Annotated in this window: 51 protein-coding genes and 1 tRNA gene (2 of these 52 cut by a window edge); 20 read left to right on the top strand and 32 right to left on the bottom strand. The window is 64.6% G+C overall.

Going from position 1 to position 57671, the window contains the following annotated elements; genetic code table 11:
• The 7 genes from lptB to mgtE all read left to right on the top strand — a co-directional run.
• Positions 1-410, top strand: the 3' portion of a protein-coding gene (gene lptB, locus BUA41_RS14115; protein WP_072823986.1) for an LPS export ABC transporter ATP-binding protein. 316 nt of this gene lie to the left of the window's left edge; the window shows 410 of its 726 coding nt (coding positions 317-726); its start codon lies beyond the left edge, outside the window; its stop codon occupies positions 408-410.
• A 151-nt stretch (positions 411-561) separates the two neighbouring features.
• A complete protein-coding gene (locus BUA41_RS14120) occupies positions 562-1983 on the top strand; it encodes an RNA polymerase factor sigma-54 (RefSeq protein ID WP_072823988.1) in 1422 nt (473 codons plus the stop codon).
• 140 nt (positions 1984-2123) lie between these two features.
• Positions 2124-2432 (top strand): ribosome hibernation-promoting factor, HPF/YfiA family, encoded by a 309-nt coding sequence (gene hpf, locus BUA41_RS14125; protein WP_072823990.1) that lies wholly within the window; start codon positions 2124-2126, stop codon positions 2430-2432.
• 8 nt (positions 2433-2440) lie between these two features.
• The gene (ptsN, locus tag BUA41_RS14130) at positions 2441-2938 is read left to right on the top strand and encodes a PTS IIA-like nitrogen regulatory protein PtsN (protein ID WP_072823992.1); all 498 of its coding nucleotides are present in this window, start codon (positions 2441-2443) and stop codon (positions 2936-2938) included.
• A 221-nt stretch (positions 2939-3159) separates the two neighbouring features.
• Positions 3160-4056 carry an RNase adapter RapZ gene (gene rapZ, locus BUA41_RS14135; protein ID WP_072823994.1) on the top strand — a complete coding sequence of 299 codons (897 nt, stop codon included), beginning with the start codon at positions 3160-3162 and terminating at the stop codon, positions 4054-4056.
• On the top strand, positions 4038-4307 hold the full coding sequence (locus BUA41_RS14140) for an HPr family phosphocarrier protein (RefSeq protein WP_072823996.1): 270 nt from the start codon (positions 4038-4040) through the stop codon (positions 4305-4307). Before rapZ ends, BUA41_RS14140 begins: the two co-directional genes overlap by 19 nt.
• A gap of 134 nt (positions 4308-4441) precedes the next feature.
• Positions 4442-5797 carry a magnesium transporter gene (gene mgtE / locus BUA41_RS14145; RefSeq protein ID WP_072823998.1) on the top strand — a complete coding sequence of 452 codons (1356 nt, stop codon included), beginning with the start codon at positions 4442-4444 and terminating at the stop codon, positions 5795-5797.
• A gap of 55 nt (positions 5798-5852) precedes the next feature.
• On the opposite strand, the gene pmbA is transcribed toward mgtE, so the two are convergent.
• A complete protein-coding gene (gene pmbA / locus BUA41_RS14150) occupies positions 5853-7193 on the bottom strand; it encodes a metalloprotease PmbA (RefSeq protein ID WP_072824000.1) in 1341 nt (446 codons plus the stop codon).
• A 66-nt stretch (positions 7194-7259) separates the two neighbouring features.
• On the opposite strand from pmbA, the gene yjgA reads away from it, so the two are divergent.
• Entirely contained in the window at positions 7260-7766 is a 507-nt protein-coding gene (yjgA, locus tag BUA41_RS14155; RefSeq protein ID WP_072824002.1) for a ribosome biogenesis factor YjgA, read from the top strand.
• A 342-nt stretch (positions 7767-8108) separates the two neighbouring features.
• Here the strand turns inward: yjgA and tldD are convergent, their stop codons facing one another.
• The 7 genes from tldD to BUA41_RS14190 form a co-directional block, all read right to left on the bottom strand.
• A complete protein-coding gene (tldD, locus tag BUA41_RS14160) occupies positions 8109-9563 on the bottom strand; it encodes a metalloprotease TldD (RefSeq protein ID WP_072824004.1) in 1455 nt (484 codons plus the stop codon).
• The gene (locus tag BUA41_RS14165) at positions 9560-13420 is read right to left on the bottom strand and encodes a YhdP family phospholipid transporter (protein WP_072824006.1); all 3861 of its coding nucleotides are present in this window, start codon (positions 13418-13420) and stop codon (positions 9560-9562) included. The genes tldD and BUA41_RS14165 overlap by 4 nt, the downstream gene beginning before the upstream one ends.
• A gap of 4 nt (positions 13421-13424) precedes the next feature.
• The gene (gene rng, locus BUA41_RS14170; protein WP_072824008.1) at positions 13425-14888 is read right to left on the bottom strand and encodes a ribonuclease G; all 1464 of its coding nucleotides are present in this window, start codon (positions 14886-14888) and stop codon (positions 13425-13427) included.
• Between the two features lie 107 nt (positions 14889-14995).
• The gene (locus tag BUA41_RS14175; protein WP_072824010.1) at positions 14996-15595 is read right to left on the bottom strand and encodes a Maf family protein; all 600 of its coding nucleotides are present in this window, start codon (positions 15593-15595) and stop codon (positions 14996-14998) included.
• Positions 15595-16083 (bottom strand): rod shape-determining protein MreD, encoded by a 489-nt coding sequence (gene mreD, locus BUA41_RS14180; protein WP_072824012.1) that lies wholly within the window; start codon positions 16081-16083, stop codon positions 15595-15597. The genes BUA41_RS14175 and mreD overlap by 1 nt, the downstream gene beginning before the upstream one ends.
• A complete protein-coding gene (mreC, locus tag BUA41_RS14185; RefSeq protein ID WP_281247853.1) occupies positions 16080-16991 on the bottom strand; it encodes a rod shape-determining protein MreC in 912 nt (303 codons plus the stop codon). The genes mreD and mreC overlap by 4 nt, the downstream gene beginning before the upstream one ends.
• Positions 16992-17055: 64 nt before the next feature.
• On the bottom strand, positions 17056-18093 hold the full coding sequence (locus BUA41_RS14190) for a rod shape-determining protein (protein WP_072824016.1): 1038 nt from the start codon (positions 18091-18093) through the stop codon (positions 17056-17058).
• A gap of 166 nt (positions 18094-18259) precedes the next feature.
• On the opposite strand from BUA41_RS14190, the gene gatC reads away from it, so the two are divergent.
• The 4 genes from gatC (at position 18260) to BUA41_RS14210 (ending at position 22110) form a co-directional block, all read left to right on the top strand.
• Positions 18260-18547 carry an Asp-tRNA(Asn)/Glu-tRNA(Gln) amidotransferase subunit GatC gene (gene gatC, locus BUA41_RS14195; protein ID WP_072824018.1) on the top strand — a complete coding sequence of 96 codons (288 nt, stop codon included), beginning with the start codon at positions 18260-18262 and terminating at the stop codon, positions 18545-18547.
• Between the two features lie 86 nt (positions 18548-18633).
• Positions 18634-20094 carry an Asp-tRNA(Asn)/Glu-tRNA(Gln) amidotransferase subunit GatA gene (gene gatA, locus BUA41_RS14200; protein WP_072824020.1) on the top strand — a complete coding sequence of 487 codons (1461 nt, stop codon included), beginning with the start codon at positions 18634-18636 and terminating at the stop codon, positions 20092-20094.
• Positions 20094-21545 carry an Asp-tRNA(Asn)/Glu-tRNA(Gln) amidotransferase subunit GatB gene (gatB, locus tag BUA41_RS14205; protein WP_072824022.1) on the top strand — a complete coding sequence of 484 codons (1452 nt, stop codon included), beginning with the start codon at positions 20094-20096 and terminating at the stop codon, positions 21543-21545. Before gatA ends, gatB begins: the two co-directional genes overlap by 1 nt.
• A 13-nt stretch (positions 21546-21558) precedes the next feature.
• Positions 21559-22110, top strand: a complete 552-nt coding sequence (locus BUA41_RS14210) for a cupin domain-containing protein (protein ID WP_072824024.1) — start codon at positions 21559-21561, stop codon at positions 22108-22110.
• An 8-nt stretch (positions 22111-22118) separates the two neighbouring features.
• On the opposite strand, the gene purU is transcribed toward BUA41_RS14210, so the two are convergent.
• The 4 genes from purU to BUA41_RS14230 all read right to left on the bottom strand — a co-directional run bounded on the left by purU (position 22119) and on the right by BUA41_RS14230 (position 27642).
• Complete coding sequence (gene purU, locus BUA41_RS14215) at positions 22119-22979, bottom strand: formyltetrahydrofolate deformylase (RefSeq protein ID WP_072824026.1); 861 nt, start codon at positions 22977-22979, stop codon at positions 22119-22121.
• A gap of 84 nt (positions 22980-23063) precedes the next feature.
• Positions 23064-24779: an endo-1,4-beta-xylanase gene (locus BUA41_RS14220; RefSeq protein WP_072824029.1), complete on the bottom strand. Its 1716-nt coding sequence runs from the start codon at positions 24777-24779 to the stop codon at positions 23064-23066.
• Positions 24749-26257, bottom strand: coding sequence for an aldehyde dehydrogenase (locus BUA41_RS14225; RefSeq protein ID WP_072824031.1), 1509 nt, complete (start codon positions 26255-26257; stop codon positions 24749-24751). The genes BUA41_RS14220 and BUA41_RS14225 overlap by 31 nt, the downstream gene beginning before the upstream one ends.
• On the bottom strand, positions 26254-27642 hold the full coding sequence (locus BUA41_RS14230) for an aspartate aminotransferase family protein (protein ID WP_072824033.1): 1389 nt from the start codon (positions 27640-27642) through the stop codon (positions 26254-26256). The genes BUA41_RS14225 and BUA41_RS14230 overlap by 4 nt, the downstream gene beginning before the upstream one ends.
• Positions 27643-27939: 297 nt before the next feature.
• On the opposite strand from BUA41_RS14230, the gene BUA41_RS14235 reads away from it, so the two are divergent.
• Positions 27940-29880, top strand: a complete 1941-nt coding sequence (locus BUA41_RS14235; RefSeq protein ID WP_084671625.1) for a Na+/H+ antiporter NhaC family protein — start codon at positions 27940-27942, stop codon at positions 29878-29880.
• A gap of 165 nt (positions 29881-30045) precedes the next feature.
• Here the strand turns inward: BUA41_RS14235 and BUA41_RS14240 are convergent, their stop codons facing one another.
• Positions 30046-30780: a gamma-glutamyl-gamma-aminobutyrate hydrolase family protein gene (locus BUA41_RS14240; RefSeq protein WP_072824035.1), complete on the bottom strand. Its 735-nt coding sequence runs from the start codon at positions 30778-30780 to the stop codon at positions 30046-30048.
• A 250-nt stretch (positions 30781-31030) separates the two neighbouring features.
• Here BUA41_RS14240 and BUA41_RS14245 point away from each other — a divergent pair, with 250 nt between their 5' ends.
• The gene (locus tag BUA41_RS14245) at positions 31031-32410 is read left to right on the top strand and encodes a glutamine synthetase family protein (RefSeq protein WP_072824037.1); all 1380 of its coding nucleotides are present in this window, start codon (positions 31031-31033) and stop codon (positions 32408-32410) included.
• A 159-nt stretch (positions 32411-32569) separates the two neighbouring features.
• Here BUA41_RS14245 and BUA41_RS14250 read toward each other — a convergent pair whose 3' ends face one another.
• The 19 genes from BUA41_RS14250 to hemA form a co-directional block, all read right to left on the bottom strand.
• Positions 32570-32779, bottom strand: coding sequence for a PIN domain-containing protein (locus tag BUA41_RS14250; protein ID WP_139249137.1), 210 nt, complete (start codon positions 32777-32779; stop codon positions 32570-32572).
• 68 nt (positions 32780-32847) lie between these two features.
• Complete coding sequence (locus tag BUA41_RS14255) at positions 32848-33411, bottom strand: glycine zipper 2TM domain-containing protein (RefSeq protein WP_072824040.1); 564 nt, start codon at positions 33409-33411, stop codon at positions 32848-32850.
• A 453-nt stretch (positions 33412-33864) separates the two neighbouring features.
• Complete coding sequence (locus BUA41_RS14260) at positions 33865-35154, bottom strand: NAD(P)/FAD-dependent oxidoreductase (protein ID WP_072824042.1); 1290 nt, start codon at positions 35152-35154, stop codon at positions 33865-33867.
• 311 nt (positions 35155-35465) lie between these two features.
• Positions 35466-36530, bottom strand: a complete 1065-nt coding sequence (locus BUA41_RS14265; protein WP_072824044.1) for a polyamine ABC transporter substrate-binding protein — start codon at positions 36528-36530, stop codon at positions 35466-35468.
• Between the two features lie 66 nt (positions 36531-36596).
• A complete protein-coding gene (locus BUA41_RS14270; RefSeq protein WP_072824046.1) occupies positions 36597-37358 on the bottom strand; it encodes a Crp/Fnr family transcriptional regulator in 762 nt (253 codons plus the stop codon).
• Positions 37359-38043: 685 nt separating this feature from the next.
• On the bottom strand, positions 38044-38529 hold the full coding sequence (locus tag BUA41_RS14275; RefSeq protein ID WP_072824049.1) for a hypothetical protein: 486 nt from the start codon (positions 38527-38529) through the stop codon (positions 38044-38046).
• Between the two features lie 224 nt (positions 38530-38753).
• Positions 38754-39509 carry a Crp/Fnr family transcriptional regulator gene (locus tag BUA41_RS14280; protein WP_072824051.1) on the bottom strand — a complete coding sequence of 252 codons (756 nt, stop codon included), beginning with the start codon at positions 39507-39509 and terminating at the stop codon, positions 38754-38756.
• 246 nt (positions 39510-39755) lie between these two features.
• Positions 39756-41120, bottom strand: coding sequence for a glutamine synthetase family protein (locus BUA41_RS14285; protein ID WP_072824053.1), 1365 nt, complete (start codon positions 41118-41120; stop codon positions 39756-39758).
• 137 nt (positions 41121-41257) lie between these two features.
• Entirely contained in the window at positions 41258-42319 is a 1062-nt protein-coding gene (locus BUA41_RS14290; protein ID WP_072824055.1) for an ABC transporter substrate-binding protein, read from the bottom strand.
• Between the two features lie 40 nt (positions 42320-42359).
• Entirely contained in the window at positions 42360-43157 is a 798-nt protein-coding gene (locus BUA41_RS14295) for an ABC transporter permease (RefSeq protein ID WP_084671627.1), read from the bottom strand.
• The gene (locus BUA41_RS14300; RefSeq protein WP_072824057.1) at positions 43154-44074 is read right to left on the bottom strand and encodes an ABC transporter permease; all 921 of its coding nucleotides are present in this window, start codon (positions 44072-44074) and stop codon (positions 43154-43156) included. The genes BUA41_RS14295 and BUA41_RS14300 overlap by 4 nt, the downstream gene beginning before the upstream one ends.
• A gap of 10 nt (positions 44075-44084) precedes the next feature.
• Positions 44085-45236, bottom strand: a complete 1152-nt coding sequence (locus BUA41_RS14305; RefSeq protein ID WP_072824059.1) for an ABC transporter ATP-binding protein — start codon at positions 45234-45236, stop codon at positions 44085-44087.
• A gap of 55 nt (positions 45237-45291) precedes the next feature.
• Positions 45292-46581, bottom strand: coding sequence for an NAD(P)/FAD-dependent oxidoreductase (locus BUA41_RS14310; RefSeq protein WP_072824061.1), 1290 nt, complete (start codon positions 46579-46581; stop codon positions 45292-45294).
• A 158-nt stretch (positions 46582-46739) separates the two neighbouring features.
• On the bottom strand, positions 46740-47678 hold the full coding sequence (locus BUA41_RS14315) for a LysR family transcriptional regulator (RefSeq protein WP_072824063.1): 939 nt from the start codon (positions 47676-47678) through the stop codon (positions 46740-46742).
• A 16-nt stretch (positions 47679-47694) separates the two neighbouring features.
• A complete protein-coding gene (locus BUA41_RS14320) occupies positions 47695-48456 on the bottom strand; it encodes a HesA/MoeB/ThiF family protein (RefSeq protein WP_072824065.1) in 762 nt (253 codons plus the stop codon).
• Positions 48457-48501: 45 nt separating this feature from the next.
• Positions 48502-48999, bottom strand: a complete 498-nt coding sequence (locus BUA41_RS14325) for an Lrp/AsnC ligand binding domain-containing protein (RefSeq protein ID WP_072824067.1) — start codon at positions 48997-48999, stop codon at positions 48502-48504.
• Between the two features lie 178 nt (positions 49000-49177).
• On the bottom strand, positions 49178-50017 hold the full coding sequence (gene prmC, locus BUA41_RS14330; RefSeq protein WP_072824069.1) for a peptide chain release factor N(5)-glutamine methyltransferase: 840 nt from the start codon (positions 50015-50017) through the stop codon (positions 49178-49180).
• Positions 50017-51102, bottom strand: coding sequence for a peptide chain release factor 1 (gene prfA / locus BUA41_RS14335; protein ID WP_072824071.1), 1086 nt, complete (start codon positions 51100-51102; stop codon positions 50017-50019). The genes prmC and prfA overlap by 1 nt, the downstream gene beginning before the upstream one ends.
• A gap of 8 nt (positions 51103-51110) precedes the next feature.
• On the bottom strand, positions 51111-52385 hold the full coding sequence (hemA, locus tag BUA41_RS14340; RefSeq protein ID WP_072824073.1) for a glutamyl-tRNA reductase: 1275 nt from the start codon (positions 52383-52385) through the stop codon (positions 51111-51113).
• Between the two features lie 241 nt (positions 52386-52626).
• Between hemA and BUA41_RS14345 the strand changes: the two genes are divergently transcribed.
• The 6 genes from BUA41_RS14345 to BUA41_RS14370 all read left to right on the top strand — a co-directional run.
• Complete coding sequence (locus tag BUA41_RS14345) at positions 52627-54369, top strand: tetratricopeptide repeat protein (RefSeq protein ID WP_072824075.1); 1743 nt, start codon at positions 52627-52629, stop codon at positions 54367-54369.
• Positions 54366-54989, top strand: coding sequence for a lipoprotein insertase outer membrane protein LolB (gene lolB, locus BUA41_RS14350; RefSeq protein ID WP_072824077.1), 624 nt, complete (start codon positions 54366-54368; stop codon positions 54987-54989). The genes BUA41_RS14345 and lolB overlap by 4 nt, the downstream gene beginning before the upstream one ends.
• Positions 54986-55837 carry a 4-(cytidine 5'-diphospho)-2-C-methyl-D-erythritol kinase gene (gene ispE / locus BUA41_RS14355; protein ID WP_072824124.1) on the top strand — a complete coding sequence of 284 codons (852 nt, stop codon included), beginning with the start codon at positions 54986-54988 and terminating at the stop codon, positions 55835-55837. The genes lolB and ispE overlap by 4 nt, the downstream gene beginning before the upstream one ends.
• 62 nt (positions 55838-55899) lie before the next feature.
• Positions 55900-55974, top strand: a tRNA-Gln gene (locus tag BUA41_RS14360).
• Positions 55975-56063: 89 nt separating this feature from the next.
• Entirely contained in the window at positions 56064-57005 is a 942-nt protein-coding gene (locus BUA41_RS14365) for a ribose-phosphate pyrophosphokinase (RefSeq protein WP_175546985.1), read from the top strand.
• 112 nt (positions 57006-57117) lie between these two features.
• Positions 57118-57671, top strand: the 5' portion of a protein-coding gene (locus tag BUA41_RS14370; RefSeq protein WP_072824081.1) for a 50S ribosomal protein L25/general stress protein Ctc. It continues 148 nt past the right edge of the window; the window shows 554 of its 702 coding nt (coding positions 1-554); it begins with the start codon at positions 57118-57120; the stop codon falls past the right edge of the window.

A 57671-nucleotide genomic window follows, 5' to 3' on the forward strand; every position in this document is an offset into this window, starting at 1 on the left:
GCAAGGACCTCGACAAGGCAGGGCGGCATGCCCAGCTCGAGCACCTGCTCGAGGAGTTCCACATCGACCACATCCGCGACAACATGGGAATGAGCCTGTCCGGCGGCGAGCGTCGCCGGGTCGAGATCGCCCGCTCCCTGGCCACCGAGCCTGCCTTCATCCTGCTCGACGAGCCCTTTGCCGGGGTCGATCCGATCTCGGTCGGCGAAATCAAGAGCATCATCCGACAACTGCGCGAGCGCGGTATCGGCATCCTGATCACCGATCACAACGTGCGCGAGACCCTGGACATCTGCGACAACGCCTATATCGTCGGCGACGGCAAGATCATCGCCGAGGGCAGTGCCGAGGCGATTCTGGCCAGCCAGAAGGTACGCGAGGTCTATCTGGGCAATGAGTTCCGCCTCTAGCCAGGACGCACCGCCCTCGGTCCCGCGCAGCTTACCAACCAAACCTCAAAGCATTAGTTTACTAGTGGCACGATTATTGCTTTTTGTGCTTGCAAGCAGCCTCGGGCGACGCTAACGTGGTCTCAAATCACGACAGCGACCTCCGTTCATTATGGTAATGAAACCGACGCTGCAGCTGCGTGTCGGCACCCAGCTGACCATGACGCCCCAACTGCAGCAGGCCATCCAGCTATTGCAGTTGTCCACGCTCGACCTGCGTCAGGAAATTCAGCAGGCGCTGGAATCCAATCCGATGCTGGAGCTCGACGAGGCCTATGGCGAACAGGCCACGACCGAAGCCGGCGAGGAGCAGTGGGCAAACGACATTCCCGACGAGCTGGTGACCGACAGCGAATGGTCGGACACCTATCAGGATGTCGCCCCGAGCCGGGCCGGGGGGGAGGAAGGGCCTGACATCGAGCGCAACGTGATCGGCCTGAGCCTGCGCGACCATCTCCAATGGCAGCTCGACATGTCCGACATGTCGCCCCGCAGCCGTCAGATCGCCGACAGCCTGATCGACTCGATCTCGCCGGCGGGCTATCTCGAGGCCAGCCTCGACGATTTGACGGATGGCCTCAGGAACCAGGGGCTTGCCGGCCTCAAGGCCAGCGAAGTGGAGCAGATCCTGCTGCGTGTGCAACAGTTCGAGCCGACCGGCGTCGCGGCCCGGGATCTGCGCGAGTGCCTGCTGCTGCAGCTCGGCGCCCTGGACGACGACACGCCATTGCTGCCCCAGGCCAAGCGTCTGGTACGTCAGTTCCTGGAAGCCTTGGCCGGCAACGACCGCAAGATGCTCAAGCGGCGCCTGAGCCTCGACGATGCCCAGCTGGACAGCGTCATCGCGCTGGTTCGCACCCTCGACCCACGCCCGGGCCAGGCGTTCGACCATCACAGCGACAGTTATGTCACGCCGGACCTCATCGCCCGCCACACCGCCCAGGGCTGGCGTATCGAGCTCAACCCCGAGGCCCTGCCGCGCCTGCGCATCCAGCCGGATTACGCGGCGCTGATTCGCCGGGCCGACAGAAGCAGCGACAATGCCTTCATGAAGCAGCATCTACAGGAAGCGCGCTGGCTCATGAAAAGCTTGTCCAGCCGCAACGATACGCTGCTCAGGGTGGGTCGCGAGATCATGAGCCACCAGCTCGATTTTCTCGAACGCGGCGAAGAGGCCATGAAACCCCTGATCCTGGCGGACATCGCGCAGATCGTGGAGATGCACGAATCGACCATCTCCCGGGTTACCACCCAGAAGTTCATCCATACGCCGCGCGGGGTCTTCGAGCTCAAGTACTTCTTCTCGAGCCATGTCGGTGGCGGGGAAAACGAGGGAGACGCCTACTCCAGTACCGCCATTCGCGCTCGGCTCAAGAAGATGATCGGCGAGGAATCGCCTCGCAAGCCGCTCTCCGACAGCAAGCTGGTCGATCTGCTCGCCGAGGATGGCATCAAAGTGGCGCGTCGTACCGTCGCCAAGTATCGGGAGGCGCTGGGCATCCCTTCCTCCAGCGATCGCAAGCGCCTGGCCTGAACCACGCCCCCTGTCGCCGCGTCATCGCGTCCGACCGCACCAATGCCACTGCCGGCACGGACATAGCGTGCCGGCGGGGGTTTGCTAAGCTTCAAAAAGGGTTACAATCTTCGGACCATTTGCAGCAAGAGGAGCGTGCCATGCAAGTCAACATCACTGGCCATCATGTCGAACTGACCGACGCACTGCGTGATTACGTGAACGAGAAACTCGCGCGTCTGGAGCGGCATTACGACAACATCACGCGCGTTCAGGTAACCCTGTCGGTCGAGAAGGAGCGCCATCAGGCGGCCTGCACGCTACACGCAGCCGGTGCCGACCTGCATGCCGAAGCCGAGAATGGCGACATGTATGCAGCCATTGATGCATTGGCCGACAAGCTTGACCGCCAGCTCGTCAAGCACAAGGAAAAAACCCAGGCCCGCGCCCAGGGCGCCGGCGCTCGCTGACCTTGCCAATGTCTCTGGAAACCATCCTGCCTCCCGAGCGCGCGCTCTTCGCGGTGCCCGGGGGGAGCAAGAAACGGGTGCTGGAATTCTTCAGCACCTTCATCGCGCAGAACACCCCCAGCCTGGACAGCCAAGAAGTCTTCGGTCGCCTGATAGGCCGGGAAAAGCTGGGCAGCACCGGCATCGGGAACGGCGTGGCCATCCCTCATGCGCGGGACCCCCATTGCAAAGCCCCCGTTGCCGGCTTCCTCAAGCTGCAGGAACCGATCAACTTCGATGCCATCGATGGCGAGCCCGTGGACCTGATGTTCATCCTGCTGGTCCCCGAGGCCGCCGACGACACCCATCTGGCGCTGCTTGCCCAGGTGGCCAGCCTGATGAACGATGCCGAGACTCGCTCGCATCTACGCAAGAGCGAAAGCCAGAGCCAGCTCTACGATACGCTGATCCACGCCATTCGCGGCCTCGAGGATGCAAAAAACGGTGATGCAGGGAATCCTTCCTAGATCGCAGGTATCATCGGCATCGGCTTGAATCATCCTGGCCCTAAGGAATTGCTGAATAAATCGCCGAACGAAATGAAGTGCAAGGCGCACGGAGCGCAGAAAACGAGACATAACATGGGGTTAGGCGAGTTTTCTAGCACCGCGCAACGCAGCAATTCGTTCGTGTAGGCATTTATGCAGTGATTCCCTAACAGCTTCGAGTCAATCACAGGGGCGCCATCATGCAGCTCGTGATCATCAGTGGCCGGTCCGGTTCCGGAAAATCCATCGCCCTGCAGGCGCTGGAGGACCTGGGGTTCTACGCCATCGACAACCTGCCCGCCATGCTGCTCGATGACTTGATCGACGAACTGCAGCAGGACGAGGCACGACGCTCGAACATCGCGGTCAGTATCGATGCACGCAATCTGCCGACGGCCCTCAAGCGCTTCCCGTCGCTGCTCGAGGAAATCCGCATGCGCAGCATCGATTGCCATGTGGTCTATCTCACCGCCGAAAACAAGATCCTGCTCGAGCGCTACTCGGCGACGCGTCGCCGCCACCCCTTGACCCGGGACAGCCAGATGACCCTGGCCGAGGCGATCGAGTCGGAAGAGCACGCCCTGGCCCGGATCCGTGACCTGGCCGACCTGGTGATCGACACCTCGCAGCTCTCGGTTCACGACCTTCGCGGGCGCATCGCCAAGCAGGTCGCTCACCACTCCAGCGACCAGCTGACCCTGACCTTCGAATCCTTCGGATTCAAGCGTGGCGTACCGCTGGACGCCGATACCGTGTTCGATGCCCGCTGCCTGCCCAATCCCTACTGGGACCCGCAATTGCGCCCGTACGATGGGCGTGACGGCGAGATCGTCGCCTTCCTGGAGAGCTATTCCGATGTCGTCGCGATGGCCGACGACATTCGCGGCTGGCTGGAGCGTTGGCTGCCGGCCTATGTCGCCAGCAATCGCAGCTATCTGACGGTCGCCATCGGCTGCACCGGCGGCCAGCATCGCTCCGTCTACCTGTGCGAGCGGCTGGCCCATCATTTCGCCGGCGAGTTTCGGGTACGTCTTCGTCACCGCGAGCTGGGCGTTCTCACTGCCGTGGGGAGCGACGAATGGCCCGGCGTGAACTGACGCTGACCAACCGCCGCGGATTGCATGCACGCGCGGCCACCAAGCTGGTGCAGTGCTGCCAGCCCTTTGACGCCCAGGTGACCATTCACCACCAGGGTCGCAGCGCCCAGGCGGACAACATCATGTCGCTGCTGATGCTCGCCGCCCCCTGCGGAAGCGTGCTGCTGATCGAGGTCGAGGGCCCCCAGGCCGCGGAAGTCCTCACGGCGCTGGAAGCGCTCTTCGAGGCACGCTTCGACGAGGATAGCTGACCCCCCTTCTCTCCTCGCCCATGGCAGTGTTGTGGGCGCTTATTTATCGAACAGCGTTCTCTTTTATTCGCCCCCCTCCCTGGCGATGCTAGAATGGCGCGAAACCCGCGGTACGACAAAGGACGCCGACTGCCATGAGCAAGAATCCGGAAAAGCTCCAGCCTAAACTGGCCAGGCTCAATGACGCCCTGGAAAGCGGTGCCCTGGAACAGGCCCGGCGCATGCTCAATCGCGGTCTAGCGCCCGTGGATGTCGCTCATCTGCTGGAGTCGACGCCACCCAAGGAGCGCAACGTCCTCTGGGGACTGATCGAGCCGGAACTCCAGGGCGACGTGTTGCAGTACCTGGGCGAGGACATCCAGACCGAGTTCCTCAATCGCATGGATGCCCAGCAGCTGGTCTCGGCCACCGAGGGCCTGGATGTCGACGACCTGGCCGACCTGCTGCAGCGTCTGCCCAACACCGTCACCCTCGAAGTACTCGATTCCATGGAGGCCCAGGAGCGCCAGCGCCTGGAGACGGTACTCTCCTACCCGGAGGATACCGCCGGCGGGTTGATGAACACCGACACGCTGACGATACGCCCGGAGATCACCCTGGACGTGGTGCTGCGCTACCTGCGCCGGCACGAGCGCCTGCCGGACACCACCGACAGCCTGCTCGTGGTCACCCGCGGCGACAAGCTGATCGGCAGCCTGCCCATCAACCGCCTGCTGGTGTCGGACCCTTCCATGCTGGTGCGCGAGGTGATGGATACCGACATGGTGACGATCCCCGCCACCATGGAGGAAGCCGATGTCGCCAACCTGTTCGAGCGCTTCGACCTGATCTCGGCCCCGGTGGTCGGCGTCGAAAGCCACCTTCTCGGGCGTATCACCATCGACGACGTGGTCGACGTGATTCGTGGCGACGCGGAACATCAGGTCATGAGCATGGCGGGCCTCGACGAGGAAGAAGACACCTTCGCGCCGGCCTGGCGCACCAGTCGTCGCCGCGCCGTCTGGCTGGGCATCAACCTGATCACCGCCTTCATGGCCGCCGCGGTGATCGGCATGTTCGAGGGCACCATCCAGCAGGTCACCGCCCTGGCGGTGCTGATGCCCATCGTCGCCAGCATGGGCGGCATCGCCGGCTCCCAGGCCCTGACCGTATTGATCCGCGGCATCGCCCTGGGCCATGTATCGGGGAACAACGTGCGCTGGCTGCTCAACCGGGAACTGATCGTCGGCGCCCTGAACGGCGTGCTCTGGGCGCTGGTCGTGGCGGCGATTGCGGTGTGGTGGTTCGGCGACATGACCCTCGGCGGGATCATCGCCGCGGCCATCGTCATCAACCTCTTGATCGCCGCCCTCTGCGGTACCCTGCTGCCGGTGCTTTTGAAGAAGCTGAAGATCGACCCGGCCCTGTCCGGCAGCGTGATACTGACCACCGTCACCGACGTCATCGGCTTCATGGCCTTTCTCGGCCTGGCCACCTACTTCTATCTTTGAATCAAAAATGGCCGCGACAAGTGTGCGGCCATTTTGACTGGTTGCACGCAGGCGATCAGCTGCCTGCCACCGTCATGTCGTCGATCAACCAGCTGCCGGTGTGGATGCTGCCACGCGTGTCGGTGTCGTCACCCACCCCCAGCAGGTTGGCGAACATGGCCTCGAGGTTGCCGGCGATGGTGAACTCCTCGATCGGGTACTGGAGCCTGCCCTCCTCGACCCAGAAGCCCGCCGCGCCTCGCGAGTAGTCGCCGGTCACGCCGTTGACCCCCTGCCCCATCAACTCGGTGACCAGCACGCCGCGATCCATCCGCGTCAGCAGGTCGGCCTGCGTCGAGAGCGGGGCATCGATACGCAGGTTGCGCGCCCCGCCGGCATTGCCGGTCGTGGTCATGCCCAGGCGTCGGGCGCTGTAGGCCGAGAGCATGTAGCTGGCGATGCGCCCCTCGTCGACGAAGACGTTGTCCCGGGTGTAGACCCCGTCGTTGTCGAAGGGCGAGCTCGCCATGCCGCCGACTTCTCTTGGCTTTTCCATGAGGGTGAACCACGCCGGGAACAGCGACTTGCCGAGGCTGTCGCACAGGAACGAGGCTTCGCGGTACAGCGCCCCGCCGGCGATGGCGTTGAGGAAGTGCCCCACCAGCCCGCTGGCCAGTTCCGGCGCGAACATCACCGGCAGGCGCCCGGTCTCGGGGCGTCTTGCGCCCAGACGACGCAGGGTGCGCTCGGCGGCGCTGTGGCCGATGGCTTCCGGCGAACTCAGGTATGCCGGGTCGCGCACGCTGCTGTAGTCGTAGTCGCGCTGCATGCCCTGGGCGTCCCGGGCGATCAGCATGCAGGAAAGCGAGTGGCGGCTGCCGCGCTGGCCCGCCAGAAAACCGTGGCTGTTGCCGTAGACGCGCACTCCCTCGCCACTGGACAGCCCGGCACCATCGGAATTGGTGATGCCCTCGACCGCTCGCCCGGCCCCCTCGCAGGCCAGGGCCAGTTCGATCGCCTCGTCGGTCGACAAGGGCCAGGGGTGGTGCACCTTCAAGTCGGGAAACTCCGTCGCCATCAATTGTGCCTCTGCCAGGCCGGCGGCCGGGTCCTCTCCGGTATGGCGGGCGATCGCGATGGCCTTCTCGACGACCGCGCGGATCGAGTCCTTGCCGGCGTCCGAGGAGGAGGCACTGCCCTTGCGCTGGCCCACGTAGACCGTCACGGCGATCCCCTGGTCACGGGACAGCTCGACACTCTCCACTTCGCCCATGCGCACGTTGACACCGGTTCCCTGATCGACGCTGGCCCCCACCTCGCAGGCATCGGCCCCGAGCTTGCGCGCCTGCTCCAGGGCAGCGGCGACCCGAGTCTCCAGCAGCGCCTGCTGGGCGGCGGCATCGAAAGCCTGAGTCATGTTGGTCTCCTTGTAGCGAGGCGGGCTGGTATACTGCGCCCTCCTCCCAATGCTGATGGTAATGGCATGTCATTCGAATCATCCGCCGACCCGGAAGGTCGGCCAAGCAAGACCCAGCGCAAGCAGGAGATGCAGGCCCTGCAAGCCCTGGGTGAACGAATCATCGCCTTGTCCGAGGCGCAGCGTGCCCGCCTGCCCCTCTCGGACGACATGTTGGCGGCCGTCGAGGAAACCTCGCGCATCCGCTCTCACGAAGGTCGCCGCCGCCACATGCAATACGTCGGCAAGCTGATGCGCCGCGAGGATATCGACGGCATCCAGACGGCCTTCGATGAATTCGAGCGCGAGAAACTGCGCCGCGATCACGCCTTCCATCGTCTGGAAAAATGGCGTGACCGACTCATCGACGGCGACAGCGACGACCTGGAAGCCTTCATCGCCGACTACCCGGATGTGGACCGCCAGGCGCTACGCCAGCTGATCCGCAATGCCCGCAGCGAGCGTCAGCGCGGCAAGCCGCCGACCAATGCGCGCAAGTTGTTCAAGCTCATTCGCGACACCGCCGGTATGTAAGAACCTTTGAAACTCCTTTCACAACCCGTGGAATAATGGCCATGTTCCCCCGTGGGAACTCGCTTCAGTGAGCGAGGGTTAATCGGCAATCGCCCGATAAATCGGGCTCCCACCACCCCCACGGCCATGTTCCCTCGTGGGAGCTCGCTTCAGCGAGCGAGGGTTGATCGGCAATCGCCCGATAAATCGGGCTCCCACCACCCCCACGGCCATGTTCCCTCGTGGGAGCTCGCTTCAGCGAGCGAGGGTTGATCGGCAATCGCCCGATAAATCGGGCTCCCACCAACCCCATGGGCATGCCCCCCGTGGGGGCTCGCTTCAGCGAGCGCAGCCGCTTCATGCTCAGGACTGGGTGCCGCCGACGGTCAGCTCATCCAACTTCAACGTCGGCTGACCGACCCCCACCGGCACCCCCTGGCCTTCCTTGCCGCACACTCCGATGCCGGTATCCAGTTCCATGTCGTGGCCGATCATCGAGACCCGGCCCATCGCCTCGGGGCCGTTGCCGATCAGGGTGGCGCCCTTGACCGGCGCGGTGATGCGCCCGTCCTCGATCAGATACGCCTCGCTGGCCGAGAACACGAACTTGCCCGAGGTGATGTCCACCTGGCCACCGCCGAAGCTCACCGCGTAGAGACCGCGCTTGACGCTCTTGAGAATCTCTTCGGGGTCGTCCTGGCCGGCCAGCATGTAGGTGTTGGTCATGCGCGGCATCGGCATGTGCGCGTAGGATTCGCGGCGCGCGTTGCCGGTGGGCGCCATGTCCATCAGCCGGGCGTTCAGCTTGTCCTGCATGTAGCCGACGAGGATGCCGTCCTCGATCAGGGGCGTGTAGGCCCCCGGGGTGCCCTCGTCGTCGATGGTCATGGAGCCCCGGCGATCCGCCAGGGTGGCGTCGTCGACCACGGTGACGCCGGGCGCCGCGACCCGCTGGCCCATGCGTCCGGCGAAGGCGGAACTCTGCTTGCGGTTGAAGTCGCCTTCCAGGCCGTGGCCTACCGCCTCGTGCAGCAGGATGCCCGGCCAGCCGGGGCCCAGGACCACGGGCATCTGACCGGCGGGGGCGTCGACGGCCTCGAGGTTGACCAGTGCCTGGCGCACCGCCTCCCTGGCAAAGCGTTCGGCGACGTTCTCGTCGCGCAGGCGCGACATGGCATAGCGTCCGCCGCCGCCGGCGCTGCCGCGTTCGCGGCGCCCGTTCCTGGCCGCGATCACGCTGACGTTGAAGCGCACCAGGGGGCGAATGTCCGCCGCCAGGGTGCCGTCGCTGGCCCGCACCAGCACGACTTCGTGGACCCCGGTGAGCGAAGCGGTCACCTGGGAAACCGACGGGTCCGCCGACCGGGCGATGCGATCGGCCTGCTTGAGCAGGGCGATCTTCTCCTCGGCGGTCAGGCCAGAAAGGGGGTCGACGCCGGCATAGCGGAGCGGCGCCGCGGCGGCATGCACCGGCTGGCCGTTAAGACGTGCGCCGCTGCGCGCGATGCCGGAAGCGGTGCGTCCGGTCTCGGCCAGGGCCTCGGCGGTAATCTGGTTGGAGTAGGCGAAGCCGGTCTTTTCCCCGGCCAGGGCACGCACACCGACGCCGCCATCGATGTTGTAGCTGGCGTCCTTGACCTCGCCGTCCTCCAGCACCCAGCTCTCGTGCCAGCTGCGCTGAAAGTAGAGGTCGGCGTAGTCGATACCCGCGCCCAGTGCATGATCCAGCCCGGGGTCCAGCGCCCCGGCATCCAGACCGCCCGGGGTCAGGAGGGTGGCGATGGCCTCGTCGAGAGGCGATTGCGTCAATTGCGTCATTCGGCATTTTCCACGGTGATTCGCGGCGAGGCCCAGGAGCCCTGCACGCGATAGTAGATTCGCGTGACCTTGTCGATCCAGCCGCCGAACATCTTGTCGGCCAGGAACAGGGCGCCTCCCACGTAGGGAGCGCCGATGAGCACTGCCGCCAACGGCAGGTTCTGGCTGATCGGCACGGTCACTCCCAGCGACAGGTCCAGTTGGCGATGAATCAGGTCCACGCTGCCATCGAGGCTGAACTGGGTGGAGGGACCGTCGATTTCAACGGGCCCGCGCGTTTCCAAGCGTCCATCGTACAGGGTCGCGTCGCCCTGCACACTGTCGAAAGCGGTGCCGCGTCCGGTCACATCGGTGAAGTCGAGGCGCAAGCGCCGCAGCAGATTGTCGATGTTGAGCAGACCGATGAGTTTCGCCGAGGACGAGTCCAGGGTCAAAAAACGGCCATCCCGCAGCGTCGCCCCGATGTTGCCCCGGGAGCGCTCCAGAGCGAATTGCCAGGGTGCGCCCGGCCAGGCGAGCTGGGTGCGGACATCGGTCTCTTCGCTGCGCAGCGCCACCGGCTGATCGAGGGACTCGAACAGCGTCCCGATATCCCCCCCGGTCAGGGCGATGCGGGAGCGGGTGAGACTCGCCTGAGGCCCTGCCGATTCCCAGGTCAGTTCCCCTCCGACCTCCACCTCACCCAACCTCAGGGAGAGCGGTGCCACGTTCAAGCGCTGCGAGGACGCTTCCCATTGCGCCGACAGGGGGCCCAGTTCCCGTCCCTTGCGCAGGATGCGGTCGATCGTGATCCGCCCATCGGGCACCAGGCTCAATGTGCTCGGCAGGGGCACGGCATCGGGTGTGGTGGCGATCTCTTCGGCCAGTTCCGGCGACGTCGGCGGCGTCTCCTCGATCAGGCTGTCCAGGGCCAGGCGCGTCAGCGACAAGGAGAGCGACTGGGCCTGTCCGGGCCGATACTCGCCCCGCCCCTCGACCAGGCTTCCACCCAGGTCGAATCGCCAGCCCTGGGGTTGCGGCTGCAACGCTGCCTGCAACGACCCCAGGCAGCGTTGCTCCAGGAGCAGGCACTGGGTGTCGATCTGCACATTACGCAGCGAGGGCAGGCTTTCTCTCGGCGCGGTACTCTGATCGCCATCGAATGCCCCGAGTCCGGCAAGCGCCGACTGCCACCGTTCGATGTCGATACGCGGCGTCTGCCAGACGAACTGCCAACCGGCGCCATTCGGCCATCGAAGGGTCTCGGGCCAACGCTCCAGCCAGACCTGCCCCTGGCTCGAGTCTTGGTCGAGGCTGCGCCAGCCCAGGCGCATCCGGTCGGCGACCACCACACTCAGGCGCTGCCCCGGGATCGTGTCGACCTGCAGTGCAACGCCTTCAGCCTGGCGCTTGCCGAAGGGGGCGGGCAACTGGATGCCCAACCCCTGAAGATTGCTGTCGATGCTCAGTCGCGGCCGTTCGCCCGCGAGGTCCAGCCTCGCGGTGTAGGGAAAGTAGCCGCTCAGCAGGCTCTCCAGCTCGCTCATACCGGCCCATTGCAACAACCCGCGGGCCAGGGCGCGGCCTTCCAGCACGATGCCGTCGCCCCCGACATCGAAGTCGGCCAGCAAGGGGCCCTCGAAGGCACGGGCCCCCAGGGTACCGGTCAGGAAATCGTCCCCGGACGCATGTCGATAGCGCAGATCGCCGTTGAGATTGCCCAGGCTAAGATCGACCTCGGAGAACGTCAGTTGCGGCGCATCGACCCGCGCCGCGACTTCCAGTTCCAGGGCATCGGTATCGCTCATGGGTACGCCCAGATCCACTCGACCGTCGACACGACCGTCACTGCGCCATTGGGCGAAGACGTCACTTCCCTCGATCGGGCTGGCGGCAAGAAAGTCGAGCAGCGCCTGGGTCGAGCCACCGACCGGCGCCTGGACGGTCAAGCGTTCATCCTCCAGGGAGACCTCGCCTCCTTCGCTGACCAGGCCGTGGGTCTCGGCATGCGTCACCGAGGCCCGGAGGCTTTCATCGTGCAGGGTCAGCTCGCCGCCGACATTCTCCAGGGCCGGCCACTCGGGATCGTAGGGCAGCCGCCCTTCTTCGACCTGCAGGGCCAGCCGCAGTTCACCGGTGAAGGGCTCGTCATCGTCGACGCTGGCGTCCTGACCTGCTTCGCCACTGCCCTGGCCGGGATCGTCGTCCAGGGTCTGGCGCAGATAGAAGCTACCTTGCGGTACCCGCCCGGCGATGCCTCCCGACAGCCATTCGAGCAACTCGGCATCGAGCACCTTGACCGGCAGCCACGCCACCAGGGGGGTATCGATCGCATTCACATCCCGGAAGTCGAGGCTCAACTCCAGCTCCGGCGGCGCCCGACGCGGCGAGACGAAGCGAAAGCCACCCTCGACGCGGGCGTCCCGCCAGGTGAGATTCAGGTCCTCGCCGCCGACACTCAACCTGCCTTCGTCCAGGACCCAGTCGACCTCACCTCGCGCCTCGGACAGTTCCAGAGGATCTGCAAAAACCTCGGGGAAGGCGAGCGTCATGTCTGCCAGCCCTCGAAAACGTACACTACCCTGGCCATCCTGCGCTTGCACCCAGGCATCCAGCGGGCCGCCTCCGGGCGCGCCTTTCCAGGGCGACACGGCCGCGCCCTGCAATGCCGCCCGAGCCTGCCACTGCCCATCGCGCCAGCCAAACGCCAGTCCGCTGACGCGACCCTCGGGCGAGAGCGTGTCAAGGGTGCGCTGCAACGCCTCGGGAAGCGGCAGACGCTGCATCCAGCGCGACAGCAGCCCCAGATCGAAAGCGGTGCTGTTCAGCTGCCAGCCCTGGTTGTCTCCCTCGGCATGCAGGCGCTCCGGCAACGGCGAGGGCTCACCCTGGTCGTCGGTCATGGACAGGGAGTTGATCCAGGCTTGCCAGTCATCCCTTTCGCCGCGAAGCCACTGTGCCTTCGCGGCGATATCGTTGAGCACCAGGGGATCGCCGCTGCCGTTCAGGGCCAGCCGGTCGATGCCGAGGGTGGCGCGTACGTCCTCCAGGCGCCCGGCGTGCCACCGCCCCCAGAGTTCTGCCTCGCCACTGATGCTGTCCACCTGCGCGGCCTGCTGGCCGGTCAACACAGCGCCCAGACGCGACAGCACGCTCAGGTCGGCCCGTGCCCGCAGCGCGGCATTGAAATCCTCGAGCCCCCGCTGCCCGGGCAGGACCTCGAGGACCGTCTCGATGGCCCGTGCTTGCTCCCCCTCGACGAACAGCTCCCCCTCCAGGTGAGCACGCTTGCCATCGCCGGTCATCAGCACCCGGGGCGCAACCAGGGTCACCTCGCCATCGATGCCGTGCAACGCCAGGCGCAGGTCGTCCACGACCGCCTGCTGGCGCAGCAATACGCCGACCGCGGCATCCACCGTCTCGATCTCGAAATCGGTCTCGGGAACCAGTTCCGAGGGCATGTCGGCCGGTTCCGGCCACCTCCAGCGGCCACTGTCATCCTGATAGAGGTGCAGCGTCGCCCTGCTGATGCGCGTGTCGGCGAGTACCGGATAGCCGGCACGCAGCGAGGCCAGGACATCGAGTCGCGCCCGAGCGTGTTCGATGTCCAGAAGCGGGACAGAGCCTGGGCGGATGTGCGATGCCAAGTGCAGGTCGTCGATCGCCAGGGCCGGGTCGAGGCCATGAACGCTTCCCTGCAGCTCGCCCAGCTGCATCGTGGCATCGAACTGGCGCGTCAGCCGCTCGTTCAGCTCGCCGCGCAGCAGGTCGATCTGACTGATCGCCAGGCGCAGGCCACCCGACAGCAGGGCCACAAGCACGAGCCCCACCGCGACCAGCGTCAATGCCCAGCGCAGGATAATACGGTACGCGCTCATAGGGCTACATCAGCACGATGTCGTACTGCTCCTGGGAGTAATGCGCCTCGACCTGGAAACGAATGGTCTTGCCGATGAAGATCTCCAGGTCCGCCACCGCCGAGGACTCCTCGTCGAGCAGGCGATCGACCACGGCCTGGGAGGCCAGCACCATGTAGGTATCGGGGCTGTAGGCACGCTCTTCGCGCAGGATCTCGCGAAAGATCTCGTAGCAAACGGTTTCCGGCGTCTTGAGGGTGCCTCTGCCCTGGCAGGTCGGGCAGGGCTCGCAGAGGATCTGTTCGAGGCTCTCCCGGGTACGCTTGCGGGTCAGCTGCACGAGCCCCAGCTCGGTGACACCGGTCAGCTTGTTCTTGGCGTGGTCGCGTTCCAGGGCCTTCTCGAGCACCCGCAACACCTGGCGCTGGTGTTCGAGATCTTCCATGTCGATGAAGTCGATGATGATGATACCGCCCAGGTTGCGCAGGCGCAGTTGCCGGGCGATGGCGGTGGCCGCCTCGAGATTGGTCTTGAAGATCGTCTCTTCGAGATTGCGATGCCCGACATACCCGCCGGTATTGACATCGATGGTGGTCATTGCCTCGGTGGGATCGATGACCAGGTAGCCCCCGGACTTCAACTGCACCTTGCGTCCCAGCGCCTTGAGTATCTCGTCCTCGACGCTGAACAGGTCGAAGATCGGCCGCTCGCCAGGGTAGTACTCGATGCGTTCGGCCATGCCGGGCATGAACTCCTCGGCAAAGGCCATCAGCTTGTGGAAGTTCTCCCGGGAATCGATGCGCACCTTCTCGATGTCGTCGCGCATCAGATCGCGCAAGGTGCGGATGAACAGGGGCAGATCGTCGTAGATGCAGCTCGGCGCCGGAGCATCGAAGCGCCGTTCGCCGACCTTGCGCCACAGACGCAGCAGGAACTGCATGTCCGTGGTCAACTCCTCCTTGCCCACGCCTTCGGCGGCGGTACGAATGATGAAGCCACCGGGCGCCTCCTGATCGAGCTCGCCGAGGCACGCCTCGACCAGCGAACGCAGGCGTTCGCGCTCGCCGTCATCCTCGATGCGCTGCGACACCCCGGTGTGCGGCGAGTCGGGCATGTAGACGAGGTAGCGTGAGGGTACCGAGAGGTGAGTGGTCAACCGCGCGCCCTTGGACCCGATCGGGTCCTTGGTCACCTGCACCACCAGTGGCTGCCCCTCGTGGAGCAACTGGCTGATAGAGACCTGCTCGTCGTTGGGCGTGTTGGGCGGCATGACCTCCTGGGCGTGGATGAACGCGGCCCGATCCAGACCGATATCGACGAAGGCCGCCTGCATGCCCGGCAGCACCCGGGCCACCTTGCCCTTGTAGATATTGCCCACGATGCCCCGCCGGCGGCTTCGCTCGATGAAGGCTTCCTGCAGTACGCCGTTCTCGACGACGGCCACCCGGGTCTCCATGGGCGTCAAGTTGATCAATACTTCACCGCTCATGCGGGGATCCTTATCGCTGGGGCGTAAAACGATTATGACATAGCCTTAGCGCTTTGGGCTCTGCCCGAAAGGCACCCGCGCGACGCCGATGACGCCTCGGGTACCTCCTAGGATGGCGCACCCGCCGACCAGCAGGAGACGCCCTGCCGTGCGAGCAGCCGGGCCGTCTCGAACAGCGGCAGGCCGACTACCGCCGAATGGCTGCCCTCGAGGCGTTCGACGAAGATCGCGGCGCGTCCCTGAATGGCATAACCACCGGCCTTGTCCGCGGGTTCGCCGGTCGCCCAGTAGGCGTCGATCTCGTGCGACTCGATGGGGCGCATGGCCACACGCGTGACCACGCAGGTATCGAGCATGCCTTGCGGCCCGCTCACCGCCACCGCCGTCATCACCTCATGCACCCGGCCCGACAGGGCCTCGAGCATTTCCCTGGCATGCCCGCGGCTTACCGGCTTGCCCAGGATACGGCCATCCAGCACGACGGCAGTATCCGAGCCCAGGGTCGGCAACCGCGTCCCGACCGCACCGACCTGGGCCTTGCGGCGCGCCAGGCGAAGCACGTAGGCGCCGGCCGATTCGCCAGCCAGCGGGGTCTCGTCGACGTCCACCGGCCTTACCTCGGCCAACAGGCCGATGGAAGCCAGCAGCTCGCGACGGCGTGGCGAAGCGGATGCCAGGCGCAACATGGGCGAGTCTGTTTCAGCCATCAGCCGATCTCCAGGCGGCGTCGCAGCGCCTGCAGCATGGTAAACAGCCAGGGCCACAACGCGGCACCGATCAAGGCGGAGAGCAGAAAGGCCAGGTTGATGGAGAATGGCCCGAACATGGTCCGCAGCCACTGTTCGATCAGCTGGGCTATCCCCAGCAATACCAACACCAGCACGGCCTGCTGAACCAGTGCGTAGGCGCGCATGCGCTGATAGACCATCAACGAGAGATAGGCCAGCAATGAAAAGACCAGAGCGTTCTGCCCGAGTGGCGAGCCCTCGATCAGATCCAGCAGCAGCCCCAGCAGGAAGCCGTGAAAGACGCCGACGCGCTGAGGTGCAGCCACGCACCAGTAGATCAGCATCAGTCCCAGCCACTCGGGACGCCAGATCAGCCAGGCATCGGGCAACGGCATGACCTGCAGGCACAGTGCCAGCAGCAGGCTCAACCAGATCAGCAGCAGTCCCCGGGGTGAAGCCAGCGTCATGGCATCTCTCCCGTCGACGCCTCGGGCAGTATCTCGCCGCCACCGGCGCGAACGGCGGCCTCGAGGGCGGCCTCCGACACGCTGGGCGGAGGCGGAGGAAACAGCAGCAGGAAATGGCGCGAACGCTCCGGCTGGGAGACGGGCCTGGCAGTGACCTGGGCGAAGGGTTCGCCAGGATCGTGGATCACCTCGGCGACCCTGGCCACCGGGTACCCCTCGGGAAAGCGACCGGCAAGCCCCGAGGTGACCAGCAGATCGCCCTCGCGGATGTCCGCGGTGTCGGGCACATGCAAGACGACGAGCTGATCGTAACGGCCGGTGCCCTGGACGACGAAGCGCAGGCCGTTGCGGTTGACCTGAACCGGCACCGCATGACTGGCATCGGCCAGCATCAGCACGCGACTGGTGTAGGCGGAAACCGACATGACCTGGCCGATCAGGCCCGAGGCGTCCATGACCGGCTGGCCGTCATAGGCACCGTCGACACGCCCGCGGTCGATGACCATCTGGTGGGTGAAGGGGTCGGAATCCAGCGACAGCAACTGGGCCGTGATGTAGGGGATGTCGTCGCGCTGGGCGGCGTCGAGCAGTTCACGAAGCCGAACGTTCTCTGCCGTCAGGCTGGCCATGCGCTGGACACGACGTGAAAGCTTGAGCAACTGTTCGCGCAGCTTGCGATTTTCGTCGATCAGCTGGCGCTGGTCCGAGAGCACCAGAGCTGCCCAGGAAATCGTCTCGCTGGGCAGGCTGACCACCCACTGGACAGGCGCGACGATCGTCGTGAGATGCGCACGCAACTCGGCCATTCGTGGCAAACGCTGCTCGGCAAACATCAAGGCAAAGGCGACGATGGCGCACAGCAACATGCGATAGCCCGACGCGGGCCCATGAGAGAACAGCGGTTTGATAGACCTTCCTCCCGCAGGCCGATGAGCACGGGCGATGATCGGTCATCGTCCGTGCTCGCGGAATTCAGTCGCTGGCAACCAGTTCGAAGGTCTGCCGGTCGATCATCTCGAGCGCCTTGCCGCCACCGCGCGCCACGCAGGTCAGCGGGTCCTCGGCAACGATGACCGGCAACCCGGTCTCTTCGGCGATCAGCTTGTCGATATCCCGGAGCAGCGCCCCGCCACCGGTCAGCACCAGGCCGCGCTCGGCGATGTCCGAGGCCAGCTCCGGGGGAGACTGCTCCAGGGCATTCTTGATCGCTGAGACGATCGAGGCCAGGGGGTCCTGCAGGGCATCGAGGATCTCATGGGAATTGAGGGTGAAGCTGCGCGGGATGCCCTCGGCCAGGTTGCGGCCTCGCACGTCGATCTCGCGCAGTTCGCCACCCGGGTAGGCACAACCGATCTCTTCCTTGATGCGCTCGGCGGTAGCCTCGCCGATCAGGCTGCCATAGTGGCGACGCACGTAGGCGGTGATCGCCTCGTCGAAGCGGTCGCCACCGATGCGAATCGACTCGGAATAGACCACGCCATTGAGCGAGATGATCGCGATCTCGGAAGTTCCGCCGCCGATATCGACGACCATCGACCCCTGGGCCTCCTCCACCGGCAACCCCGCCCCGATCGCCGCCGCCATCGGCTCCTCGATCAGGAACACCTCGCGGGCACCGGCGCCCTCGGCGGACTCCTTGATGGCACGACGCTCCACCTGGGTCGACATGCAGGGCACGCAGACCAGCACCCGCGGGCTCGGCGTCAGGAAGGTACTCTGGTGAACCTTGCGGATGAAGTGCTGCAGCATCTGCTCGGTCACGGTGAAATCGGCGATCACGCCGTCCTTCATGGGACGAATCGCGGTGATGTTTCCGGGGGTGCGGCCCAGCATGCGCTTGGCGTCCATGCCCACGGCAGCCACCGAGCGGTTGCTGCCCGACTGGCGTATGGCCACCACCGAGGGTTCGTCCAGGACGATGCCCCGGCCGCGTACGTAGATCAGCGTGTTGGCCGTCCCCAGGTCGATCGACAGATCGCTGGAGAACAGCCCCCTTAAACGTTTAAACATGAAAGTCTTTCACCTAGTCACCGGAGCCCCTGTGCAGGCGCAAACGTTATCATCGCGGGGGGAGCGCGGCAAGCGAGGAGTTATGGTACATTTTGCGTCTATTTCACTACATTGGGCGCCCTGCCCATCCCCCACAGTCCCATGGATTCAACAGGAAACAGACGCTATGGCGCTTGACCCGGAAGACGTGCGGCGTGCCGCCCATCTCGCTCGCCTGGGCCTCGACGACGACGAGGCCGCCGGCTACGTGCAGGACCTGAGCCGGATCCTCGACATGGCAGACCGCCTGCAGGCCGTCGACACCGAGCATGTGGCTCCCTTGGCGCATTCACTGGACACGACCCAACGCCTGCGTGCCGATGAGGTGACCGAACCCAACCAGCGCGAACGCTTCCAGCGCTGCGCTCCGGCGGTGGAAGATGGCCTCTATCTGGTACCACGAGTCGTCGAATGACGACCAAGCGCTTTTCTCAAGACTGAACAGCGACGAGAGCTCCAAGCCGAGCCCAAGTAGAATCAAGCGAGAGAGCCACAACCTGCATGCATGACAAGACACTCAGCGAACTCGCCACGGCCCTGGCCGCCGGCGAATTCTCCAGTCGTGAATTGACCGAACATTATCTCGAGCGTATCCAGCGACTCGATGGCGAACTCAACAGCTTCATTACCGTGACCGCCGAGCAGGCCCTGGCCTCCGCCGACGCCGCCGATGCCGCTCGCGCCCGAGGTAACGTCGGGGCCCTGAACGGCCTGCCCCTGGCCTTGAAGGACCTTTTCTGTACCCGGGGCGTGCGCACCAGCTGTGGCTCGAGAATGCTCGACAACTTCGAGTCGCCCTACGACGCCACGGTGGTCGAAAGGCTTGCCGCCGCCGGCGCCTTGAGCCTGGGCAAGACCAACATGGACGAATTCGCCATGGGGTCGTCCAACGAAAACAGCTACTACGGGCCGGTCAAGAACCCCTGGGACCTCGCTGCCGTCCCTGGCGGCAGTTCCGGCGGCAGCGCCGCGGCGGTCGCCGCCGGCCTGGTGCCGGCGGCACTGGGAACCGATACCGGCGGCTCGATCCGCCAGCCGGCGGCCTTTTGCGGCATCACCGGGCTCAAGCCCACCTATGGGCGAGTGTCCCGCTACGGGATGGTGGCCTATGCCTCGAGCCTCGATCAGGCCGGCCCCATGGCATACAGTGCCGAGGATTGCGCACTGCTGCTCGAGGCCATCGCCGGCCACGACCCGCGCGACTCGACCAGCGTGGCGCGCGGCGTGCCGAACTACCGGGACGAACTCTCGGCCTCGCTGTCGGGTCTTCGAATCGGCTTGCCCAGGGAGTACTTCGGCGAGGGGCTCGACCCCGGCGTGGAGTCCGCGATACGCGAGGCGATCAAGGTCTACGAGGGCCTGGGCGCCAGCGTGCAGGAGGTCAGCCTGCCACATACCGATCTGGCCATTCCCGCCTATTACGTCATCGCCCCGGCGGAAGCCTCCTCGAACCTCTCGCGGTTCGACGGCGTACGCTTCGGCCATCGCTGCGAGAACCCGAGCGATCTCATCGACCTCTACAAGCGCTCCCGGGCCGAGGGCTTCGGCACCGAGGTCAAGCGGCGCATCCTGATGGGCACGCACACGCTGTCCGAAGGCTTCTTCGACGCCTACTACAAGAAGGCACAACAGGTCCGCCGCCTGATTCGCCAGGACTTTCTCGATGCCTTCGAAGAGGTCGACGTGCTGATGGGCCCGGCGGCACCGACTCCCGCCTTCGACCTGGGCGCCAAGAAGGACCCGCTCTCGATGTACCTGCAGGACGTCTACACCATCGCCATCAACCTGGCGGGCATACCGGGCATCAGTGTTCCGGCCGGGTTCGTCGGCCGGCGGCCCACCGGATTGCAGATCCTCGGCCCGCACTTCTCCGAGCAGCACCTGCTCAATGTGGCTCACCAGTTTCAGCAGGCCACCGACTGGCATCGCCGTCGCCCGGCCTTCGGCGAGGAGAACAGCTGATGCAATGGGAAACCGTGATCGGGCTGGAAGTCCACGTGCAGCTTTCCACCCAATCGAAGATCTTTTCCGGCGCCTCCACCGCCTTCGGCGCCGAACCCAACACCCAGGCCTGTGCCGTCGACCTGGGCCTGCCCGGGGTACTGCCGGTGCTCAACGAGAACGCGGTGTCCATGGCGGTGCAGTTCGGCCTGGGCATCAATGCCGAGATTCCCGAGGTCTCGGTGTTCGATCGCAAGAACTACTTCTACCCCGACCTGCCCAAGGGCTATCAGACCAGCCAGATGTATCACCCCATCGTCGGGCCGGGCGAGGTGGAGATCAGCCTCGAGGATGGCAGCACCAAGCGTGTCCGCGTGCATCACGCCCACCTCGAGGAGGATGCCGGCAAGTCGCTGCACGAGGACTATCACGGCATGACCGGTGTCGACCTCAACCGCGCCGGCACCCCGCTGCTGGAGATCGTCTCCGAACCGGACATGCGATCGGCCAAGGAAGCGGTCGCCTACCTTCGCGCCATTCATGCCATCGTGACCTACCTGGGGATCTCGGATGGCAACATGGCCGAGGGCTCGATGCGCTGCGATGTCAACGTCTCCGTGCGCCCCGCGGGGCAGGCGGCCTTCGGAACCCGTGCCGAGATCAAGAACGTCAATTCGTTCCGATTCGTCGAGCGCGCCATCGCCTTCGAGGTCGAGCGACAGATCGAACTGATCGAGGATGGCGGCCAGGTGACCCAGGAAACCCGCCTCTACGATCCGGAGGCGGACGAGACCCGCAGCATGCGCACCAAGGAAGAGGCCAACGACTACCGCTACTTCCCCTGCCCGGACCTGCTGCCGGTGGTGCTCGACAAGGCCTATGTCGACCATCTGCGCGACAACCTGCCCGAGCTGCCCGCCGAGAAGCGTGCGCGCTTCGAGAGCGAACTCGGCCTGTCCGCCTACGATGCCGGCGTGCTGTCGTCGAGCCGCGCCATGGCCGACTACTTCGAGGCGGTCAAGGACGTCTGCGGCGACGCCAAGCTGGCCGCCAACTGGGTTCAGGGCGAACTCTCGGGCCAGCTCAACCGGGAAGGTCGGGACATCGCCGACAGCCCGGTCACGGCCGCGCAGCTCGGCGGCCTGGTACTGCGGGTGCGGGACGAGACCATCAACGGCAAGGCAGCCAAGCAGGTATTCGCCGCCCTGTGGAATGGCGAAGGCGCCAGTGCCGACGAGATCATCGAGGCCAAGGGGCTCAGGCAGGTCACCGACACCGGCGCCATCGAGGCGATGATCGATCAGGTGATTGCCGACAGCCCGGTGCAGGTCGCCCAGTATCGAGAGGCCAGCGAGGACAAGCGTGGCAAGATGATCGGCTACTTCGTCGGTCAGGTCATGAAGGCGTCTCGGGGCACCGCCAACCCGCAGCAGGTCAATGCCCTGCTCAAGCAGAAACTCGATCGGGCCTAGGAGTCAGTCAACGATGTCGGACAATGTCGGGCCACGACTGCGTGCCCTGCGCACCCTGCGCGGCATCTCCCAGCGCGAGCTGGCCAAGCGCTGCGGCGTCACCCACTCCAGCCTGTCGCTGATCGAGCAGAACAAGGTCAGCCCCTCGGTCAGCTCGCTGAAGAAGATCCTCGACGCCATCCCCATCAGCGTCGGGGACTTCTTCACCATGGAGCTGGAAAACACCGACCAGGTGTTCTATCACGCCGATGAGCTGCCGGATATCGGCAGCGGCGAGGTGGCCTTCAAGCTGGTCGGCGCCAATCGGGAAAATCGCGCGCTTTCCTTCATGATCGAGACCTACGCGGCGGGTGCAGATACCGGCCGCGAGATGATCGCCCACCGCGGGGAAGAGGCCGGGGTGATTCTCGAGGGCGAGATCGAGATCACCATCGGCGCCGACACCCGCGTCCTGGGGCCGGGGGAAGCCTATTACTTCAATACCAACACGCCGCACCGCTTTCGCAACATCGGCAAGACGGTCTGCAGGCTGGTGAGCTGCTGTACGCCCGCCAAGAACTTCTAGGCCTGGCGTCAAAACACCACGGTCCGCAATCCGTTCTGAAACACCCGGTGATGGGCATGGTACTTCACCGCCCTCGCCAGGGTCTGGGCCTCGATGTCCCGCCCGACCTGGGTGAGGTGCTCGGGATCGTGGGCATGACTGACCCGCTCCACCATCTGCTCGATGATCGGCCCCTCGTCGAGGTCGGCGGTCACGTAGTGTGCCGTGGCACCGATCAGCTTCACCCCGCGCTCGTAGGCCTGCTGGTAGGGCTTGGCACCCTTGAAGCCCGGCAGGAAGGAGTGGTGGATGTTGATGCAGCGGCCTGCCAGCCGCCGGCAGAGCGAGTCGGACAGAACCTGCATGTAACGGGCCAGCACCACCAGGTCGGTGTCGGTCGCCTCGATGATCTCCAGCAACCGGGCCTCCTGCCGGGGCTTGTTCTCCGGCGTCACCGGCAGGTGGACATACTCGACGCCGGCATGTTCGGCCATGGGCCGCAGGTCCTCGTGGTTGGAGACGATGGCGGTGAACTCGACGTTCAGCTCGCCGGTGGCACGCCGATAGAGCAGATCGCGCAGGCAGTGATCGTATCTCGACACCATGACCAGCACCCTGGCCGGCCGGCTGGCGTCGTGGATCTCCCACTGCATGTCGAAGCGCAGCGCGGTCACCTCGAAGGCCGCCTTGAGCTGCTCGACGCTGGGGGTGTGCTCCCCTTCGAAGACGAATTCGATGGTCGAGAAGAAACGACCGGAGTTCAGATCGTCGTACTGATGCAGCTCCTTGATGAAGCAGCCGCGATCGGCCAGGAAATTGCCGATGGCGGCGACGATGCCGACGCGCCCCGGGCAGGTGACCTTGAGGATATAGGCAGGTTTGTTCTTCATGGTGCTCGACTTGTACCGGAGGTGCTGATGGTTGGAAGCGTGACGTGTCACCAGGACCACTTTACCCGGGCGAGACGGTGGATTTCACTCCCTCAAGGCCTTTCGAAGGCTGAAATAGGCGGGCTTGGGTCGGTAGTCGGCGTCGAAGATCAGGCCATTGCCGAAACCGTCGGCATCCCACCACTCCTGAAGCGATGAATAGCGATCGGTGAAGCCCCACATCGAGAATGCCGTGAACGCGGGTTCGTCCCGGGCCAGTTCGAGCATCGCACGGAAATACTCGGCCTGATCCTGCAAGCGCTCCTCGGAGTCGTCCTCGTGCAGATTGACGTCCATCTCCGAGATGCGCACCTCGAGCCCCAGGTCGATGAAGCGCTGCACATTGTCGCGAAACACGGATGCCGCCACCGGCTGGTAGTCCTCGGTCATGTCCTCGTGCATCTGGAAGCCGATGCCGTGCAGCGGCACGCCTCGCGCGAGCAGCGATTTCGCCAGGGCATACATGGCATCGGACTTGGGCCCGGGATGCTCCAGGGCATAGTCATTGATGTAGAGCCTGGCTTCGGGGTCGGCGCGATGCGCCTGGCGCAGGGCGAAGGCGATGTACCCCTCACCCATCGCCCGATACCAGGGCGAGCCGCTACGCAGTGCCGCGCCGAAGGGCTCGAAGGGCTCGTTCACCACGTCCCAGGAGCGGACGCGCCCCTTGTAGCGCCCCACCACCGCGGCGATATGCTCGGCGAGAATTTGTCGCAGCCGTTCGTCGCTGTGGCTCGGCTGGGTCACCCAACGCGGCAGCGCCTCCTTCCAGGCCAGGGTGTGGCCATGCACCGCCATGCGGTTGACCTCGGCGAACTCGACGATGGCGTCCGCCTCGGCGAAGGCGTAGCGATCCGGCTGCGGATGGATGAACTGGAATTTCATGACGTTTTCCGGCGTCACCATGCTGAACTCCCGGGCCAGCAGGCGCGCGTAGGCATCGTCGGCGAACAGCGGGATCGGCGAGACGGCGGTACCGATATCGAGGTGCGGATGATGCTTCTTCGCCAGGCGGCGTAGCGACTGGGGCTCGCCCTCCACCACCGGGAGGCCCTCTTCGATCGCCTCGACCCGGCCGTTTTCCAGGGCCCGGGCCGTCAAGGCCTGCAACACGAAGGACGACCCCACCGTGGCCGAGGCACCGAACCGGAGTCGTCCTGCGTCGAACAGCCCGGGATCCGCCAGGGTGGCAACGGTCTTGTCGTCGATGCGCACCTCGAACTCGTCGCCGAGGCGCGCCAGGCCCAGCGTGACGGCTGCCTCGCGGCCGCCGAGGGAATAGACGTGGCGCTGCGGATCGGCGATGCCATCCTGCAGCTCGACGATCAACCTGTCGTCCTCGACCCCCAGGGTCACGGCACGCCCCGGCTGGCGCCATTCGTCCTGATTGTAGGGGAGTTCGCCATAGAGGGTCAGGTAGGCGCCTCCCGGATCGGAAGGCAGCGCGAGGCGCGCGGAGAGCGCAAAGTCCCCTGTCACCCGCAGGACCGGCCCACGCAGGTTGATCGGCGGATTGGCCACCGGGGTCTGATCATCGGCATCCTCGGTGGGCACGATGGCGCGGCCCAGCCCCTCGACACGCACGCCCGCATCGGTCAGCACGGCACCGGCGAAATGCGCCCAGTCGCCCTCGAGCAGGTTCACCCCCTGCCTGCCCGCGGCGGCATCGGCGCTCGTCAGGAGCGCCAGCCCCAGGCACACCGGGAGCAACCAGCCGCGCCCGGCCCGACTCATCGGGAGGCCGGCGACAGCGCCATCCATACCGTCTTGAGCTCCGAATACTCCTCCAGGGAGTGATGCGACTTGTCGCGGCCGTTGCCGGACTGCTTGACGCCCCCGAAGGGCACGGTCATGTCGCCGCCGGCCCAGTTGTTGACGAACACCTGGCCCGACTGCAACCGGCGCGAGACGCGCATGATGCGATCGATGTCCTGGCTCCACAGCCCGGCGGCCAGACCGTAGTCGCTGTCGTTGGCCAGTCGCAGGGCCTCTTCTTCCGTATCGAAACCGAACACCGCCAGCACCGGGCCGAAGATCTCCTCCCGGCCGATGGTCATCTGGTCGGTCACGCCATCGAACACCGTGGGAGCGACGAACAGCCCGCCCTCGATCGGGCTCACCGCCTCGCCCCCGGTGCGCAGGTGCGCGCCCTCTTCCACCCCCTGGCGAATGTAGTCGAGGATGCGCTTGTACTGGGTCTCGTCGACGATCGCGCCCATGAAGCTGTCCGGATTCAGGGGATCGCCGGGCTGCATGGTCTCGGCATGGGCCAGCACCCGCTCGACGAACTCCTCGCGGATGGAGTTCTCCACCAGCAGCCGGGAGCCGGCGATGCACACCTCGCCCTGATTGTGGAAGATCGCCGCGGCGGCGTTGCTTGCAACGGCATCGAGATCCTTGCAATCGGCGAAGACGATATTGGGGCTCTTGCCGCCGCATTCCAGATAGACGCGCTTCAGATTCGATTGACCGGCGTACTGCATCAGTTGCTTGCCGACGCCGGTGGAGCCGGTGAAGGAGAGGCAGTCGACGTCCATGGACAGGGCCAGCGCCTTGCCGGCGGTATGCCCGAAACCGGGCAGGACCTGGAACACCCCTTCGGGGAAGCCGGCCTCCTGGACGAGCTGGGCCAGGCGCAGCGCGGAGAGCGGCGATTTCTCCGAGGGCTTGAGGATCACGCTGTTGCCCGCCGCCAGTGCCGGCCCGATCTTCCAGGCGGTCATCATCAGCGGGAAGTTCCAGGGCACGATGGAGGCCACCACGCCCAGGGGTTCCCGCAGTACCAGACCCAGGGCCTCCTCGCCGGTGGGCGCGACCTCGCCATAGACCTTGTCGATGCTCTCGGCGTTGTAGCGAATACAACCGATGGCACCGGCCATGTCCCCCAGGGAACTGGTGACCGGCTTGCCCATGTCCAGGGTATCGAGCAAGGCCAGTTCGTTCTTGTGCTGCTCCATCAGCTCCGCCAGGCGCAGCATCAACTGCTTGCGCCTGCCCGGGGCGAGCCGTGACCAGTCGCCACGCTCGTAGGCGTCGCGGGCATGGCGCACCGCCACCTCGGCATCCGCGGCATCGCAGCTGGCGATCCTGGCCAGGGTCTCGCCGGTGGCGGGGTTGATCGTCGCGAAGGTCTCGCCTGCGGCGGCATCGACGAACCGATTGCCGATGAAGGCCCGGGTCTCGAAGCGCACCTCCCCGGCGAGCGCCTTCCAGTCGGCGTGGTTCAGTTTCGCATTCATGCACTTGCCTCCTTGGTCGTGGTTATGCCCAGCCGGCGTGCAGTCTCATCGAGGGCACGACGCGCCAGAATGACCAGCTCGTCGATCTGCGCACGGGTGATCACCAGCGGTGGAGAAATGATCATGGTATCGCCTACGGAGCGCATCACCAGTCCGCTATCGAAACAGATGTCACGACACAGGTTACCCGCACCCAGGGTCTTGTCGAAACGTTGCCCGCCGGCCTTGTCGGCCACCAGCTCCAGGGCGCCGATCAACCCCAGGCTGCGGGTTTCGCCGACGACGGGATGATCGCCAAGCTCCGCCCAGCGCCGGGCCAGATAGGGGCCAAGATCGTCGCGCACTTTCTCGACGATGCCCTCGGCTTCCATCAGCTCGAGGTTCTTCAGCGCCACTGCGGCGCACACGGGGTGCCCGGAGTAGGTGAAGCCGTGGAAGAACTCGCCGCCCTCCTCGATCAGCGTTTCGGCGACCCGGTCGCCGACCAGCACGCCGCCGATGGGCAGGTAGCCCGAGGAGAGCCCCTTGGCGATGGGCATCAGGTCCGGCTTCAGGCCGTAGTGCTGGCTGCCGAACCACTCGCCCAGACGCCCGAAGCCGCAGATGACCTCGTCGGCCACCAGCAGGATGTCGTACCTGGCGAGCACCTCCTTGACCGCCGGCCAGTAGCTCTCGGGCGGAATGATCGCCCCTCCGGCGCCCTGCACCGGCTCGGCAATGAAGGCCGCCACGTTCTCCTCGCCCAGGGCCAGTATCTTGTCCTCGATGGCCTGGGCGCAAAGCCGGCCGAACGCTTCGGGCGTGTGCTCGCGTCCTTCACCGAACCAGTAGGGCTGGCGCACGTGCTCGATGCCCGGCACCAGCGGGCCACCCTGAGCATGCATCGGTGCCATGCCCCCCAGGCTCAGGCCGGCGACGGTGGAGCCGTGATAGCCGTTCTCGCGGGAGATGACGATCTGTTTTTCGGGCTTGCCCTCGAGCGCCCAGTAGCGACGGATCATGCGCAGCGCCGTATCGTTGGCCTCGGAGCCCGAGCCGGTGAAGAACACCCGGTTGACATGCGCCGGCGCCAGCTGGCTCAGCTTCTCGGCCAGCTTGACCGCGGGCGGGTGGGTGGACTTGAAGAAGTTGTTGTAGAACGGCAGCTCGCGCATCTGGCGGGTCGCGGCTTCCACCAGCTCCTCGCGACCATAGCCCAGGTTGACGCACCACAGACCGGCCATGCCATCGAGGATGCGATGCCCTTCGCTGTCATGGACATAGACGCCCTCGGCATGGGTGATGATACGGCTCCCCTCCTCACCCAGGGCCTTGAAATCGGTGAAGGGGTGCAGGTGGTGAGCGCGATCCAGACGCTGTAGATCGGCGGTAGTCTGCTGGGTCATGACGAACTCCTGGAAGATAGACGTCGCGTTATGAATGTTATTTTTTACTCAACATATATGTCCAACATTTCATTGCCAACCCTTTTCGCAGAATACTTTCCATGACTTGAATAAATAACTGACAAGAAAAGCAAAAAAAACATGTACGGCGAAATTCAACAACAGAAATGGTAAAAAATATTTGACGATTGCGCAGCGAGTGATCATTTTTTATCAACGAAGAGAATTTTCGCTGTCCCTGCGACACATGCCGAGAAACCCTTGCTTGGCCAACCAACAACAAGATCAGGAGCGAGCATGATCATGACATGGCTGAAACGATCGACCCGGTGGCTATGGCTGCCAGCCCTGTGGGCAATCGCCACCCTGGCCTGCGCCGCCCCCGGCTTCGACACGCCGGACGTCATCCTGCAAGGCGTCGCCTTCGACCTCCCCATCACCGACATTCCCGAAGACACCGACCCTCGGTTACGACTGGATGGCGAGCCCGTCGAACTGGTCCGCAACGACGAGGGCCAATGGCTCGCCCCGGAGCTGACCATCGATCAGGGCATCAGCCACGTGGAGTTGACCGATGGCGGTGGGCAGGTGCTGGCCGCGATGGAGCTGTCGGCCATCCCGGCCTGGCTGTCGCTGCTGCCCGCTCTGCTCGCCATTACCCTGGCGCTGGTCTTTCGCCAGGTCATCCTGGCGCTGTTCGTGGGCATCCTGATGGGCGGCTGGATCCTGCACGGCATGGATACGGGGGCGCTGTTCGGTGCCTTCGCCGATTCGGTCAACGTGCACGTGCTCGAAGCGGCCAGCGACAGCGGGCACATGTCCATCGTGCTGTTCTGTCTGCTCATCGGCGGCATGGTCGGGATCATCTCGCGCAACGGCGGCACCCAGGGCATCGCCAGGCGTATCTCGGCCGTCATCCGCGGACGTCGCCAGGCGCAGAGCTCCACCGCGCTACTGGGGCTGGCGATCTTCTTCGACGACTATGCCAACGCCCTGATCGTCGGCAACACCATGCGCGCGATTACCGACAAGATGGCGATCTCCCGGGCCAAGCTGGCCTATCTCATCGACAGCACGGCGGCGCCGGTCTCCACCATCGCCCTGATCAGCACCTGGATCGGCTTCCAGGTCGGCCTGATCAGCGAGGCCATGGACGGCATCGCGGAGTGGAACGAGTCCGCCTACTCGGTGTTCGTCAACGCCCTGCCCTACAACGCCTACCCCCTCCTGGCGCTGGCGTTCGTGTTCCTGGTCGTGTGGAGCGGACGCGACTTCGGCCCCATGCTCAAGGCCGAGCGCCGGGCGATCGGCGGCGATCTTCAGCATTCGCCCCTGGGCAAGCGCGAAACCACCGTCGAGGAAGCGGACATCCCCACCAAGCCCGGCGTTCCCAGCCGTGCCTGGAACGCCATCGTGCCGATGCTGGTGCTGGCCGGCATCACCCTGGGTGGCATCTACATCACCGGACTCGAGGCACTGGGACCGGGCGACCATGCGCTGCGCGACATCTTCGGCGAGGGCGACTCCTTCAGTGCCATGATGTGGGGCTCCCTGGCGGGCTGTCTCGTGGCGGTGATCCTGACCCTGGCCCAGCGCCTGATGGGCATGACCGAGACCGGCCACTACTGGTTCGAGGGCGTCAAGTCGATGCTGCTGCCGATCACCATCCTGGTGATGGCCTGGGCCCTGGCCAACGTGAACGACGCCCTGCAGACCAGCGAGTTCCTGGTCGCGGTCCTGGGCGACTCGCTGAGCCCGCAGTGGCTCCCCACGGTGATCTTCGTGCTGGCCGCCTTCACCGCCTTCGCCACCGGGTCGTCCTGGGGCGTCATGGGCATCATGATGCCCCTGGTGGTGCCGCTGGCCTGGGCCGTGCTCTCCCACCACGACCTGGCTGGCAGCGCCGAGGGCATGCCGATTCTCTACGCCTCGGTGGCCTCGGTGCTGGCCGGCGCGGTGTGGGGCGATCACTGCTCGCCGCTGGCGGACACCACCCTGCTCTCCGCCATGGCCAGTGGCTGCAACCTGGTGGATCACGTGCGCACCCAGCTGCCCTATGCGCTGCTGGTCGGCGTGGTGGCGCTGCTCTTCGGCACCTTGGCCGTGGGCTACGGCATCCGCTGGTGGCTCGGTCTGCTGGCCGGCCTCCTGGTACTGACGGGGGTGTTGTTCGTCTTCGGCAGGCGGGCATCCCAGCCAGTCTCGAACACGACGGCGAAAAGTCCCGAAACGGCCTGACCTCGACGCTCGCTCCAGGCTCGAAACGTCTATCGCGCGCTGAAGCGAGCTCCCACAAGGGATCAGAGCCACCTGGATGGTGGGAGCCCGATTTATCGGGCGATGGGGTAGACTAAATCCGCATGAAACGTCGACGAGCCGTTTTTTGCCCGCCATGCCAAGGAATCAACGGGACCGAGCACAGGCCTCGGCAAACCCCCGGAACAGCGCGTCGTTGATCGGGCTCTCCTGGGGGTGCCACTCCGGATGCCACTGAACCGCCAGGGCGAAGGCCTTGGCATCCTTCACGGAAAACGCCTCGATCAGGCCGTCCGGGGCGCGCCCTTCCACCCGAAGCCCCTCCCCAAGGCGTTCGATGCCCTGCTGGTGCAGGGAGTTGACCTGCGCTCCGGGCTGATCGTAGAGGCGCGCCAGCAGGCCGCCGGGCTCGACGGCCAGTTCGTGGGCCGGCGCGTAACGGGTAGCCTTGTCGCCCTCCGGCTCGCGATGGTCGAGCATCCCCGGCACCTTCTGTACTGCCTGGTAAAGCGTGCCGCCCATGGCGACATTGATCTCCTGGAACCCGCGGCAGATGCCCAGCAGCGGCAAGCCGCGCTCGATGGCGGCAGGGATCAGCGCCAGCGCCACACTGTCGCGGTCCCTGTCATCCCGGGTATTCTCGGGGATTCGCTCGGCACCATAGCGGTGTGGCTCGACATTGGTGTGGCTGCCGGTCAGCATCAGACCGTCGAGACGTTCCAGCAGGGACGTGTCCACCCCCTTCTCCCAGACCGGCAGGATGACCGGCGCAAGCCCGTAGTCGTGGAGCGCGCGCAGATACTTGTCGGTAACCGTATGGGCCGGATGACCCTCGACCTGTCGACGACAGGCGATCACTCCTACCAGCGGGCGACCCTTCATGATGGACTCCTTGGATGGCTGACAATGACTGGTATGCTTTAATCAACATACTCGCGTAAATCTTTCTTGCCAATACCGGTCGCCGACCTTTCAACACTGAAGAAAAAATATCTTTTAGTACAGTATATTAAAATAAATCAACGCCAGATTCCCGCGAACCGATACCAATCTTTCCGTAAAAAATTTGACAACATCTTTAACCAGAGGAAAATGAGGGCATGAACCATCATCGGCACAAAGGTATCCGTCCATGACGCCCGCCCCCGCCTTGAATGAGGCCAACCGCTTTCTCGAGCACCATCCGGACATCGAAAGCTTCGACCTGCTGATCAGCGACCTGAACGGCGTGCTGCGCGGCAAGCGTATCCCGCGCGACAACCTGCCCAAGGCCTACCAGGACGGCATCAACTTGCCGGCATCGCTGTTCGCCCTCGACATCAACGGCAATACCATCGAGGCGACTGGCCTGGGGCTGGCCACCGGCGATGGCGACCGGGTCTGCCGGCCGATTCCGGGCACGCTGATGGTCACCCCCTGGCTGCGCGACGGGCGTCAGGCCCAGTTGCTGATGACCATGGAAGAGGTCGATGGCCGGCCTTTCTTCGCCGATCCCCGCCAGGTGCTGCGGCACGTCCTGGCCGGCTTTCAGGCTCGCGATCTGACCCCCGTCGTCGCTCTCGAGCTGGAATTCTATCTGGTCGATCGGCGCCGCGACGAACGGGGCCATGCCCAGCCCCCCTGCTCTCCGGGCACCGGCGAACGCGCCACCCAGAGTCAGCTCTACTCGATCAGCGAACTCGACGAATACGCCGACTTCCTCGAAGAGATCCAGCAGGCCGCCATCGAACAATCCTTGCCGCTGGACACCGCACTCAAGGAGTGCGCACCGGGTCAGTTCGAGATCAACCTGATCCATTGCGACGACGCCCTGCGCGCCGCCGACAGTGCGGTGCTGCTCAAGCGACTGATCAAGGGCGTGGCGCTCAACCACGATTTCGAGGCCACCTTCATGGCCAAGCCCTACGGCAATGAAGCCGGCAGCGGCGCCCACGTGCACATCAGCCTGATCGATGGCGATGGCCGCAATGTCTTCGCCAGCGAGGACGAGGACCCGCTCGGCACGCCGGCGCTCCGACAGGCCATCGCCGGCGTGCTGGATCTGATGCCGGCCTCGATGGCCATCTTCGCCCCCAACCTCAACTCCTACCGGCGCTTCCAGCCGAGCCTCTATGTGCCGATGGCTCCCTCCTGGGGCTACGACAACCGCTCGGTCGCGGTACGCATCCCCTCTGGCGCCAACGCCGCAAGGCGCATCGAGCACCGGGTCGCCGGGGCCGATGCCAACCCTTACCTGCTGCTGGCGACACTACTGGCCTCGATGCTTCACGGGCTGAACCACGAGCTGACGCCACCGCCACCCATCGAGGGCAATGCCTACGAACAGCTCGAGCCGACCCTGACCAACAGTTGGCTACAGGCCCTGGATCTATTCGCCGCCAGCGACGTGCTGGCCGAATCCCTGGGGCGCGACTTCCATCACGTGTTTCACATCAACCGCCGGGAGGAGCGTGCCCAGGCCATGCAGGCGGTCAGTCACCTGGAGTATGACTGGTATATGCGCCACGTCTAAAAACGGCCCATGAGCGGGTACTAAAACTGCTGGTGGCAGGCATCACCGTTCTCCTCGGCACGCTGACGATGAATTTGCGCTGACCTGAAACGACATTTGATGACTCGACAAAGCGGCCCCTGCCGATTGAGCAATCACCTTTCGGCAATGGGCCCATGATCATTGCGTCCAGTCTTCGATGCTCAGACCGTCTACACGATGGAAAGCCTGGTCATTGGTCACCAACACAGCATCGATTTCCAGCGCCTGCACGGCGATGAGAAGATCAAGGTCGGCAAGCCGTCTGCCTTGCCCTTCCAAGGCTGCCCGCACACTACCGTATCGCTGTGTCAATGAGTGCTGCCACGCCAGCACTTCCACGTGGCACAGGAATTCATGGTGTAGCCGCTACGCACAAGGCCCGCTTGACGGCGGGCCTTGTCATTTCACGCGCTAACTCAGGAGCCGGCTTTTGCCCCCTGGCCAGCCGCCTGCCATTGCGGCTCGCCGTCGATCAGCGGCACTCGCTCGCCCTTGGGCGCTTCGTCGAGACGCACATCGAAGACCTCGCCATCGATGCGGTATTCGACGTCGTAGCCCAGGAAACGCTCCTCGACGTCGGTCACGGTCTGGCAGCGGCGCTCGGTAGTGGTGTAGGTGTCGCCCTGCTGCATGCGTCCCTGAACTTCACGCCCGGCGAAACCGCCAGCCACGGCCCCCGCGGCGGTGGCGATCTTCTTGCCGCTGCCGCCGCCGACCTGATTGCCCAGCACGCCGCCGACGATGGCTCCCACGGCGGTACCGGCGATACGATTGGGGTCCTGGCTCGGGCGCTGGCGGGTCACCACCACGTCCGAACAGGCCTCACGCGGCGTCTGGATGGTATCGGTGATGCGCTCGACATCGACGACTTCGGCGTATTCCGGCCCCGAGTTCGTGGCCTGGATCTGATAGGCCCCGAAGGCCAAGCCGCCGAGCCCCAGGACCGCGAGGGTACTGCCGATAACGATGGACTTGCTCATGGGTCACCTCCTCGATTTCTTCAGCGCTTCCCTTGATGGTGCGAGTGATGCCTAGACGGCAGCTTACTCCCGGAAGGCGATGAAATCAGTTTTAGAACACCGTTTCCTTATTGTTTGTCATATCCATCACGCCATGCTTTTGGGGTTCCTCACGGATTACCGTGAATGGCTGTTGGGCATAGGAGCCGGTTCGTCGGGCGATTGAATCAACCCCTCGCTCGGTAAACCGAGCTCCCACGAAAATCAGAGCCACCGGGGTGGTAGGAGGCCGATTCATCGGGCGAACGCTGCGTAGCGGCGCCGGCTCGATTCGGGCGCCCGACGGCGCCTTTCGCGCAGAGGATCTGCGCTCCTACGCTGCCCTTGATCCGGACGATTAGCGGCGTCACGCGAATCTGCGATGAATCTTTTTTGCCTCCGGCGCTCATCGCGGACGTTGGTTTTGAAAAACTTTCACACCCCCAGCGCATCGCGGGTCCGGTAGTACCACGCCCCTATTGCCGTCAGCGGCACGCTGAGCACGCGCCCGCCCGGAAACGGCAGGTGCGGCAGGCCGGCGAAGGCATCGAAGCGTTCGCCCTGCCCTTGCATGACCTCGGCGATCAGCTTGCCCGCCAGGTGCGTGCTGGTGACCCCGTGCCCCGAGTAGCCCTGGGCATAGTAGACGTTGCCGTTGAGACAGCCGAATTGCGGAAGGCGATTCAGGGTCAGCAGGAAGGTGCCGCTCCAGGCGTAGTCGATCCTTACCCCCTTGAGCTGGGGAAAGGTGGTTTCCAGCTTGGGCCGGATGACGCCCTCGATGCTGCTCGGGTCCTGGCCGCCATAGCTGACGCCGCCGCCGTAGATCAGCCGACGATCGCCGGACAGGCGGTAATAGTCGAGCAGGTAGTTGCAGTCCTCCACCGCTCGATCGTTGGGCAGTATCTCCCGGGCCTGGGCTTCGCTGAGCGGCGCGGTGGTGACGACCTGGGTGCTGGCCGGCATCGACTTGCCCTCGAGGGAGGGCAGCAGCCCCTTCATGTAGGCGTTGCCCGCCATCACCACCCGCTCGGCCACCACCGCGCCGTGGGGCGTGGCAAGCCTGACGGGCGTTCCCTGCTCGATGGCCGTCACCGGGCTCTGCTCGTGGATCACGCCGCCCAGGGATTCGAAGGCCGCCGCCTGGCCCAACACCAGATTGAGCGGGTGCAGGTGCCCGCCGGAATGATCCAGCAGCGCGCCCACGTAGCGATCACTGCCGATCTCGCGGCGGTAGGCGTTGCCTTCGAGCAGCTCCAGTCTATCGTTGCCGTAGCGCTCCCACAGGGCCTTGTGCTCGATCAGCCCTTTCATCTGCCTGGCGTTGCAGGCGGCGAAGAGGTTGCCTTCCTTGAGATCGCAGTCGATGGCGTAGCGAGCGATTCGCTCGCGGATGATGCGATTGCCCTCGAAGGCCATGTCGCCCAGGGCGCGAGCCGTGTCGACACCGTACCTGGATTCGATGACATCCATGTCGCGGCTGTAGCTGTTGACGATCTGGCCGCCGTTGCGGCCCGAGGCCCCGAAGCCGACCCGGGCCGACTCCAGCAGCACCACCCGGTGGCCCTGCTCGGCCAGATGCAAGGCGGCGGAGATTCCCGTGAAGCCGGCTCCCACCACACAGACATCGCAGCGCTTTTCACCGGTCAGCGGCGGGCGCTCGGGGCTCTCCTGGGCAGTGGCAGCATAATAGGACGCAACATGCGAGGTGGCGTTCGACGGCATCGTGATCTCCGTGAGCGGTTATTTTATTTAACATTCAAGAGCAATTGTACGGGAGATTCTAGCCACACCTCAATCAAACGGTATGCTATTTGCAACACGCGGGCGAAAAAAACCATTCGCCGCTGGGCCTATCGCTCGCTGAAGCGAGCTCCTACAACTGATCAGAGCCACTGGGGGGTGGGAGCCCGATTCATCGGGCGATAGAGGCAATCAAACCGCCTATCGCTCGCTGAAGCGAGCTCCTACAACTGATCAGAGCCATTGGGTGGTGGGAGCCCGATTCATCGGGCGATGGAGCAGACCAATCGAGCCTACCGGCTGCGCACCTCATTCCACAACTGCTGCAACAGCTGCAGCTGGTCTCCCTCGATCAGCGGCGTGGTCACCAGGGTATCGCGTGCCTCGGGGCTCAGGCGCGACGACTCGCGCAACTCCGGCACGACCTGCTCCAGGGCAGCCTCGTTGGGGGTGCGATAGAAGGCATAGTTCGCCGACTTGGCGGCATTCTCCGGGCGCAGCATGAACTCGATGAACTTGTTGGCAAGCTCCGGATGCGGCGCCCGGGCCGGGATCGCGAAGGTATCGACGCCCAGCTGCGAGCCTTCCTGGGGAATGAAGAATGCGAGATCGCCGTAGGTCTCGGGGGAATCCGCCTTGCGATACTCGAGATCGCCACTGTAGGTCACCGCCACCTCGGTGACGCCCCGGGCGATCTGATCGATGGCCGCAGTGCTGTCGACGAAGCCGGTGAAGTTGTCGCGATCGAGCACCTTGCTCATCAGCCTGGCGGCCTCGACCCAGGGCTCCTGGCCGACACAGTCGAAACCGTTGCCCTGGTAGGCACAGGCCATGCCCAGGCTGACCTGCGGATCGCCGCCGAGCAGCGCGAAGGGGTAGTCGGGGTTGATGTCGGCGTCGAACAGCAGCCCCCAGGAGGGCTCGGGGTCCTCGAAGGTGGTGGTGTCGTAGACGATGCCGGTGGCACCCCACAGGTAGGGCACGCTGTAGCGCTCCTCGGGATCGTAGTCGGGGCGCCGAAAGGCCCCCATCAGGTTGTCGCGGTTGTCGACGATGGCAGGATCCAGCGCCTGGATCAGCCCGGCATTGATCAGCCGCGGCACGAAATAGTCGGTCGGCACTATCACGTCGAACTGCGCATCGCCCCCAGCCGCCAGCTTGGAGAACATCTCGGCGTTCGAGGTGAAGTAGCTCTGCACCACCTCGACATCGTATTCCTGCTCGAAGGCGGTCACGACCTCGGGGTCCATGTACTCGGTCCAGTTGAACAGGTAGAGCTTCTCGGCGGCGCTCGCCGGCAGAGCCAGGGTCAGCAGGCAGGCACCCATCAGGGGTGGCAGCGAGGAAATGAGGCGCATGTGAGGAATCCTTGTGGGCCGGGCCAGTTCAAGAAGCCCTTATCATAGCCCGAACGACTCCCCCGGTTAACCACGCGCCATGATCAGGCCCAGGTGCTCCTTCAGGCCGTCCATCTCGTCGCTCAGGTAGTCGTCGTCGAATCCCGCCTCCTCGACCAGCCGTACCTCATCCAGAATCTCGATGTGCTGGCGGTGCTTGACCAGGATGCCCTCTCTTTCCAGGCTCATCAGAGTGCGGTTGACGTGCACCACGGTCAGGCCGAGCACCTCCCCCAGCATGCCCTGGGTAAGCGGCAGGAAGAACTGCTGGAGGCTCGTGGGATGCAGCTTGTTGAGCCGGGTATGGGTCTCGAGGATGAAATGCATGATGCGCGAGCGCGCACTGCGGTGAATGGTCATCAGCATGCGCTCGTTGAGCATCGCTTCCTGGCGCGCGATGGAAGCCAGCAACGCCATGGTCAACGCCGTGGAGGCATCGGCGATGTCGACAATGCACCGGTGGTGAAACATGCTCACCATGCCGCGGGTCAGCATGCGCGCCGAGGTGCGGTGCTTGGCGAAGGTCACGTCGCGCAGGCCGACGATGTCACCGGGAATGAAGACGTCGATGATCTGGCGCTCGCCGTCGAGATTGTCCCGGTAGGTGCAGACCCAGCCACTCTGGATGACGTAGAGCTGGTCGACCTTGTCCTGGGCCTGCCACAGGACCGTCTTGTCCGCCATGCTGTATCGGCTCTTCTCCAGATCCAGCAGGAGCGACCTTTCCTGATCGTTCAAGGAAAAGAAACGGCCAAGATTCGACAGGATGGCGCTGGCTTGTTGGGTCATCAATCGCCTCTTGAGGCTTCTGCGAAGCCGTCGAGAAAAGAGACATCAGGCTGGGCGATTTGGCGATTTGGCGATTTGGCGATTTGGCGATTTGGCGATTTGGCGATTTGGCGATTTGGCAGACCAACCTCGACGCTTCTGAAAAAATCGACAAGCCTGACAGCGTGGCTTGAACGGATCGAAAACGACGAACTCGGTTGGTGCGGGGTCAACGTCGATTCACGGCATTGTCAAATGACAGTATAGAACATGGAACGATGGTAGAAGGTTACCTTTGCTCAAAAATTAACCTGGGTTAATAATACTTCGGATTTCAGAGTTTCCTTGATTCAAAGCAACCTGCAAAGGATGGGGTCAGACCCAGCGATACCACTTCCTTGCTCGACCGCTCCCTGGTCATGCTGCACTCCTTGGCGTATCTCTGGCTTAATACCTTTCCTTGGCATGTCTGACCCCACGGACAGGATAATGGAAGCGAGTGAGACTTTTATTAAATTGAGTTAATGAGTATGCCGATTCCCTTTCTTCCTCATTCTGGCGGCCCAGCAGGCTAATGAATGATAATGAAAAGCGAGAGAAGCACCCAACGTGTTTGGTACTAAAAAAGATATTTTTTTGCATTAATTCCTGACCAGCCCTGCCTCCGAAGGGCCGGACACCTGCCCTTTCGGGGTGTAGCGGGGCATCAAGCCGCCAGCTGCAGACGTTGCCGGCACTCCTGCAGGATCTGGCAGTGAATCAGGCGCTGTTCGGCAAATTCATCCAGCAGGGCACCCACCTCGTCCGGCCGGCTCGCTCGGCACAGTTGAGAATAGAAGTTCAGCGCCTCTCCTTCCTCCTGCAATGCCTGGCTCAGCGCGACACAGGCCATCAGCCTGTCGATGACGAAGAAGTGATTGTGCGGATCGATTCGGGTCGGCTCCTTATTCACCGTTGCGAGGAGGTCGGGACATTGCAGACGCTGCGCCAGTCGATGAAGCCTTTCGAGACGCTGCATGCCCTCGTCGACCAGGATCTGCATGAGCCGAAAGATGCCTCTATCGAAGGGCTGGAAGCGTAACGCCAGTATCCGACCGCGGTGAATGTGCCGATTTTCATGCGCCATCGTCATGACCAGCACCTCTGCCGGTTGCAGGGTATCTCCACCGTCTGGCCTTGCCTGTTCTTGCATACTCGATCCTCCGTATTCCGCATCTCCAATGACTGGAACCAGCCGACGACCCTGTCAGCCCTGCATTGGAGGAAGCGTAATAGGAGTAGATAGATTTTCTATTTAATCACGTTAATAAAAATGCCTTTCATAGAAACAACGGACACCGGAAGATCGAACGAATGCAAAACGCTCATGGTCGAACAGCCGCCGCGAGACAGTGCATCGCGCCGAGCGCGAACCGCTCACCTGTCGGCGACTCCCAGGTGGTCGTACAGGCCAGCGAGGCTGTCGTCCAGATACTCGGTGTCGATCTCGGCCTCGTCCAGCAATCTTGGCCAGTCGATGATCTCGATGTGGTAACGGTGCTTGCGCAGCACCCTGTCCTTCTCCAGGGCCGTCAGCGTGCGATTGATATGCACGGTGGTCAGTCCCAGTATCTCGCCGAGCAGGGCCTGGGTCAGGGGAAGATAGAACTGGCGTGACTCCGTCAGGCGTACCTTGCTCAAGCGCGTATGCATCTCGACGATGAAATGTGCGATACGCGAGCGTGCAGTGCGGTGGATGGCCATCAGCATCCGCTCGGTGAGCATCGCTTCCTGGCGCGCGACGGAGGCCAGCAGAGCGATCGCCAACGGCGTGGAGGCCTCGACGAGGTCGACGATGCGCTTCTGGGAGAAGACGCCCAGCGAACCCCGGGTCAGCATCTGGGCGCCGGTCCTGTGGCGAGCGAAGGTGAATTCGCGCAAACCGACGATGTCTCCGGGGATCAATACATCGACGATCTGGCGGTCACCATCGAGGTTGTTGCGATAGGTATAGGCCCAGCCACTCTGCAGGATGAAGAAATTGCCGATTCCCTCATTGGTCATCCAGAGGCTGTCCCCCGCCGAGACAGTCAGGCGCTTCTCCTCGAGATGCAACAGCAGCGTTCTCTCTCGTTCCGTCAGCTCGAAATAACGCCCCAGATTGGTCAGGATGGCATTTTTCTTCGGGTTCATTCCTGGCCCCAGATCGACGTGCAGGATGGCTCGGGCAAAGGGGTCTGGACACTGCGCCGAGGCGTGTCGCGATGACGGCCCTGCCTGCCATGTGAAACGGAGTAGCGAGCGGCTTGCGGCTCAATGAAGCACCCTGGCACTTTTTGCACCGCAAAAAAATGCGGCGTATCCCTCACCGGATACGCCGCAAGATGCTAATCAAGAACGGCCGAAAGCCTTGTTTAAACGGGTTAATAAAAGGGCAATTTACACGCGCAGCAGGAGATGTTCACGCTCCCAGGAACTGATGACACCGAAATAGGCGGTATGCTCGGCCCGTTTGACCGCCAGGTAGCTGTTGACGAAACGCTCGCCGAGTATGTCGGCGAGCGCCGGACACTCCTGCAGGCCATTCAGGGCGGGGCTGATGTCATCCGGCAGCTTGTTGCCCGCGTCCCAGGCAGAGCCCACCATGGGTGGACGCGGGTCGATCTGACCGAGCATGCCCAGGTAGCCGCAGGCCAGGGTGGCGGCGATGACAAGATAGGGATTGACGTCGGCGCCGGCCAGCCGATTCTCGACCCGGGTCGCCTCGGGAGGTCCTACCGGAACGCGCAGCCCCACGGTGCGGTTGTCGTACCCCCATTCGGTGTTGACCGGCGCGGAGCCGCTGTGCTCGCCACGCATCAGACGACGATAGGAGTTGACGTTGGGGGCGAAGAACGGCATCGCCGCCGGTAGGTACTGCTGCAGACCACCGATGTAATTGTGAAACAGGCGGCTGGGCTGGTCGTCGTCGCCGGCGAACAGATTGCGCCCGCTCTTGATGTCCACCAGGCTCTGGTGCACATGCATGGAACTGCCCGGTTCGTTGGCCATGGGCTTGGCCATGAAGGTGCCGTACATGCCATGACGCAGCGCCGTCTCGCGCAGGGTGCGCTTGAACATCACCACCTGGTCGGCCAGCGTCAAGGGATCGCCGTGCTGGAAGTTGACCTCCATCTGACCCGCCCCCTCTTCGTGGACCAGGGTGTCGATGTCCAGCCCCATCGCCTCGCAATAGTCGTACATCTCCTCGAACAGGGGATCGAACTCGTTGACCGCATCGATGGAGAAGGACTGGCGACTGCTCTCCTGGCGCCCGGTGCGGCCGATCGGCGGCTCCAGGGGGTAGTCGGAGTCCTTGTTGGTCTTGACCAGGTAGAACTCCACCTCCGGGGCGACCACCGGCTTCCAGCCACGCGCGTCATAGAGCGCGAGCACACGCTTGAGCACGCCGCGGGGCGACAGCTCCACCGGTTCCCCGGTCAGGTAGTAGCAATCGTGGATGATCTGGGCGGTGGGATCGTCGGCCCAGGGCACCAGGTAGACGGCGCCAGGATCGGCGACCAGCTGCATGTCGAGTTCGGCGGCGTTCCAGAAGCGGATGTCCTCGTCCTCGGGGTACCCTCCGGTGACCGTCTGGATGAAGATCGAGTCCGGCAGGCGCGGCCTTCCCCCGTTGAGATACTTCCTGGCGGGCATGATCTTGCCCTTGAGGATGCCGGTCAGATCGGTGACCAGGCATTCCACCTCGGTGATGCCATGGGTATTGAACCACTCGCTCAGCTCGTGGTTCTGACTGCTACTCATACAACGTTCCTTTCATGGCGGGTTGCGCGATAGGCCGGTGCCCTGAGCCGGCCTGGCAAACGCAGAGGGGCAACCACGACGACCCCTGCTCTGCTGTCGCTCTTGCGGGGACCAGCCGGCCCCCGCCCTCTCCTCTCTCAACGAGATTGCACTTCGTTCCACAGTTGGGTGAAGGTCTGCAGCTTGTCGCCCTTCAGGCTGGGCGTGAAGTGCAGCCGCTGCATGACTTCATCACTGAATTGCACCGGCGGCTTGGTCAGCACCTCGTCCAGATGGGGCTTGGCGGCCTCGTTGGGGCTGGCGTAATAGTTGTAGTTGGACAGCTGGGCACCCACTTCGGCATCGAGGATGAAATTGATGAAGTTGTGCGCCATGTCCGGATTGGGTGCCTTGGCAGGGATCATCATCACGTCCACCCACTTCTCGGTGCCCTCCTCGGGAATCACGAACTCGATGTCCGCGAAGGATTCCGGGTTCTCGTCCTTGTAGAACAGATAGTCGCCGTTGTAGGTCACCGCCGCATGGGTGACGCCCCGGGCAAGTTGCTGCAAGGCCGGCGTGCCATCGACGAAACCGCTGAAGCGCTCGCGGTTCTTGGTGTCCAGCAGGAGCTTGGCACTCTCCTTCCAGGCGTCCACGTCGCTGCAGTCGTAGCCATGACCGAGGTAGGCGCAGCCGATGCCCATGGTCACCTGGCCGTCACCCATCAAGGCAAAGGGGTGGCTCGGGTTGACCTCCGGGTCGAACATCAGCGACCAGCTGCTGGGCGCGTCCGGGAAGGTCGCGGCGTTGTAGACCAGGCCGGAGACCCCCCATTGATAAGGTGCGGTATAGGCGGCGCCGGGATCGTAGCTGGGGTCGTCGAACTGCTCCATCACGTTGTCCAGGTTGGGAATCCGGGACTTGTCGAGCTCCTGCACCAGCCCGGTCTCGATCAGCCTCGGCACGTAGTAGTTGGAGGGCACGATGATGTCGTACTGGGAGACACCGCCGGTGTTGAGCTTGGCGAACATCTCGGGCAGTGAATTGTAGTAGTTCTGGACCACGTCGACGTCGTATTTTTCCTCGAAGGCCGCGATGATCTCCGGATCCATGTACTGGGTCCAGTTGAACAGATAGAGCTTCTTTTCCTGCGCCTGAGCGCCGCCGACCAGGAGCAGGCTTCCCAGTACCGCGGCCATCGTCGTCGTTGTTTTCATTGTCACTCTCCTTGGCTTTGCAGCGGTTGAAACGGGGCCTCTAGCGCTGCCCCTGTCGGTTGAACAGCAGACTCAACATCGCGGCCAGGGCGACGGCACCGATCATCAAGGCGGCGATGGCATTGATCTCCGGGGTCACTCCCTTCTTGATGGCGCCCCAGATGTAGATGGGCAGGGTGGCGCTTTCCGGACCCGAGGTGAAGAAGCTGATCACGAAGTCGTCGATCGACAGGGTGAACGACAGGAAGAACGCCGAGATCAGTGCCGGCTTGATGGTCGGCAGCAGGAAGTGCCACGCCCGCTTGACCGGGGTCGCGTAGAGGTCCTTGGCCGCCTCGAACAGGGTCGGGTCGAGCCCCACCAGCCGCGAATAGACGATCAGCGCCACGAAGGGGATCTGGAAGGTCACGTGGGAGATGATCATGGTCAGAAGCCCGGGCTGCAACAGCCCGGTATGGCGATGCACCGAGACGAAGAAGGCCATCTCCGAGATACCGAAGACGATGTCCGGCAGCACGATGGGCAGGTAGATCAGCACGATCAGCCAGCCCAGCTTGCGATGCCGATGGCGGTACATGCCGTAACCGATCAGGCAGCCGATCGCCAGCGCGATCACCGAGGAAACGATGGCCAGCACCAGACTGTTCCAGAACGCCGAGATGATCTGCTCGTTGCCCAGCAGACGCTCGTACCAGCGCAGCGAGAAGCCGGTGAAGCGAGCGGCGCTGTTGGCGGCGTTGAAGGAGAAGAACACCACCACGGCCAGCGGCAGATAGAGGAATACCAGGGTCAGCCACCAGAAACCGCTCAGGCCGCGCTGCAGGGTGCGTTTTTTCATATCACCACCTCCTCGCCGCCGCCGAGGCGCTTGCCGATACGACGCATGGCGAACAGGCCGATGAAGGTGGCGATCAGCATCAGGATGGCCCCGGCGGCCCCCAGCGGCCAGTTGGAGCCTCCAGCGAACTGATTGGCCACCAGGTTGCCGAGCATCATGCCCTTGCCACCCCCGAGCAGTTCGGGGATCACGTACATGCCGAAGGCCGGGATCGCCACCAGTACCGTACCTGCGAGAAGGCCGGGCAGGGTCTGCGGGAACACCGCGTGCCAGAAGGCGCGCACCGGCGAGGCATAGAGGTCCTGGGCGGCCTGGACCTGGGCCGTGTCGAGCTTCTCGAAGGCGGCGTAGAGCGGCAGCACCATGAAGGGCAGGAAATTGTAGACCAGCCCCAGGGTCACGGCGAAGTTGGAGGGATAGAGCCCCATGTTGGGGGGAATCAATCCCAGCATCTGCGCGGCATCGGACAGCGGCGTACCCGGCGCCAGCAGGTTCATCCAGCCGAAGGTGCGGATGACCTGGTTGGTCCAGGAGGGCACTACCACCAGCAAGAGCATGATGGCACGCCATTTCTCGCGGCAGGTGGTGATGTAGTAGGCGATGGGGTAGGCCACGATCACCACCAGCACCGTCGCCAGGAAGGTCTGCCATAGCGAACGCAGCAAGGTGTAGAGGTTGCCCGGGCTCCAGCCCAGGAAACCGAAGCCGGCCAGCTGCTCGAAGGCATCCAGGGTCAGGGGCATCTGCGGCAGGCCGTAAGGGCCGTTGGTCATGAACGCCACGGCCATCAGGTAGAGGCTGGGCAGCACCAGGAACACGACGATCCAGATGGCACCCGGCGAGACGCTCAGCAGCAGATGCCGCGACTCGCTGACCACGGCCTTGCCACGGAACGCTATCTGTAGAGTTTCCGCCATCGTTGCCTCCTCAGGATGCGACCCTGACCAGATCTTCGGGATGCACACCGACCGCCACCTTGTCACCGACATTGTGCAGTCGTTGTCCCACGTTGCTCGCCGTGGCCATCACGGTCACGCCGTTCACCTCCAGGCGATACTCGACGCGACTCCCGCGGTAGAGCCGCTCCCTGACCTGGCCTTCCAGCCGGTTGTAATCCTCGGAAAGGTCGGCGTTCAGCTCCAGGGTCTCGGGGCGCACCAGCAGCCAGCCTTCCTGCTCCTGGCGCTGTTCCGCCGGGTCGAGGCGCAGGCGTCCCAGTTCGGTATCCACCCAGTCTTCCTGACTGGCATGGATGGCGAACAGGTTGTCGTGACCCATGAACCGTGCCACGAAGGCGTTGCGGGGATGCTCGTACACCTCGTTGGGCGTCCCCACCTGCTGGATGATGCCGGCATCGAGCACGGCGATGCGATCCGACATCACCATGGCCTCGTCCTGGTCGTGGGTCACGAACACGAAGGTCATGCCCAGGCGCTTCTGGATACGCTGCAGTTCGACCTGGAGCTGGCCGCGCAGGCCGGCATCCAGGGCGGACAGCGGCTCGTCGAGGAGCAGTACGTTGGGCTCGCAGATCAGCGCCCGGGCCAGGGCGATACGCTGGCGCTGCCCACCGGAAAGCTGGTCGACCCGGCGCTCGACCAGGGAGCCCAGCTGGATGAATTCGGCAACCTCGTCGACCTTGCGCCGACGCTCCGCCGCCGACTCGCCACGCATGCGCAGGCCGAAGGCCAGGTTGTCGCGCACCGACAGGTGGGGGAACAGCGCGTAGGACTGGAAGACGGTATTGACGCTGCGCCTGTGGGGCGGAATGTCGGTGATATCCTCGCCGCCGATCAGCAGTCGTCCGTCATCGGGCTCTTCGAGTCCGGCGAGAATGCGCAGCAGGGTGGTCTTGCCACACCCCGACGGCCCCAGTAGGGTGAAGAACTCGCCGGCCTCGATGGTGAGGTCGACGTCGTCCAGGGCCACCGTGTCCCGACCGAAGCGCTTGTGCAGCCCCTTGAGCTCGATCGACGAGGGTTCGCGACGCGTGCGCTCCGATGTCTCGCCGACATCGTCGGCACGGCGGCTCGCCGGGCTCGGCGTTTCGACCTTGGCGGCCGAGGCGGAATCGCTCATGCATGACTCTCCCATTCTTGTCGTCGTACTGTCGGAGAACATGACGCCTCCGAGACTACAACCGGTCTCGCAACTTGTAGAAATTGGTCGCCAGCACCAGCAAGGGCTTGCGTAGCCAACGACCGCCGGGAAACTCGCGATGGGGCATGGCGGCAAACACGTCGAATCGCTCCGCCTGGCCGGCAATGGTATCGCCGAGCAGCTTCCCGGCCAGCCCGGCCAGGGACATGCCATGCCCCGAATATCCCTGAGCGTAGAAGAGGTTGCCATCCAGGCGACCGAAGTCAGGAGCACGGTTGAGGGTGATGGCCACGTCGCCGCCCCAGCGATAGTCGATCCGGATGCCCTCCAGCACGGGAAACAGCCGGGCGATCTTGGCATCCATGCGCGCCTCGAGGGCCCGCGGTTCCCGGCCATCGTAGCTTACCTCGCCGCCGTAGAGCAGGCGTCGATCGCCGGACAGGCGGTAATAGTCGAGCACGAAGTTGGCATCCGAGAGCGCGTCGTTGCGCGGCAATACCCGGGCGACCTGATCCTCGCTCAACGGCTCGGTGGCAACGATGTAGTTGGCGGCGCGCATGATGCGCCCGCCCAGCTCGGGCAGCAGACCGCCCAGATAGGCATTGGTGGCGACCACCACGAAGTCGGCGGTCACCTCGCCCCGGGCCGTGGCCACCCGCGCCGGCTGCCCTCGCGCGATATTCACCACCGCGCTTTGTTCATGAAGAATGGCCCCCGCCCGCTGGGCGGCCCGCGCCAGCCCCAGGGTGTAATTGAGCGGATGCAGATGACCGCCCTCGGCATCGTGGAGGGCGGCCGGGTAGGCATCGGTCACTACCCGCTCGTGCAGGGCGTCGCCCTCGAGCAAGGTCATCGAAGGGTAATCGTAGCGACTTGCCATGCGCTCCTGGAAATGACGCAGTTCCCGAACCTGGCGCGGCTTGACCGCGGCATTCAAGTAGCCCCAGGCCAGGTCGCAAGGAATCTCGTGGCGCCGAATCAGCCGTTCGGTCAGGCGCACCGACTCGCGACTCATCTCCCAGACGTCTCGTGCCCGCTCCAGCCCGAGGGACTTCTCGATCACGTCGATGTCACAGCCCAGACCCGGCAGAATCTGTCCACCGCTACGACCGGAAGCGCCATAACCGATTTCACTGGCTTCGAGCAGCACCACCCGGTAGCCCCGTTCGGCCAGGTGCAAGGCCGCCGAGCACCCTGTCACGCCACCACCGACGATGCAGACATCGGCACGACTCGCCCCCTCCAGTGGCGGGGTCGGCGCCAGGTCGACCGCCACGCTGGCATTGTAGAAGGAGTCGGGGCGGCGCAGATCGGTGGTGGCCATCGCGTGACTTCCGGGTCGGGGCTGCCGCTTTGGGCACGGGCAGCTGTTGAATTAACTTACCGTCTTGACAAGTTCCTTTCCATTTCTTGGGTCAAGTCTGACACCAAACCAGTATCAGTTGTCAAGTATTCAATAACAGCCATTGGAGCCATTCTCCTCTACTCCTCCCCGTCGGCAGGCTCGCCCTGCGCCGCCAGGGCCGCGAGAAACGCCTCGAGCACCCGGTGCGGTCGTCGGCCGCGCCGGGTCACCGTGACGAATTCGGTGGTGAAGCTTTCCTGCTCGGGGCACAGCGCCCTCAGTCTGCCCGACTCGACCCAGGGGCGTGCCAGATGATCGGGGAGGTAACCGATATAACGCCCGGTCAGGATCAGGAAGGCGATGCCTTCCCGATCGCTGGCCGTGGCGCTGGTCGCAAGCCGCTCATGGCGCTCCCTTGCCGCGGGAGGTAGCGGGTAGCTTGGCATCACCGCTTCCTGATGCCCCAGACAGACACCGGCCAGGGCGGCGTCATCGACATGAAACAGGGGATGGTTGTCGGCGCAATAGAGCAGCGATCGCTCGCTGTAGAGCGGTATCGACTCGAGACTGGCCAGGCTATTGATCGCCGGCACGACGCCCAGATGCAGGCTGCCGTCGAGTACCGCCAGGGCGATGGCGTCGGGGGGCGTCATGTGGATGTTGATGCGAACCTCGGGTCCACGGCGCTTGAGCTCTGCCAGGGCGTGGGTGATGCGCATCTGGGGCAGGCTGACAAGGTTGTCGGTGATGCCGATGTTGAGCTCTCCGCGCAAGGCGCGATGCAGACCATTGACCTCGGTGCGAAACGTCTCCAGGGAGGCCAGCAACGCCAGGGTGGCCTGGTAGACCTCTCGCCCCTCTTCCGTGAGCGCGAAGCCGCCGCGTCCGCGCTGACAGAGACGCAGCCCGAGGCGTTTCTCGAGATCGCCCATGTGCACGCTGATCGCCGAGCGACCGATACCGAGAGCCACTTCCGCGGCGGTGAAACCGCCACACTCCACTACCGCCTTGAAGACCCGCAGCAAGCGGATATCGAAGTCGCTGACCTGATTCAGGGGAAGGGGCGCACGCTCCATGAGGCTCTGGCGCGGCTCAGCGGCGTGTGCCGCATACGACGCAACCGGGGTCGCGCAGTACGTTGAAACGGCGCCACTCACCGTTCAGGCCATCGAAGGTCGAGAGCCCGCGATGCGACGTGCCGGCACCGCTCAGAAGCTTGAGCGCCTCGAGGGCCTGGAAGGTACCGATCACGCCGACCAGCGGGGCGACCACGCCGTTCTCGGCGCAGCGCAGCTCCTCGTCGTGACGCTCGCCTTGCCCACCGGGCGGGTACAGGCAGGCATAGCAGGGGCTGTCGGCATCCCTTGGATCGAACACCGCCAACTGGCCCGAGAAGCGAATCGCCGCGCCGGAGACCAGAGGCTTGCGCTTTTTCAGGCAGGCTCGGTTGATGGCATAGCGGCTGGAGAAACGATCGGTGCAATCGAGCACCACATCGGCGCTCGCCACCGCGGCCTCAAGGGCATGCCCTTCCAGATGCCGGGGAATGACATCGACACGACAGCCGGAATTGAGCGCCCGGGCCGCCTCGGCGGCAGACGTCACCTTGGGCCGGCCAAGATCGGCTTCACCGTGGGCGATCTGGCGCTGCAGGTTGGAGAGTTCCACCACGTCGTCATCCACCAGGGTGAGGCGACCGACCCCCGACGCAGCAAGATAGAGCGCCACCGGAGAACCAAGACCACCGGCACCGATGATCAAGGCGTGCCCCGAGAGCAGGCGCTCCTGGCCGGTCACGTCGACCTGCTCCAGCATGATGTGCCGGCTGTAACGCAGCAGCGACTGATCATCCATGGCTCACCTCACGAGTCGTCATCCACCGGTACCCTGCCTGGGAACTCACTTGTCCAGTTGCTCGATTTCCGGAACGTGCAAGGAGAACTCCTCCTTGACTTCCTCCATGACCACATAGCTCTTCGACTCCTTGACCCCGGGCAGGGTTAGCACGACGTCGCCCAGCAGCTGGCGATAGGCGGACATCTCGGGGATACGGCACTTGAGGATGTAGTCGAACTGCCCCGACACCAGATGGCACTCCTGGATCTGCGGCAACCTAGTGACGGCCCGACGAAACTCGTCGAACACCGCGGGGGATTGCGTCTCGAGGCTGATCTCGACGAATACCAGCAGGTTGGCCTTGAGTGCCGCCGGGTCGAGCACGGCCTTGTAACCGCGAATGATGCCAGCGCGCTCGAGGCGCTTGACGCGCTCGAGGCATGGCGTCGTAGACAACCCCACCTGGGAGGCGAGTTCGACGTAGGAGATGCGCGCATTGTCCTGCAGAATGCTCAGAATCTTGAGATCGATGCGGTCCAGCGACCGAGTCTTGGTTTTCATTGTAATGGTGTTCCCAGTCGAGTGTCAGCAGCATGATCGTCTACATATCGAGCCGCAGGCAGTCGCGATTCGCGGAGAAGCCATGATTTTTCCGGCCAAACAGCAGATCGTCCTCTGCCTCATTACAACTATCACAGTCGCTCGCCCAGGCTCCAGCCTGGCGCATTCCACGCTGTGCTCATGCCGGCAGGCGACCGATCGCGACCCGAGGCTGGCCGGCCAGGTCGGTGAGGGTCGCCACCTCCTCATAGCCGGCCCGCAGCAGCGCCTCGCTTACCGCCGGCCCCTGGGTCCAGCCATGTTCGAGCAGTAGCCATCCGCCCGGCACGAGATGGTCCCGGGCCGCGACGACCAGATGGCGAAGGTCCGCCAGCCCGTCTGCCCCGGCCACCAGCGCCGAGCGCGGCTCGAAACGCACGTCGCCCTGGTCGAGATGGGGGTCGTCGTCGGCGATGTAGGGGGGGTTGGCCAGGATCAGATCGAAGCGACGCCCCGACAGCGCGCTAAACCAGTCGCTGACGAGAAACTCGACATTGGCGATACCCAGGCGGGCGGCATTGCCGCGAGCCAGCGCCAGCGCATCGGCGATTCGGTCGACCCCCGATACGTGCCAGCCGGGACGTTCGCTGGCGAAGGCCAGTGCGATGGCTCCGCTTCCGGTCCCCAGGTCCAGGGCCCGACCCCGCGTCGCCGCGGCCCGGGCCAAGGCCGCTTCGACCAGGCATTCGGTCTCGGGCCGCGGAATCAGGGTGGAGGCGTGGGTGCGAAGCCGCAGCCCCCAGAACTCCCGTTCCCCGGTCAGGTAGGCGATCGGCTCGCCGGCGACACGGGCTGCCAGGAGCGCATCGAAACGCCGCCGATCGGCGGGCGCCACTTCCCGGTCGCTCCAGGTGTACAACCAGGTACGCTCCCGCCCCAGCACATGACCCAGCAGCAGCTCGGCATCCAGGCGCGGCGTCGCCGAACCGGCATCTTTCAGGCACGTGCTGGCCTGAAGCAACAACTGCTCGATGCGCATCAGGTGTCCTGCAGTGCCGCGAGTCGCTCGGCCTGATACTCGTTGACCAGCGGTTCGATGACCTCGTCCAGCTCGCCGGTCATCACCTCGCCCAGCTTGTAGAGCGTCAGGTTGATACGGTGATCGGTCAGCCGCCCCTGAGGGAAGTTGTAGGTGCGGATACGCTCGCTGCGATCCCCGGAACCCACCAGGGAGCGGCGTGTGTCGGCCTGCTGCTGGCGTTGATCGGCGACGGCGGCCTGCTTGAGCCGCGCGGCCAGAAGGGACATCGCCTTGGCCCGGTTCTTGTGCTGGCTGCGCTCCTCCTGGCACTCCACCACCACGCCACTGGGAAGGTGGGTGATGCGAATCGCCGAATCGGTGGTGTTCACGTGCTGCCCCCCCGCACCGCTGGAGCGGAAGGTATCCACTCTCAGGTCGTTGGGATCGATGTCGATATCGGCGACCTCGTCGGCCTCGGGCATGACGGCCACGGTACAGGCCGAGGTGTGGATGCGCCCCTGGGACTCGGTGGCCGGCACGCGCTGCACGCGGTGCGCGCCGGACTCGAACTTGAGCCGCGCATAGACGCCCTCGCCACGCACCCGGGCGATGATTTCCTTGTAACCGCCCTGCTCGCCATGGCTGGCACTCACCACCTCGACCTTCCAGCCCATCTTCTCGGCATGGCGCGAGTACATGCGAAACAGGTCGCCGGCGAACAACGAGGCCTCGTCGCCTCCGGTCCCGGCGCGTATCTCGAGAAAGACGTTGCGATGATCGTCCGGGTCCCTGGGCACGAGCAGCTTCTTGAGCCGTTCCTCGAGCACCTCGAGCCGGGCCCTTCCCTCCCGGAGTTCCTCTTCCGCCAGCTCGCGCAGGTCGGCATCGCCGTCCGTACACAACGCGGCGGCCTCCTCGACGTCCTGCTCCACCCCCCGATACTCGCGCCAGGCCCCGGTCAGCTCATCGAGCTCGGCATACTCCCGGGAGTAGTCTCGGAAACGGGTCTGTTCGGCGATCACGTCGGGATCGGCGAGCAGTGCGGCCAGCTCTTCGAAGCGTTCCTGGAGACGTTCCAGGCGATCGCGCAATGACGCTTTCATCAAGGGTCCTATTCCGAATCCTGGGAAGGTGCCGAGGGGTCGAGCAGCAGATTCTCCGCCGCCTGGATGAGGTCGTGACGTTCGGCACCGGAAGCCTCGCGCAGACGCAAGGTCGGGCCATGCAGCAGCTTGTTGGTGAGTTGCTGTGTCAGGCGGCGTATGACCTTTTCGGGATCCTGCCCCTTGGCCAGCTGGGCCAGGGCCTGGGACTCGGCACTCACCCGCAGTGCTTCGCCCTGTTCACGGTAGCGCCGAATGAGATTCCCTGCGCCACGCACCCGGCGTTCGTGCTGCCAGTGACTCACCCCCAGGGCGATCAGTTCTTCGGCCTGATCCGCCGCTACCTGCCGATGCCGACGATTCTCATCGATCACCTCGTGCAGATCGTCGACGGTATAGAGAAAGACATCGGAGAGTTCGCCGACCTGAGGCTCTATGTCCCGAGGCACCGCGATGTCGACCATGAAGATGGGGCGATGCCGGCGCATCTTCAGGGCACGCTCGACCATCCCCTTGCCGAGAATCGGCAAGGGCGCGGCCGTCGACGTGATCACGATGTCGGAGCGCACCAGCGCCTGGGGGATATCGCCCAGCACGATCGCCTCGCCGCCCAGCTCCTGGGCAAGACGCTCGGCACGCTCCTTGGTGCGATTGGCGACGACGATATCACGGATGCCCGCCTCGCTGAGATGACGCCCCACCAGCTCGATGGTCTCCCCCGCCCCCACCAGCAGGGCTCGGGAGCGCGAGAAGTCGTCGAATATGCGGCTCGCCAGACTGACCGCGGCATAGGCCACCGAGACCGGATTCTCGCCGATGCCAGTTTCGGTACGCACCTGCTTGGCCACCGCGAAGGCATGCTGGAAGAGGCGTTCCAGCTCGCCTCCCAGACCGCGATACTCGCGAGCCTGCTGATAGGCCACCTTGAGCTGGCCGAGAATCTGCGGCTCGCCGAGCACCATGGAGTCGAGCCCCGAGGCTACCCTCATGAGGTGCCGGGCTGCTGCCTCATCGAGATAGTGGTAGGCGCATCGGGAAAGCTGCGTCACTGCCAGGCCGTGAAAGCGGCCCAGCCAGTCGAGGATCGCCCGTTCGCCCGCCTCACCGGTGATGCAATAGAGTTCGGTTCGATTGCAGGTCGACAACACTGCCGCCTCGTGCACCTGGGGCAGGCACTTGAGTTCCGTCAGTGCCACCTCCAGCTGGTGCGGTGCGAACGCGACCTGCTCGCGCACCTCGACGGTCGCGGTGTTGTGGTTGATTCCCAGAGCAAGAAGCGTCATTGCGGCGTCACTAGCGTCGAGACCATGGTTCGTACGAAGGCTTGGATGGACGAAATGTTTTTGGCGCCGTAGTTTATCACAGCACCTTCGGTGCAGGGGATGAGAGATGCGCATCCCATTGCTTTGCCCCGGATGATCAAGCCGGTATGCTGAGCGTCAAACCCAGGCCGGCTGAGGCGGCCGGCAGATGCTCCCGGAAATCGCCGAACGAGCGGCGATTTCTTTCGCGAATGAGGAAGGCATGCGCCCACGCTTGGTTACGATCGCTCTGATCGCCATCCTGTCGACGGCTTGTCAGAGCACGGCATCCGGTCCTTCTGCGACGGCTCTCGACGACCCCCTGGCCTCGGCTCCACCGGTTACCCGAGGGCTCGACGCCCAAAGCCTGGCGACGCTACTCACCGCCGAGCTCGCCGGGCAGCGCGACGACTTCGATCGTGCGGCGCGCGGCTATCTGGAAGCCGCCGAGCGCTACGCCTCCCCGGCTCTGGCCGAGCGTGCCGTGCTCGCCGCCCGCTACGGCGACGATCGTGCACTGCTGCTGCGCGCGGTACGACGCTGGCGCGAGTTCGACCCGAACAGCGAGGCACCGGCTCGCCTGCTGGCCGGGCTCGCCATGGAGCAGGGCGACTGGCAGGGCAGCCTGGAACAGCGCCTGGCCCTGGCGGAGCGTGGCGACCAGGGCGACCTGATCACTTTCGTCGAGGCCGCCATCGAAGAGCAGGCGGACCTGGCCACGCTTCGCGACACGCTGCATCGCTTCCTCGACGAGCACCCCCGGCACGGCGAGGCCATCGTCGCCACGGCCTTGCTCGAGGCGGCCTTGGGCGACACCCGACGAGCGGAGCGCCGGCTGGCCGATCTTGCCAGGGTGCAACCTGAGATGCCATCGGTGTGGCTGGTGCGAGGTCGGATCGCCCTGCAGGAAGGGCGATCTGCCGACGCCCGCGATGCCGCCCGGCGTGGCCTGGAAATCTCGCCCAACGACAGCCGCTTCGTGCTGATGCTCGCCCAGGCCCAACTGCGCCTGGGAAATGTCGGCGCCGCCGAGGCGGGACTCGACACCCTTCTGGAACGCCATCCGGATGCGCCGCAACTGCGCCTCGCCCTCGCCCAGCTCTATATGGAAGAAGGCTACAATGCACCGGCACGACGCCTGTTGCTGCCGTTGATCGACAACGATCCGGCACCGCCGGCCGCCTATATCCTGCTGGGCGCCATTGCCGACGAACAGGACGAGGTCGACAATGCCCTGCTCTACTACCGTCAGGTGCCGCCCGGCGAGGGGTTTCTCGAGGCACGGCTGCGTGCGGCTCGGATGCTGATCGAGGCGGATCGCCTGCCGGACGCCCGGGACTTCCTGAACATCGAGCGCCTGCGCCATCCAGAGAGGCGCAGCGAGCTGGTGGGACTCGAGATCGACCTGCTCGACGAACAGAACCTGTCGGAGGATGCCATGGCGCTGCTCGATCGGCAGATTCGGCGCCACCCCGACGACACCCAGCTACGCTTCCTGCGCTCCATGCGTCACTACGAGCGCAATGACCTGGCGGGCATGGAACGCGACCTGCGCGCCATCCTCGAACGCGACCCCGACAACGCCATGGCCTTGAACGCCCTGGGCTACACCCTGGTCGACGTCACCCAGCGCCACCGGGAAGGCCTCGAGCTGATTCGACGGGCCCACGAACTGGAGCCCGAGAGCCCGGCGATTCTCGACAGCATGGGCTGGGCCTATCACAAGCTGGGGGACAACCAGCGCGCCCTGCCCTACCTGCGTGACGCCTATGCCGCCCAGCCGGATCAGGAGATCGCCGCGCATCTGGCCGAGGTGCTCTGGTTGCTCGGACGCCAGGAAGAAGCGCGTGCCGTGATCGCCGACGCCCTGGAGCGCTTCGACGAGCGCCCCAAGATAGACGAACTGCTCGAACGCCTCCCCGAGCTGACGCCCGGCGATACCGCAGACATGGATGATGCCCCGTGACGCGACTGCTGCCTCTTCTGACAGGCCTGATTCTCCTGGCAGGCTGTGCCACCCAGGCCCCGACGCCCGAGAGCCCGCGGGAACGCGGCGACTGGTCCGCGCAGCTCGACGCGCTGGAGTCCCTCGATCGATGGCGCCTGGCCGGCAAGGTCGGGCTGCGTACCGCGCAGGACGCCACCAGCGCCAATCTCGACTGGCACCAGGCCCCGCGTCATTACCGCATGCTGATCAGCGGCCCCTTCGGAACCGGCCGCAGCGTGCTCGAGGGCTCTCCCGACGGCGTGACGCTGACCACCGGCGACGGCCGCTTCTCGGCACGGACCCCCGAGCAGTTGATGCAGGAGCAGCTCGGCTGGTCGCTGCCGATCTCGGCCCTGGACAACTGGGTGCGTGGCCTGCCCGCGCCGATCGTGGCCCATGACATGCAGACCGACGAACGCGGCTTTCCCGAGCGGTTGCGCCAGGCAGGCTGGACCATCGAGTACCGCGACTGGACCTGGGCACCGGGGCTGAACGGCGGCCTGTGGCTACCGCGCCGCCTGGTGATGACCTTCGACGACCTGCGCGCCACCCTGGTGGTCAATCAGTGGCGCCCCGCCGACGCCACCGCCTCGCCATGAGCGAGCTGGTCCTGCCGGCGCCGGCCAAGCTCAACCGCCTGCTGCACATCACCGGTCGACGCAGCGACGGCTATCATGAGCTGCAGACCCTGTTCCAGTTTCTCGACCATGGCGACACCCTGCGCTTGCGCCGCCGCGACGACGCTGCCGTCACCCTCGATACCCCCCTCGGCGAGGTGGCCCGGGACGACAACCTGGTGGTGCGCGCTGCCCGGCTGCTCCAGGCCGAGACCGGCTGCGGCCTGGGAGCCGACATCCATCTCGACAAGCGCCTGCCCCTGGGCGGGGGCTTGGGAGGCGGCAGCTCCGATGCCGCCACCACCCTGCTCGCCCTGAACCGTCTCTGGAGTCTCGAGCTGAGCCTCGAGCATCTGGCGGCCCTGGGGCTACGCCTGGGGGCCGACGTGCCGGTCTTCGTGCGCGGGCATGCCGCCTGGGCCGAAGGCATCGGTGAACGCCTGACCCCGGTCGAACTGGATACCCCCTGGTTCGTGGTACTCCACCCCGGCATAGAAGTGTCGACACCCCGGGTGTTCGGCGCCCCGCAATTGACACGAGACACCCCCCCCATTAGTATGGCGCGCGCACTGCAGGAGGGGCCCAGAACCTGGCGCAACGACTGCGAATCGACGGTGCGTCGGCTCTACCCGGCGGTGGACGAGGCCTTCGACTGGCTGTCCGGCTTTGCCCCGACCCGGTTGACCGGTACCGGCGCCTGTCTGTTCTGCAGCCTGCGGCACGAGGCCGAGGCCCGGAGGATACTGGAACACGTGCGTGACGGCTGGCACGCCTTCGTCGCACGGGGTTGCAACGTTTCGCCCCTCCATCAGGCACTGGGTCTATTCTGAGTGAGTAGAGCAACCCGGGTGGTCGCCGCGACAGATCGGTATCGCGGCACAGGGCGTATTGCTGGGGTATAGCCAAGTGGTAAGGCACCGGTTTTTGGTATCGGCATTCCCAGGTTCGAATCCTGGTACCCCAGCCATTCCCCGACAGGACTGCCGACATTCCTATCGAGATCCTCCAGGAGTCTGTCATGTGCAGCAGGCTCCCAGACTCCAAAGGTGGCTGCGCGTGTCTAAATTGATGGTTTTCGCCGGGAACGCCAATCCCGAACTCGCCCGCAAGGTGGCCGAATGCCTCGACAATCGGCTGGGTCATGCCACGGTCGGCCAGTTCAGCGATGGCGAGATCGCGGTCGAGATCAACGAGAACGTTCGTGGCAAGGACGTGTTCATCCTGCAGTCCACCTGCGCCCCGACCAACGACAACCTGCTCGAGCTGATCCTGATGGTGGATGCCCTGCGCAGAGCCTCCGCCACCCGCATCACCGCCGTGGTGCCCTATTTCGGTTATGCACGCCAGGATCGCCGGGTGCGTTCGGCCCGGGTGCCCATCTCGGCCAAGGTGGTCGCCGACATGATGGTCAAGGCCGGGGTCGATCGGGTCATGACCATGGACCTGCATGCGGATCAGATCCAGGGGTTCTTCGACGTGCCGGTGGACAACGTCTACGGCTCGCCGATCCTGCTCGACGACATCGAGCGCCAGAACTACGACGACCTGGTGGTGGTCTCCCCGGACGTGGGCGGCGTGGTGCGTGCCCGGGCCATCGCCAAGCAGCTCAACGCCGACCTGGCGATCATCGACAAGCGTCGCCCGCAATCCAACCAGGCCCAGGTGATGCACATCATCGGCGAGATCCAGGATCGCACCTGCGTGGTGGTCGATGACATGGTCGATACCGCCGGCACCCTGTGCAAGGCCGCCGAAGCCCTCAAGGATCATGGCGCCCAGCGCGTGGTGGCCTACGCCACCCACCCGATCCTCTCGGGGCCGGCGGTCGACAACATCCTCGGCTCGGTGCTTGACGAACTCGTCGTCGGCGATACCATCCCGCTTTCCGAGGTGGCGCGGCGCAGTGGCAAGATACGTCAGCTCAGCGTGGCGGGGCTGATCGCCGAAGCGATCCGCCGTGTCAGCAACGAAGAATCCGTGAGTGCGATGTTCCACTGATGTTCCACTAGGGCACCGCACTCGGATACGAAGCCCCAAGGGGCTCCCGGAAACGTCATCGCCTGGTCGCGGGGGTGGCGCTTTCCTCATTTCAAACCCACGAGGTTAACCAATGTCCGACTACAAACTGAACGCCAACGTTCGTCACGACCTGGGGAAAGGTGCGAGCCGCCGCCTGCGTCGTGAGAACCAGCAGGTCGCTGCCATCATCTACGGTGGCAAGAAGGCCCCGCAGCCGATCACCCTCGACAAGGCCGCCTTCTACAAGGCGATCGAGGAAGAGGCCTTCTTCTCCTCGCTGATCGACATCGACGTCGAGGGCAAGAAGGAACAGGTGGTCATCCGCGATCTGCAGCGCCACCCCTACAAGGCGCTGGTCACCCACGCCGACTTCCTGCGGGTGGACGCCAAGCAGGAGATGACCATGCACGTGCCGCTGCACATCATCGGCGAAGAAGAGTGCCAGGGCATCAAGGAGCAGGACGGCGTGCTGCACGCGCTGACTACCGATGTCGAGATCAGCTGCCTGCCCAAGAATCTGCCGGAATACCTCGAAGCCGATGTCAGCGGTCTCGCGCTGGGCGATACCCTGCACCTTTCCGACCTCAAGCTGCCGGAAGGCGTGACCATCGTCGCCCTGACCCATGGCGAGGAGCATGATGCCGG

Source organism: Modicisalibacter ilicicola DSM 19980, assembly GCF_900128925.1.
Lineage (GTDB): Bacteria > Pseudomonadota > Gammaproteobacteria > Pseudomonadales > Halomonadaceae > Modicisalibacter > Modicisalibacter ilicicola.

What these genes read in the sequence shown, in the direction of transcription:
- BUA41_RS14225 (WP_072824031.1), bottom strand. Translation starts at nt 26,257, where the DNA reads ATGAATGCGAAACTGAACCACGCCGACTGGAAGGCGCTCGCCGGGGAG.
- BUA41_RS14275 (WP_072824049.1), bottom strand. Translation starts at nt 38,529, where the DNA reads ATGCAAGAACAGGCAAGGCCAGACGGTGGAGATACCCTGCAACCGGCA.
- tldD (WP_072824004.1), bottom strand. Translation starts at nt 9,563, where the DNA reads ATGACGCAATTGACGCAATCGCCTCTCGACGAGGCCATCGCCACCCTC.
- BUA41_RS14175 (WP_072824010.1), bottom strand. Translation starts at nt 15,595, where the DNA reads ATGGCTGAAACAGACTCGCCCATGTTGCGCCTGGCATCCGCTTCGCCA.
- gatB (WP_072824022.1), top strand. Translation starts at nt 20,094, where the DNA reads ATGCAATGGGAAACCGTGATCGGGCTGGAAGTCCACGTGCAGCTTTCC.
- hpf (WP_072823990.1), top strand. Translation starts at nt 2,124, where the DNA reads ATGCAAGTCAACATCACTGGCCATCATGTCGAACTGACCGACGCACTG.
- yjgA (WP_072824002.1), top strand. Translation starts at nt 7,260, where the DNA reads ATGTCATTCGAATCATCCGCCGACCCGGAAGGTCGGCCAAGCAAGACC.
- BUA41_RS14210 (WP_072824024.1), top strand. Translation starts at nt 21,559, where the DNA reads ATGTCGGACAATGTCGGGCCACGACTGCGTGCCCTGCGCACCCTGCGC.
- BUA41_RS14220 (WP_072824029.1), bottom strand. Translation starts at nt 24,779, where the DNA reads ATGGATGGCGCTGTCGCCGGCCTCCCGATGAGTCGGGCCGGGCGCGGC.
- rng (WP_072824008.1), bottom strand. Translation starts at nt 14,888, where the DNA reads ATGAGCGGTGAAGTATTGATCAACTTGACGCCCATGGAGACCCGGGTG.
- BUA41_RS14235 (WP_084671625.1), top strand. Translation starts at nt 27,940, where the DNA reads ATGATCATGACATGGCTGAAACGATCGACCCGGTGGCTATGGCTGCCA.
- BUA41_RS14120 (WP_072823988.1), top strand. Translation starts at nt 562, where the DNA reads ATGGTAATGAAACCGACGCTGCAGCTGCGTGTCGGCACCCAGCTGACC.
- pmbA (WP_072824000.1), bottom strand. Translation starts at nt 7,193, where the DNA reads ATGACTCAGGCTTTCGATGCCGCCGCCCAGCAGGCGCTGCTGGAGACT.
- ispE (WP_072824124.1), top strand. Translation starts at nt 54,986, where the DNA reads ATGAGCGAGCTGGTCCTGCCGGCGCCGGCCAAGCTCAACCGCCTGCTG.
- gatC (WP_072824018.1), top strand. Translation starts at nt 18,260, where the DNA reads ATGGCGCTTGACCCGGAAGACGTGCGGCGTGCCGCCCATCTCGCTCGC.
- BUA41_RS14190 (WP_072824016.1), bottom strand. Translation starts at nt 18,093, where the DNA reads ATGTTTAAACGTTTAAGGGGGCTGTTCTCCAGCGATCTGTCGATCGAC.
- BUA41_RS14255 (WP_072824040.1), bottom strand. Translation starts at nt 33,411, where the DNA reads ATGAGCAAGTCCATCGTTATCGGCAGTACCCTCGCGGTCCTGGGGCTC.
- hemA (WP_072824073.1), bottom strand. Translation starts at nt 52,385, where the DNA reads ATGACGCTTCTTGCTCTGGGAATCAACCACAACACCGCGACCGTCGAG.
- ptsN (WP_072823992.1), top strand. Translation starts at nt 2,441, where the DNA reads ATGTCTCTGGAAACCATCCTGCCTCCCGAGCGCGCGCTCTTCGCGGTG.
- BUA41_RS14260 (WP_072824042.1), bottom strand. Translation starts at nt 35,154, where the DNA reads ATGCCGTCGAACGCCACCTCGCATGTTGCGTCCTATTATGCTGCCACT.
- BUA41_RS14310 (WP_072824061.1), bottom strand. Translation starts at nt 46,581, where the DNA reads ATGGCCACCACCGATCTGCGCCGCCCCGACTCCTTCTACAATGCCAGC.
- purU (WP_072824026.1), bottom strand. Translation starts at nt 22,979, where the DNA reads ATGAAGAACAAACCTGCCTATATCCTCAAGGTCACCTGCCCGGGGCGC.
- BUA41_RS14320 (WP_072824065.1), bottom strand. Translation starts at nt 48,456, where the DNA reads ATGGATGATCAGTCGCTGCTGCGTTACAGCCGGCACATCATGCTGGAG.
- mreD (WP_072824012.1), bottom strand. Translation starts at nt 16,083, where the DNA reads ATGACGCTGGCTTCACCCCGGGGACTGCTGCTGATCTGGTTGAGCCTG.
- BUA41_RS14285 (WP_072824053.1), bottom strand. Translation starts at nt 41,120, where the DNA reads ATGAGTAGCAGTCAGAACCACGAGCTGAGCGAGTGGTTCAATACCCAT.
- rapZ (WP_072823994.1), top strand. Translation starts at nt 3,160, where the DNA reads ATGCAGCTCGTGATCATCAGTGGCCGGTCCGGTTCCGGAAAATCCATC.
- prmC (WP_072824069.1), bottom strand. Translation starts at nt 50,017, where the DNA reads ATGCGCATCGAGCAGTTGTTGCTTCAGGCCAGCACGTGCCTGAAAGAT.
- BUA41_RS14270 (WP_072824046.1), bottom strand. Translation starts at nt 37,358, where the DNA reads ATGACCCAACAAGCCAGCGCCATCCTGTCGAATCTTGGCCGTTTCTTT.
- BUA41_RS14315 (WP_072824063.1), bottom strand. Translation starts at nt 47,678, where the DNA reads ATGGAGCGTGCGCCCCTTCCCCTGAATCAGGTCAGCGACTTCGATATC.
- prfA (WP_072824071.1), bottom strand. Translation starts at nt 51,102, where the DNA reads ATGAAAGCGTCATTGCGCGATCGCCTGGAACGTCTCCAGGAACGCTTC.
- BUA41_RS14280 (WP_072824051.1), bottom strand. Translation starts at nt 39,509, where the DNA reads ATGAACCCGAAGAAAAATGCCATCCTGACCAATCTGGGGCGTTATTTC.
- BUA41_RS14305 (WP_072824059.1), bottom strand. Translation starts at nt 45,236, where the DNA reads ATGAGCGATTCCGCCTCGGCCGCCAAGGTCGAAACGCCGAGCCCGGCG.
- BUA41_RS14290 (WP_072824055.1), bottom strand. Translation starts at nt 42,319, where the DNA reads ATGAAAACAACGACGACGATGGCCGCGGTACTGGGAAGCCTGCTCCTG.
- BUA41_RS14240 (WP_072824035.1), bottom strand. Translation starts at nt 30,780, where the DNA reads ATGAAGGGTCGCCCGCTGGTAGGAGTGATCGCCTGTCGTCGACAGGTC.
- BUA41_RS14265 (WP_072824044.1), bottom strand. Translation starts at nt 36,530, where the DNA reads ATGCGCCTCATTTCCTCGCTGCCACCCCTGATGGGTGCCTGCCTGCTG.
- BUA41_RS14325 (WP_072824067.1), bottom strand. Translation starts at nt 48,999, where the DNA reads ATGAAAACCAAGACTCGGTCGCTGGACCGCATCGATCTCAAGATTCTG.
- BUA41_RS14230 (WP_072824033.1), bottom strand. Translation starts at nt 27,642, where the DNA reads ATGACCCAGCAGACTACCGCCGATCTACAGCGTCTGGATCGCGCTCAC.
- gatA (WP_072824020.1), top strand. Translation starts at nt 18,634, where the DNA reads ATGCATGACAAGACACTCAGCGAACTCGCCACGGCCCTGGCCGCCGGC.
- BUA41_RS14140 (WP_072823996.1), top strand. Translation starts at nt 4,038, where the DNA reads ATGGCCCGGCGTGAACTGACGCTGACCAACCGCCGCGGATTGCATGCA.
- BUA41_RS14300 (WP_072824057.1), bottom strand. Translation starts at nt 44,074, where the DNA reads ATGGCGGAAACTCTACAGATAGCGTTCCGTGGCAAGGCCGTGGTCAGC.
- BUA41_RS14345 (WP_072824075.1), top strand. Translation starts at nt 52,627, where the DNA reads ATGCGCCCACGCTTGGTTACGATCGCTCTGATCGCCATCCTGTCGACG.
- BUA41_RS14245 (WP_072824037.1), top strand. Translation starts at nt 31,031, where the DNA reads ATGACGCCCGCCCCCGCCTTGAATGAGGCCAACCGCTTTCTCGAGCAC.
- mgtE (WP_072823998.1), top strand. Translation starts at nt 4,442, where the DNA reads ATGAGCAAGAATCCGGAAAAGCTCCAGCCTAAACTGGCCAGGCTCAAT.
- BUA41_RS14295 (WP_084671627.1), bottom strand. Translation starts at nt 43,157, where the DNA reads ATGAAAAAACGCACCCTGCAGCGCGGCCTGAGCGGTTTCTGGTGGCTG.
- BUA41_RS14165 (WP_072824006.1), bottom strand. Translation starts at nt 13,420, where the DNA reads ATGAGCGCGTACCGTATTATCCTGCGCTGGGCATTGACGCTGGTCGCG.